The organism is Methylibium sp., assembly GCF_035762065.1.
Classification (GTDB): domain Bacteria; phylum Pseudomonadota; class Gammaproteobacteria; order Burkholderiales; family Burkholderiaceae_C; genus Methylibium.
The window spans coordinates 169,057-212,183 of sequence record NZ_DASTPW010000043.1 but is presented as its reverse complement, the minus strand read 5'-3'; the positions used below and the strand labels follow the sequence as shown (position 1 = coordinate 212,183).

Genomic DNA, 43,127 nt, shown 5'->3' with positions numbered 1-43,127 from the left:
GTTTACGGTGACCCGACGGTGCATCCGCAGAAGGAGAATTACTGGGGCCACGTGAACCCGGTGGGCGCGCGCTCGTGCTACGACGAAGGCAAGCGCTGCGCCGAGACGCTCTTCTTCGACTACCGCCGCCAGCACAACGTGTCCATCATGGTGATCATGCCGTCTAGCAGGTCGTCCACGTAGCAGAAGCTGCGCGTCTGCTGGCCGTCGCCGTAGATGGTGATGTCCTCGCCCTTGAGCGCCTGCACGATGAAGTTGCTCACCACGCGGCCGTCGTTCGGATGCATGCGCGGGCCGTAGGTGTTGAAGATGCGCACGACCTTGATGCGCAGCTTGTGCTGGCGGTGGTAATCGAAGAACAGCGTCTCGGCGCAGCGCTTGCCTTCGTCGTAGCAGCTGCGCGGGCCGATCGGGTTGACGCGCCCCCAGTAGGCCTCGGGTTGCGGATGCACTTCGGGGTCGCCGTAGACCTCGCTGGTCGATGCCTGCAGGATGCGCGCGCGCACGCGCTTGGCGAGGCCCAGCATGTTGATTGCGCCGTGCACGCTGGTCTTGGTGGTCTGGACCGGGTCGTACTGGTAGTGGATCGGCGAGGCCGGGCAGGCGAAGTTGTAGATGTCGTCGACCTCGACGTAGAGCGGGAAGGTCACGTCGTGGCGCATCAGCTCGAAGCCGGCGCGGCCGATCAGGTGCTCAACGTTGCGGCGCCGGCCGGTGAAGAAGTTGTCGACACAGAGCACTTCGCAGCCGGCGTCGAGCAATCGCTCGCAGAGGTGGCTGCCGAGGAAGCCGGCTCCGCCGGTCACGAGCACGCGGCGGGTGGGGTTGTAATTTCTCATCGGGAGGTTCCGGCTGACGAAGCGGGGAGCGGCGCGGGCGGCGCTTCGGGCGTCGAAGGTCGCCAGGGAAGTATCCAGTGCAGCAGCGCGGCGGCGCCTGCGTAGAGCAGGAAGCGCTGGGGCTGGTCGCGCAGGAAGAAGGCCAGCCTTGCGGCCAGCGAATCGGCCGAGAGGCCATACAGGAACACCGACCACGCGATGCACACCGCGAGCGGCGACAGCAGCAGCGCGCCGTCGCGGTCGGTGCGCGAAAGCACGTCGAGCATCAGGTAGACGCCGAAGCAGATCAGCACCACGACCAGCGGCGACCACCAGTCGAAGATCGCGAGGAGGTCGGCCCAGATCGAGCCGACCGCGTAGCCGCCGAGGAACTCCTCGCTCTCGGTCAGGCTGCGGTAGTGGTCGCCCACCGAGAACTCGTAGCGCTCCTTGTCGATGCCCGTGCCCAGGCGGTCGAGCAGCGGCTGCGGCAGGAAGGTCAGCAGCTTGATGCCGGTGAGCTCGGCGATCGACGCGCGTTCCTCGGCATTCAGCTGCTCGAGGATCGCGAGCATGTTGTCGTGGAACTTCGTCTCGGAGAAGCGCGCGATCAACGGGTTGTCGAGGTAGATCTCGTCGTAGGCCTGGAAGCGGCTCATGCCCTTTTCGGTGTCGCGGAAGAGTTCGAGCTTGCCGCGGTCCCCCAGCGCGGCCAGGGTCTCCTGCAGCATGTCGAGCGGCGCAAGCGACTCGCGCTGGTCGCGCACCACCACCATCGCGGTCGCGAGGTCGCGCGCACCGAAGGTGACGAGCCCGGCGCCCAGGGCGCCCGCCAACAGCAGCGCAACCACCTTCGAGGTGGCCGCGCGGTGGTCGCGCAGGCCGTAGATCAGCAGCACCAGCGCCAGCTGCATCGGCCCGACGATCATCAGCGAGCGCCCGTTGCGCGCGAGCCCGATCGCCACGAGCAGCAGCGCGTAGCCCACCAGCAGCGGCACCTGCGTGCCGATGCGGCAGTAGGCGCTGCCGTAGCGCGCGTAGAGGATCGGGATCATCGCGGGCAGCCAGGCGAACAGCCCGAAGGCCTGGAAGAGCTTGCCGCCGGCATCGCCCGCCTCGGCGCCGCCGGCGGCGATCGCCGCGGCGCCGAAAAGCGACAGCGCCCACACCGCCGCCGGCGACGGCGTGCGGTACAGGCCGAGCGGCGCGGCGACCGCATCGGACAGCGCCGAGCGCACCTGCTGCAGCGGCTGGAAGCGGCGGTAGATCCAGTGGCTCGCGAGCGCGAGCGCCTGCACGCCGCACAGCACCGCGAAGGTGGTCACCGGCAGCTTCAGGCCTTCGACCAGCGGCGTGCCGGCGAGCGACTGCGCGGTCAGCGATGCCCATTGCGTGGTGACGCACAGGCCCAGCACCGCGAGCGACGAGACCGGCGTGTCCTCGAAGGCCCGGCTGCGTTCGAGGTACTGCATCGTCGCGACGACCGAGGCGAGCACAAGCGCGCTGCAGCCGAGGTTGACGACGCCGATGTCGATCAGCACCTGGCCCGCGGCCGCGAGCACTGCGGCGGCGTTCATCGCGAGGAACAGCAGCTGCGCGAGCGTCAGGCGCGACGCGGCCTGCTGCGGCATCGGCGGCGGCACCGCGACCTCGTCTCAGTGCGACGCCGCGGCGGCAGGCAAGCGCGGCTCGAACGGCGATGGCGCCGGCTTGCCCGCGTCGGCCAACGTCTCGAGGATCAGCCGCGCGACGTCTTCGTTGCCGACGCGGTTGGCGCGCACGCGGCGCATGCCGGCTGCGCGGATGCGCGCGCGCAGCGCGTCGTCGGCCAGCAGACGCTTGCACTGCGCGGCGCAGTCGTCGGCGTCGGTCCAGAAGACGGCCTCCTCGCCGTCGCGGAACATCGAGAGGTGCTCGCCGGAGCGCTCGGCGCACAGCAGGCCGCCGCAGTAGGGCACCTCGTTCGAACGCTGCGTGTGGCCGTCGCGGTTGCCGTGCGAGAGCAGCCCCAGCACCAGTTCGGCACCCTGCAGCGCGCCGACGTAGTCGCGCCCCGACAAGGCCGGCCCGCGCCAGTGCGGCTTCACCTCGGCCCAGCGCGGCGCCTTGTGCCAGTTGTTGCCCCACACCGTGACCGGCACGCCGAGTTCGAGCAGGCGGCAGACGAAGTCGTCGCGCGCGTCGCCGGGGATCCAGGTGCCGACGAAGGCGACCTGCGAGCGCAGCGCCGGGTCGATCGCGTCGCGGGTCTCGAAGGGGCGGTGATGGACCTCGTCGTAGCCCATGACGATCGGCAGGACGCGCTCGACGCCGAAGGCGCGGTACTCGGCCTGCGGCACCCGCTCGCGCGCGTGCACCGCGACCAGGTCGTACTCGGGCAGCGCGCGGCGCAGCGTCGCGAAGCGGCGGGCGTCGCGCGGGCCGGTCGGGTCGTCGTTGCTGCGCAGCACGACCGGCGCGCCGGCGCGCTTGAGCACGCGCAAGGCCGCGCGGCCGAGCAGGTCGCCGCCGTCGACCCAGACGACGTCGGGGCGGATCGCAGCCAGGTCGAGCGACCGCACCCAGCGCAGCACGCGCGGCTGCAGCAGCCGGTAGCCGCTGCGGTAGTGCAGCGCGCCGAGCCAGCGCGACTGCGTCTTCATGCCGAGCTCGGCAGCCGGGTCGCGCACCTCGAGCGTGTGGCCCAGCCGCTGCAGCGCTTCGCCGACGTGGCGCGAGGTCTGGCGCGGATCGAAGTCGCCGAGGTACAGGATCTTCATGCCGCGAGCCCCGGGGCGCCGACGGGTGCGGCCGTGCTGCGCGAGGCCGCCAGGCGCCGGTACAGCGCCAGCGCCTGTGCGCCGTACTCGCGCCAGCCGCCGAGGCTGCGCACGCGCTCCAGCGCGAGCCGGCCCATCGCGGCGCGCTCCTCGGGATGGTCGGCCATCCATTGCAGGCGCTCGGTGAGAGCGTCGCCGTCGCGGGCCGGGACGATGAAACCTTCGACGCCGTCGTCGAACAGCTCCTCGGCGCCCGAATGCGTGGTGCCGATCACCGGGCAGCCGCAGGCCATCGCCTGCGCCTGGACCATCGCCAGCCCCTCCTGCACGCTCGGCAGCACCAGCAGGTGGCTGCGGCTCATGCGGTCGACCAGCCGGGGCAGCGGCAGGTGGCCGAGCAGTTGCGCGTCGTCGGCCCAGGTGCCGCGGCGCTTCAGGTGATCGACCAGTGCCGGATCGATCGCCCCGGCGAAGCTCAGGCTCTTGGCCGGGTGCTGCAGCTTCTTGTACGACTCGATCAGGTAGGGCACGCCCTTCTGCAGCGAGAAGGCGGCGACGCACAGCACGTCGAAGCGCTCCGGATCCGGCGCCGCGGTCGCGCGGTAGCGGCTCAGGTCCACCCCCAGCCGCAGCCGGTGGACCTTGTGCGCCGGCACGCCCTGCTCGGCGAAGCTGCGCACGACGAAGCCCGAAGGCACCGCGACCGCGTCGGCCTGCGCGTACTCGGCCTCCTCGCGCTCGATCACGCGCGGGTCGATGCCGTCGAAGCGCAGCCCCCAGCGCTCGAACTCCTCGCGCAGGATGCGGTCCTGGGTGCGGATGTGTGCCGAGGCGCGGTCGCAGACGTAGCGCGCGCCGCGCGCCTGCGCGGCGCGCCCGCTCTCCAGGCTGCTGCCCGACATGCCGACCAGCACGTCGAGCAGCTGCGGCAGGTTGCGCGCGACGTGGCGGTCGAAGCGCGTCTTGGCCTCCCACTCCCAGCGCCGCACCGCGCGCAGGCCGAGCATGTCGCGCCGGCGCAGCGCCATGTAGGGCGCATGCAGCCAGGGAAAGGTGTGGATCCGCTCGGCCGGCAGCTCCTCGCCGCGCAGCTTGAAGCGCGGGTAGGAGGTGAACACCTCGGCCTGGACGCCCTGCGCCTGCAGCGCCCGTGCGAGGTCGAAGGTGTAGAACTTGCCGTTCGCCGTCAGCGCGAGGTTCATGGTCGTCGAAGGCCTGCGGCCGCAGGGTGTCGAGTGTTCAGAAGTCGTTCATCACGACACCGGCGAAGCGCTCGGTGTTCTTCGTGACCTGCTCGATCAGCTGTTGCAGCTTGCCGATCGGCGTGCGGTCGCGCCGGCCGATCGCGAGCGCGGCGCCGCAGCGGCTGGCGATCACGCGCGCATCGGGCCCGTGCCACGCGGCGGGCGTGTCGACGATCACGTACTCGAAGTTGCGCAACGCGCCCTTGAGCATCGCGGCGAAGCTCGGCCGCTGCACCAGTTCGGAAGGGTTCGGCGGCGCGGCGCCGACCGGCAGCAGGTAAAGGCTGGGCAGCGTCGCGGCCGGCCGCACCACGCTCGCCTGCGAACGGCCCGAGAGGATGGCGCTCAGGCCGCCGGTACGTCCTGCTTCGCCGTCGAGGCCGAACATCCGGTGCAGCCGGGGGGTGCGCATGTCGGCGTCGATCAGCAGCGTGCGTGCGCCGAGCTGGCTGAACGCGACCGCGAGGTTCGCCGCGAAGAAGCTCTTGCCCTCGCCCACGCCGGCCGACAGCACCGCCAGCGCGCGCCGCCCGCCGCCTTCGAGCACGTTCATCAGCAGCTGGGTGCGCATCTCGCGGAACAGCTCGGCCGCGTCGCCGAACGGCTCGCGCGCGACGACCAGTTCCTCCGACAGCTTGCCGTCGCCTTCGGGCACGTAGGCGTACTGGAACTGCTGGCTCAGCGCCCACATGACGTCGTCGGGCTCGACCAGGCCGAGCGCGACCGCTGCCTCGCCGAATTTCTGGCCGTGCTGCGACTGGCGCGCGAGCACCTCGTCGATCTGCTCGCGGCTCAGGTGCTTGGTCGCGCGCAGGATCTCGCCGATCAATTGGTCCTGCAGTTCGGAGCGGGCCGCGTCGTCGATGTCGAAGTCGGGTGTCGAGGACGCCCGCATCGTGCGCACCGGGCTGCCCGTCGCGGCGCCCGCCGCGTGCTCCTGGCCGGCCGAGGGATAGACGTAGGGCTGCAAGAAGCCGGGCACGGTCGAAGGCGGGCCGGTGTCGGGCTCGGGCGCGGCTTCCGGCTCCGTGTGGAGGTCGGCCGGGAAGTCGGCGCTCGGCTCGGCGGCCGGCAGGCGCTCGTGGCGTGCGCCGCGCCGGGCCGACATGGCCCGCGCGGCTTCGTCGTCGATCACCGTCATCTCGGCCGCGGCCGGCGCGGCGGCGGCCGGCGAAGCTGTCTCGGCGGACACCGGCACGGCCGGCGGCGCGATCACGGGCAGGGGAGACGACAGGTTGCGCTGCCTTCGCTTGCGACTCACGCTCGCATTTCCTTCCGCTTGGATAGACCGCAGGGCGGCAAGGACCGCCGCGTCGGGCAGAACCATAACCGGCCCGGATGTCGGCGCGAGCGCGGTTCGCCCGCGGCATGGCGCCGCGGCGCCGCTCAAGCTAGGGCTTGCGCCCTCGGCGCGCTTCGCGCAGGCGCTGCGAGCGGCTCAGCCGCGCGACTCGAGCAGCCCGGCCACCCGCCCCGGCAGCAACGCGGCGATGCCCTTCGGCCGCGCTTCGGCGCGCCGGCCGATCGCGGGCAGCGTGCCGAGCAGCGGCTGCCTGAGCAGCTGGGCGACGTCGAACTCGCTGCGCAGGCGGCGATCGCGCAGTTCGCGCACGCACATCGTCGCGACCGCCAGCAGGCCGCCGAACACCAGCGCGAGCGCCAGCGACTTGCGCAGGCCCATCGAAGACGGCCGCGTCGGCTCGACCGCCGATTCGAGCCGCGCGACGTTGGTCAGCCCGGCCTGGCTCTCCAGGCTGGCCGATCCGGCCCGCGCGACGACGCCGTCGTAGGCCTTCTGCGCGTTCTCGACATCGCGCAGCAGCACCGCGGCCTCGTCGCGCTGCTCGCGCATCTTCAAGAGCTTCGCGCGCTGCTCCTTCAGCGCCGCCTGCAGCTGAGCGACGCGGCCCTGGTTGATGCTGTTCGCGACGTTCAGGCTGCCCGAGATGCGGTTCGTCTCGACGCCGATGCGCCGGCGCAGCTCGCCGATGCTTTCGCGGGTCTCGATCACCTGGGGGTGGCGATCCCCGAGCCGCGAGCTCAGCTCCTTGAGCTTCGCCTCCTGGCGCGACAGGTCGGCCGTCAGGCCGCTGATCAACGGGCTGGCCAGCACCTCCTGCATGCGCTCGGCGTTCGTCGCCGCCTGCGCCTGGCGCCCGCCCGATTCCGCCGCGACCGCCTGCAGCGCGGTGAGCTGCGTCGAGAGCTCGTTCAGGCGCGCGGTCTCGACGTCCATGCGCTCGTCGGTCGCGAGCAGGCCTTTCTCGCGCTGGTAGCCCGACAGCCGGGCCTGCGCCTCTTCGAGCTTGTCGCGCAGCTGCTTGGCGCGCTGGTCGAAGAAGACGCTGTACTGCCGGGCCGGGTCGGTGCGCAGATCGACCGAGAGATCCAGGTAGGCCTGCACGAAGGCATTGGCCGCCTGCGCGGCGAACGTCGGGTCACCCGCGGTGAAGGCGACGTTGATGACGTTGGAGCCGCGCGAGGGCCGCACGTCGAGCGCCTGGCCGAGCGCCTGCGCGCCCCAGAGCTCCATCGGCGTCGCGCCCCGGGTCGCGTCGAGCCACTGCGCGCGGATCGTCGGGTTGTTCTCCAGCTGCAGCAGCTGCACGACCCGCTGCGCCGCGCGCTGGCTGCGCAGCACATCGACCTGCGTGGCCATGTAGCTCGGCGAGGTCAGCCCCTGCAGCGCCGCACCTGCGATCGGGTCCGGCGACTTGATGTCGATGATCACCGAGGCCTGGGCGGTGTAGCGCTTGGGCGTGAGCAGATGGATCAGCGCCGCCACCGCCAGCACCGCGAGCAGCACTGCGAAGCCGGAGCGCCAGCGGGCGCGGACGATGGTGGTGAATTGCTGCAGGCTCATGCGTTCGGCCCCTCGATCCGGCCGTTGGCCGCAGGGCAAAACCATAACCCGGGATCACACCGCGGCGAACCCGGCGAGCCGGTGCTCGGCTGGAACGGGCGAGTCTCGACCGGGGATCTGCTGAACAAGGGTTCGACCGGCCGTCAACCCCTGCTTCGCCGAGACACTTCCTGCACAACATTGCCGAACGCTTGGCCAGCCGCGATTTCACGCAGGCCGGCTAGGTCGGCGCGGCGGCGCGCACGCATCTGGCGCTGGCGCTCGGGCGCACGCTCGGCGGCGTCAGCTTCGGCGTGAGCGCGGTGCACCAGCAGCGCTGGGACGGCGAGCGGCAGCGGCTCTTCGCGATCAATCTCGCAGGCGGACTCGGCCCGCTCGGCACGCTGGCGGTCACTGCGCTGCGCGACGTGCAGCAGCAGCAGACGCTGCTGTCGCTGAGCCTCTTCCACGCGCTCGGCCCGCGTGCAAGCGCCGGCGCGTCCAGCACGCGCCGGCAAGGCGCCCAAGGCCGCGGCGCTCAGCACGTCGCTTCCTGGCAGCAGGCGCTGCCGGACGGCCCGGGGCTCGGCCTTCAGCTCGCCGCCGAAGGCGGCGACATCGCGCGCGAGACCGCGCAAGTGCTGTGGCAGACCGACGCGGCGCTGCTCAGCGCGGGCGTCTCGCACCGCAGCGGCGGCAGTGACGCCCGCGCCGGCGTCAGCGGTGGCATCGCCTGGCTAGGCAACGAGCTGTTCGCGAGCCGGCGCATCGACGGCAGCTTCGCGGTCGTCGAAGTCGGTGGCTACCCGAACTTGCAGGTGCTGCACGACCACCGCCCGGTCGCCCGCACCGACGCGCGAGGCCGCGCGCTCGTGCCCAGCCTGCGCGGCAACGAATCGAACCGCATCGCGATCGATCCCGGCGACCTGCCGTTCGACGCCGAGGTCGAGGCGACCGAACTGTTCGTGCAGCCGCCGGCGCGCAGCGGCATCGTGGTCGCGTTGCCGGTGCGCCGGACGCGGGCCGCCAGCTTCCGGCTGGTGGGCCGCGACGGCCAGGCGGTGCCGGCCGGCAGCCGGCTGCAAGCTGAAGGCGACGCGCGCAGTTTTCCGATCGGCTTTGACGGCCGTGCCTTCGCCTTCGGCCTGGCCGCGAACAGCACGCTGATCGCCCGCTGGCCCGGTCATGCCTGCCGCGCGCAGCTGACGCTGCCGCCGCCCGGTGGCGAAACACCGGACCTGGGGACGCTGCAATGCGAGTGAACCTGCGTGTGCTGCGTGCGCTGCTCGTCGCCGTCGCCGCGCTGGCGTCGGCCGGCGTGGTGCAGGCGCTGTGCCTCGGCCCGCTGTGCAGTTGCAGCGCGAGCACCGCCCCGGTCACCTTCGGCGCGGTCAATCCATTGGCGGCCGGCCCGAGCGATTCGACGGGCCAGGTGCGCGTCTCCTGCGGCGGCGTGGCGGGCCTGTTGATCCCGTACCGGATCGCGCTGAGCGGCGGTGGCGGGCCGAGCATCGGCGCGCGCCGGCTGACGAGCGGCGCGAACAGCCTCGCGTACGGCCTGTTTGCCGACCCGGCCCGGCTCGTCACCTGGGGCGACGCGAGCGGCGGCACGGTCGTGTCCGGCTCGATCCTGCTCGACGTGCTGGGGCTGTCGCCGACGGTCACGCACACGGTTTACGGGCGAATACCGGCGGGGCAGAACTCGGCGATCCCGGGCAGCTACGTCGACACGATCACCGTGACCGTGACCTACGACTGAAGCGCGCTCAACTCGAAGCGGGCCGTCTCGGCAGCACGAAGGCGAAGCGCGCGCCCTCGCCCGGCCGGCCCTCCGCCCAGACGCTGCCGCCGTGGCGGTGCACGACGCGCTTGACGATCGACAGCCCGACGCCGGTGCCGGGGAAGTCCGATGCGCGATGCAGCCGCTGGAAGGTGCCGAAGAGCCGGCCGGCCTGCGACATGTCGAAGCCGGCACCGTTGTCGGCGACGCTGAATTCATGCCCCGCCTCGGTCGCCCGGCACTGCAGCTCGACGCGCGGCTGCGCGGCCTTGGCGCTGAACTTGAGCGCGTTGGCGATCAGGTTCAGCCACACCTGGCGCAGCAGCACCGCGTCGCCATGAACCTCGGGCAGAGGGTGGACAACGAGTTCAGCGCGCTCGGCTTCGGCAGCGCCGGCGGCCCCGGGACGGCGCAGCTCGGCGACCACCTCGTCGACCAGCGCTTGCATCGACACCGGCTCCATCGTCATCTCGCTCTGCTCGACCAGCGCCAGGGACAGCAGCTCGTCGGTGAGCCGGCGCAGGCGATCGCACTCGCGCACCACCTCGCCGAGCAGCCGGCGGGTGCCGGCATCGAGCCGCTCGCCCTGCTGCTCGACCAGGTGGCGCAGCACCAGGCCGATCGAGCCGATCGGCCCCTTCAAGTCGTGCGAGACGCTGTGGCTGAAGCTGCGCAGGTCCTCGTTGGCCTGGTTCAGCGACCCGGTGCGCTGGGCGACCCGCGCTTCGAGCGAGGCGTTCAGGCCGACGAGTTCGTGCTCGCGCTCGCGCAGGTGCGTCAGCAGCGTGCCGAGCGAGGCGGCGAGCTGCTCGACCTCGTCGTCGTCGGCAGGCGCGGCGCCGCCGCCGCGCTGCGCCGAGATGCGCGCCGCCTGCTGCGCCACCGCGCGCAGCGGCGCCGTCAGCCGGCCGGCGAGCCACCAGCCGACGATGCCGAACAGCAGCGTCGCCAGCAGGCCGAGCGCCCAGATCCGGCTGCGCAGCCGCTCGGCCGGTGCGAGCGCGGTATCCACCGGCTGGCGCGCGACGATGGTCCAGTCGAACACGCGCTTGCCTTGCGCATCGCCGGCACGGGCGGTCGCGCTCAGGTAGGCCTTGCCGTCGCTCCATTCGACGATCGCGGGCCCGACTTCCAGACGGCGCAGCACTTCGACGGCCGGCGCGGCCGGGCCCATGATCGTGCCGGCCGGGCCGTGGATCGAGATCTCGACGCGGTTCGCCGGATCGGTCGCCTTCAAGGCCTCGGCACGCCGCTCCTGCACCCAGGCGAGCGTGAGATGCGCGCCGATCACGCCTTCGACGCGGCCGTCGCGAAACAGCGGCGCGGCGAAGTCGACCAGCCGCAGCGGCTCGCCGTTTGGCTGCGGACCGAGCAGCGAGGCCAGCAGCATCGCCTCGTGCACGTCGCCCGTGAAGGCGCGTTGCAGCCCGGCGGCGAACCAGGGCCGCTTGGAGACGTCGCGCCCTTCGAGCAGCCCCTGCGTGCCGGCGACAACCGTGCCGTCCGGTCGCGCGACGCCGATCCAGCTGTAGTACGGAAAGGAGCTCTGCAGCCGGTCGACCATCGCGCGCCAGCGCTCGGGCTCGAGCCGCGTCTCGAAGAGGTTCTCCAGGTTCGCGAGGTTCTGGATCTCGCGAAAGCGTTCGGCCAGGCCGGCATCGAGCCCGAAGGCGAGCCGGTCGGCGAGCTGCTCGATCGCGGCGCCGGCGTCGCGCTGCGCCTGGTCGCGCGCCTGCTCGCCCGACAGCACGCCGACCGCGGCGAACAGCACCAGCGCGAGCGACGAGAACGCCACGCCGATGCGCAAGCGCGAACTGCGGAAGTGCTTGGGAAGCGTCATGCGCAAGCGGGCCGGGATGCGCCCGATTCTGAGAGCGGACGCTCGCCCAGGCGAACTTTCCGCAGCGGGCGACGCGCCGCCCGCGTGCGCATCGCACGCCGCGCGCGGGCTGCGGCGGCGCCGGGTCGAAGGGCCTGGGAGTGGTGGGCGGTGCAGGGTTCGAACCTGCGACCCCTGCCGTGTGAAGGCAGTGCTCTACCGCTGAGCTAACCGCCCGCGCGCCGGTGAAACCGGGCCGCGAGTACCTCGTCAGAGGGTGGCCGACGAGGCCGCGGAGTATGCCACCGCACGCCAGAGCGTCCGGCCCTTCGAGGCCTTGTCGAGATCGGCCAGCGCCGCTTCGTGCGCCGAAAGTTCGTCGGCATCCGGCTCGACGACCGCGAGTTCGAAAGCCGCCAGATCGACCACCGCCAGCGACGGCTCGTCGTCGCGCCGGGTGCCGTCGGCGACTTCGATCACCAGCGAGTTCTGGCCGCGCGTCATGCGCAGGTAGACCTCGGCGAGCAGGCCGGCGTCGAGCAGCGCCCCGTGCAGGGTGCGCGCGGTGTTGTCCACCTCGAGCCGCTTGCAAAGCGCATCGAGCGAGTTCGACTTGCCGGGGTAGAGCTCGCGCGCCATCGTCAGGCTGCAACTCACCTTGGCCTGCGAGGCAAGGCCGGGGCGGCCGAGGCGCTTGAGCTCCGCATCGAGGAAGCCGATGTCGAAGGCCGCGTTGTGGATCACGATCTCCGCGCCGGCGAGGAAGTCGAGCAGCGCATCGGCCACCTCGGCGAACCTGGGCTGGCCGGCGAGGAATTCGTCGGTCAGGCCGTGGACCTTGAGCGCGTCCTCGTGGCTGGCGCGCTCGGGGTTCAGGTAGTGGTGCAAGGTCTCGCCGGTGAGGCGGCGGTTGACCATCTCCACGCAGCCGATCTCGACGATGCGGTCGCCGTTGTCGGGACTGAGGCCGGTCGTTTCGGTGTCGAGGAAGACGATGCGACTCATCAGTGGTTCTCTTTTGCGTGGTTGATCGAGTACTTCGGAATCTCCACCGTCAGATCCTTCTGCGCGACGATCGCCTGGCAGCTCAGCCGCGAGTCGGGCTCGAGCCCCCAGGCGCGGTCGAGCAGGTCTTCCTCGGCCTCGTCCATCGCGTTCAGCGAGGCGAACCCCTCGCGGACGACCACGTGGCAGGTGGTGCAGGCGCAGCTCATGTCGCAGGCGTGCTCGATCGGGATGCCGTTCTCGAGCAGCGCCTCGCACACCGAGGTGCCGGGCGCGACCTCCAGGCTCCTCCCCTGCGGGCAGTACTCGGCGTGGGGCAGGACCTTGACGATGGGCATGGCAGCTACGGGTGATGCTCAGACTTCTTCGACGCGACGGCCCGTCAGAGCCTGACGGATGCCGCGGTTCATGCGGGCGGCGGCGAAGGCTTCGGTGCCTTCGGCCAGCGCCTTGACGGCAGCTTCGACGGTGGCGGCGTCGCCGCTCGCGGCATCGCGTTGCACGCGGGCCATCAGCGCATCGATCTCGGCGCGCTCGCCCGCTTCGAGCAGATCGCCGTCGGCCGCGATTGCGCCGCGCGTGGCCAGCAGCATCCGTTCGGCATCGACGCGCGCCTCGCGCAGCGCGCGGTCGTGCATGTCGGCCTCGGCGGTGCCGAAGCCTTCGGCAAGCATGCGGGCGATCTCGTCGTCGGCGAGGCCGTAACTCGGCTTGACGGTCACCGCGGCTTCGACGCCCGAGCCCTGCTCGCGCGCCGACACCGCCAGCAGCCCGTCGGCATCGACGGTGAAGGTGACGCGGATGCGCGCCGCGCCGGCGACCATCGGCGGGATGCCGCGCAGTTCGAAGCGCGCGAGCGAGCGGCAGTGCTCGACCTGTTCGCGTTCGCCTTGCAGGACATGGATCGCCATCGCGGTCTGGCCGTCCTTGAAGGTGGTGAAGTCCTGCGCCTTCGCGATCGGGATGGTGCTGTTGCGCGGGATGATGCGTTCGACCAGGCCGCCCATCGTCTCGAGGCCGAGCGACAGCGGCGTCACGTCGAGCAGCAGCAGGTTCTGCCGCGACGCATGGCCGGCGAGCTGATGGGCCTGGATCGCCGCGCCGAGCGCGACGACCTCGTCAGGGTTCAGGTTCGTCAACGGCGCACGGCCGAAGAGGGCTTCGACCGCCTCGCGCACGACCGGCATGCGCGTCGAGCCGCCGACGAGCACGACACCCTGCACCTCGTCCTTCGCGAGCTTGGCATCGCGCAGCACCTTGCGCACCGCGGCGAGCGTGCGGTCGGTCAGCGGCCGCGTGAGGTCGTCGAAGCGCTCGCGCGTGACCTCGACGTCGAGCCCACCGGTGCTGAGCGCGCAACGCAGGCGCACCGGCGAAGCGGCGGACAGCGCCTCCTTCGCGGCGCGCGCGGCGACCAGCACCGCGCGACGGTCCTGCGGCGTCTCGATGCCGAGCTTCGCTTCGGCCAAGGCAGCGTCGGCCAGCGCGCGGTCGTAGTCGTCACCGCCCAACGCCGAATCGCCACCGGTCGCGACCACTTCGAAGACGCCTTCGGCAAGACGCAGCAGCGAGATGTCGAAGGTGCCGCCGCCGAGGTCGTAGACGGCGTAGAGGCCTTCGCTGCCGTGCTCCAGCCCGTAGGCGATCGCCGCGGCGGTGGGCTCGTTGATCAGGCGCAGCACGTTCAGGCCGGCGAGCCTGGCGGCGTCCTTCGTCGCCTGGCGCTGTGCGTCGTCGAAGTAGGCAGGCACGGTGATGACGGCGCCGAACAGCTCGTCGTCGAAGCTGTCTTCGGCACGTTGGCGCAGCGCGGCCAGGATCTCGGCCGAGACCTCGACCGGCGTCTTCACGCCCTCGCGCGTGCCCAGGCTCACCATGCCGGGGCGATCGACGAAGCGGTAAGGCAGCTTGTCGCGATGCTCGATGTCGGCGAGCGCGCGGCCCATCAGGCGCTTGACGGACACGACGGTGTTCTCGGGGTCCTCGGCCTGCGCCGCGAGCGCGGCGAAGCCGATCGCGCGCCGGCCGCCTTCGAGGTAGCGCACCGCCGAGGGCAGGATCGCGCGCCCTTCTTCATCGCGCAGGCATTCCGCCGCGCCCGAGCGCACCGCCGCGACCAGCGAATGCGTCGTGCCCAGGTCGATGCCCACCGCGATGCGGCGCTGGTGCGGGTCGGGCGACGCGCCGGGTTCGGAGATCTGCAGCAGGGCCATCGCGTCATTCTTCCAGCGCTTGCACTCGCCGATCGACGTCATGGGCAAAGCGCTCGACGAACATCAGCGCGCGCACCTGTTCGGCCGCGGCGGACCAGTCCTCGCGTTCGTCGCAGGCGCGGGCCAGCTCGTCCAACGCGGCGCGGCGAAACGCCGTGACCTCGTCGTGCAGCGCCTCGACTTCGGCGAGCCCGGCCGCGTCGTCGAGCGCCTCGCGCCACTGCATCTGCTGCATCAGGAAGCCGGCCGGCATCGCGGTGTTGCTCTCGGCTTCGATGCGTGCGCCGTGCAGTTCGCAGAGGTAGGCCGCGCGTGCGAGCGGATCCTTCAGCCGCGCATGCGCCTCGTTGACGCGCACCGACCACTGCATCGCGCGCCGCTGCCCCGCCGCGCCCTCGCCGGCGAAGCGATCGGGGTGCACCTCGGCCTGCAGCGCCTTCCACTGCGCGTCGATGTGCGCGCGGTCCTGGGCAAAGCGTCGTGGCAGGCCGAAGAGTTGGAAGTCGTCGCTGTCGAGCTGCATCACAAACAAGAAGGCGCGGCCGTGCCGCGCCTTCGTCCTGAGCCGGGCGTCAGACCCGGAACGATTCGCCGCAGCCGCAGCGGTCGCGTTCGTTCGGGTTGTTGAACCGGAAGCCTTCGTTGAGCCCCTCGCGGACGAAGTCGAGCTCGGTGCCCTGGATGTAGGGCAGGCTCTTCGGATCGACGAGCACCTTGATGCCCTGGTCCTCGAACACGACATCCTCGGGCGCGGCCTCGTCGGCGTACTCGAGCTTGTAGGCCAGGCCCGAGCAGCCGGTCGTCTTGACGCCAAGCCGCACGCCGATGCCCTTGCCGCGCTTGCCGAGGTAGCGGCTCACGTGGCGAGCCGCCGCTTGGGTGAGGGTGACTGCCATGCGGGGCGACTCAGGCGGCCGTGGGGCGCTTGGCCTTGTAGTCGGTGACCGCGGCCTTGATCGCATCCTCGGCCAGGATCGAGCAGTGAATCTTCACAGGCGGGAGCGCCAGTTCCTCGGCGATGTGCGTGTTCTTGATCGTCAGCGCCTCGTCGAGCGACTTGCCCTTGACCCACTCGGTGACCAACGAGCTCGACGCGATCGCCGAGCCGCAGCCGTAGGTCTTGAACTTCGCGTCCTCGATCAGGCCGGTCTGCGGATTGACCTTGATCTGAAGTTTCATCACGTCGCCGCAGGCGGGCGCGCCGACCATGCCGGTGCCGACGGTCTCGTCGCCCTTTTCAAAGGAGCCGACGTTGCGGGGGTTCTCGTAGTGATCGACGACTTTGGTGCTGTAGGCCATCTCGGTTCTCCTAACTCATTCGGTCGGCGCCTGCTCCGTCGGCAGGCAGCTGCAGCGGGCCGCAGCCGGCGGCGCCATCAATGCGCGGCCCACTGGATCGTGCTCAGGTCCACGCCGTCCTGAAACATCTCCCACAACGGCGACAGCTCGCGCAGCTTCGCGACGTTCTGGCGGATCGTCGTGACCGCGTAGTCGATCTCTTCCTCGGTCGTGAAGCGGCCGATCGTCATGCGCAGGCTCGAGTGCGCCAGTTCATCGGAACGGCCGAGCGCGCGCAGCACGTAGCTGGGCTCCAGGCTCGCCGAGGTGCAGGCCGAGCCCGACGACACCGCGAGGCCCTTGATCCCCATGATCAGCGACTCGCCTTCGACGAAGTTGAAGCTGATGTTGACGTTGTGCGGCACCCGCTTCTCGGCGTGGCCGTTGAGGAAGGTCTGCTCGACATCGCTCAGGCCGCGCATCAGCCGCTGCTGCAGCGCGCGGATGCGCTCCTGCTCGGCGCCCATCTCCTCACGCGCGATCCGGAAGGCCTCGCCCATGCCGACGATCTGGTGCGTCGGCAAGGTGCCCGAACGCATGCCGCGCTCGTGACCGCCTCCGTGCATCTGCGCTTCGAGCCGCACGCGCGGCTTGCGGCGCACGTAGAGCGCGCCGATCCCCTTGGGACCATAGGTCTTGTGCGAGGCGAGGCTCATCAGATCGACCGGCAGCGTCGCCAGGTCGATCGCCACCTTGCCGGTGGCCTGCGCCGCATCGACATGGAAAACGATGCCACGCTCGCGGCACAACGCGCCGATCGCCGGGATGTCCTGAATGACACCGATCTCGTTGTTCACGAACATCACCGAGACGAGGATCGTGTCCGGGCGCAACGCGGCCTTCAGCTTGTCGAAGTCGACGAGGCCGTCTTCCTGCACGTCGAGGTAGGTGACCTCGAAGCCCTGCCGCTCCATTTCGCGCATGGTGTCGAGCACGGCCTTGTGCTCGGTCTTCACGGTGACGAGGTGCTTGCCGCGCGTCTTGTAGAACTGCGCCGCGCCCTTGATCGCGAGGTTGTTCGACTCCGTCGCGCCGGAGGTCCAGACGATCTCGCGCGGGTCGGCGCCGATCAGCGCCGCGACTTCGCCGCGCGCTTTCTCGACCGCCTCTTCCGCCTCCCAGCCCCAGGCGTGGCTGCGCGAAGCGGGGTTGCCGAAATGCTCGCGCAGCCAGGGGACCATCGCGTCCACGACGCGCGGATCGACCGGCGTCGTTGCGCCGTAGTCCAGGTAGATCGGGAAGTGCGGAGTCATGTCCATGACGGGTACTGCCGGAATCGACGGGAGGACGGGCTACTTCGCCAGCGTGCTGCCGAGCGCGAACACCGAATTCGGCGCGGTGATCTTGATCGGCTTGACCACCGGCTGCGACGAGATCGCGCGCTTGACCGGCGCCTCCTCGATCGAGATGCCCTTGGCAATCTGGTCTTCGACCAGCTTGCGCAACGTGATCGAGTCGAGGAACTCGATCATCTTGGTGTTCAGGCTGGTCCAGAGGTCGTGCGTCATGCACTTGCCGCTGTCGTCGCCCATGCAGTTTTCCTTGCCGCCGCAGCCGGTGGCGTCGATCGGCTCGTCGACCGCGACGATGATGTCCGCGACGCTGATGTCGTCGGCCTTGCGGCCCAGCGAGTAGCCGCCGCCGGGGCCGCGGGTCGACTCGACCAGTTCATGGCGGCGCAGCTTGCCGAACAGCTGCTCCAGGTAAGACAGCGAGATCTGCTGGCGCGAACTGATCGCGGCGAGCGCGACAGGGCCGCCGTGTTCGCGCAGGGCCAGATCGATCATCGCGGTCACGGCAAAGCGACCTTTGGTGGTGAGACGCATCGTGAACTCCTTGTCGCCGGGGAGGAGGCCGCGCCGGAAACCGGCGGGGGCTCGAACCCACGAGCTGGGCGGGATCGGTAATCCCGACTGAACAGCTCAATTATGGGGGAAGCCGACTGATTCGGTCAGGCTCAACGGCCGAAGTTCCGCGCCGCAAACGCGGTCTTTGCTCGACAAAACAAGGACAGCGGCGAAGCGCTCCGTGGTCAAGCCTCAGTCGGCTATTTCAGGCGCGCGCCGGCCTCGACAAGCGGCACAACGTTGTCGTGCCCCGGGGCGCCGAAGGCTTGCTCGCGCAGCAGCGCGAGCTGGTCGCGCACGCGAGCCGCCTTCTCGAATTCGAGGTTCTTCGCGTGTTCGAGCATCTGCTTTTCGAGCAGCTTGATGCGCTTGCCGAGATCCTTCTCGCTCATGGATTCGACCTCCGCCGCGGCCTGCGCGGCCTTCAGGTCGTCACCGCGGCTTTTCTCTGAATACACGCCGTCGATCAGCTCCTTGACTTCCTTGCGGATGCTGCGCGGCACGATGCCGTTCGCCGCATTGAAGGCGATCTGCTTGGCGCGCCGGCGCTCGGTCTCGTCGATCGCCCGCTTCATCGAATCGGTCATCTGGTCGGCATACAGGATCGCGCGGCCGTTCAGGTTGCGCGCCGCCCGGCCGATCGTCTGGATCAGCGAACGCTCGGCGCGCAGGAAGCCTTCCTTGTCGGCATCGAGGATCGCCACCAGCGACACCTCGGGAATGTCCAGCCCCTCGCGCAGCAGGTTGATGCCGACCAGCACGTCGAACGTACCCAGCCGCAGGTCGCGCAGGATCTCGACGCGCTCGACGGTGTCGACGTCGCTGTGCAGGTAGCGCACCTTGACGCCGTTGTCGGCGAGGTAGTCGGTCAGCTGCTCGGCCATGCGCTTGGTCAGCGTGGTGATCAGCACGCGCTCGTTGGCCTCGACGCGGATGCGGATCTCCTGCAGCACGTCGTCGACCTGATGTGTCGCCGGCCGCACCTCCACCTCGGGATCCACCAGACCCGTCGGCCGCACCAGTTGCTCGACGACGTTGCCGGCATGTTGCTGCTCGTAGGCCGCCGGCGTGGCGGAAACAAACACCGCCTGACGCACCTTCGTCTCGAACTCCTCGAACTTCAGCGGCCGGTTGTCCATCGCGCTCGGCAGCCGGAAGCCGTACTCGACCAGCGTCGTCTTGCGCGCCCGGTCGCCGTTGAACATGCCGCCAAGCTGGCCGATCAGCACATGGCTCTCGTCCAGGAACATCAACGCATCGCGTGGCAGGTAGTCGACCAGCGTCGAAGGCGGCATGCCGGGCGCCGCACCCGACAGGTGCCGGGTGTAGTTCTCGATGCCCTTGCAGTGCCCGATTTCCTGCAGCATCTCCAGGTCGAAGCGGGTGCGCTGTTCCAGCCGCTGCGCCTCGACCAGCTTGCCGGCCGCGACGAATTCCGCCAGCCGCGTGCGCAGCTCGTCCTTGATGCCGTCGATCGCGCGCAGCACCTGCTCGCGCGGCGTCACATAGTGGCTCGACGGGTAGACAACGAAACGCGGAATCTTCTGGCGGATGCGGCCCGTCAGCGGATCGAACAGGCTCAGCGTCTCGATCTCGTCGTCGAACAGCTCGATGCGGATCGCCAGCTCCGAGTGCTCGGCCGGGAAGATGTCGATCGTGTCGCCGCGCACGCGGAAGCTGCCGCGGCCGAAGTCGATCTCGTTGCGCTTGTATTGCATGCGGATCAGCTGGGCGATCAGGTCGCGCTGGCTCAGCTTGTCGCGGTTGCGCACGATCAGCCGCATCTGCGTGTAGTCCTCCGGCTTGCCGATGCCGTAGATCGCCGAGACGGTCGCGACGATCACCACGTCGCGCCGCTCCAGCAGGCTCTTCGTCGCGCTCAATCGCATCTGCTCGATGTGCTCGTTGATCGAGCTGTCCTTCTCGATGAACAGGTCGCGCTGCGGGACGTAGGCCTCGGGCTGGTAGTAGTCGTAGTAGCTGACGAAGTACTCGACCGCGTTCTTCGGGAAGAACTCGCGGAATTCGGCGTACAGCTGCGCAGCGAGCGTCTTGTTCGGCGCGAACACGATCGCGGGACGGCCGCAGCGCGCGATCACGTTGGCCATCGTGTAGGTCTTGCCGGAGCCGGTCACGCCGAGCAGCGTCTGGAACACCTCGCCGTCGGCGATGCCCTCGACGAGTTTGGCGATCGCGCTCGGCTGGTCGCCGGCCGGCGCATAGGGCTCGAACAGCTGGAACGGCGAGTCCGGGAAGCTGACGAACCGGCCCTTCGGCACCGGCTCTTCGGGCATCGCCTCAGGCCGGTTCGGCATCGGGTCGGCAAGGGTCGCGTCGATAGAATTTGGCACGGTTCGACATCCTTCGGCTCACGGCAAACCGGCAGCTTAAGCGCATCGATCCGACCCCTTCGTCGTCAACGAAAGCTTCCATGTCCGCACTCTTCGCCGCCGTCGAAATGGCGCCCCGCGATCCGATCCTCGGCCTCAACGAGCAGTTCGCGGCCGATCCGAATCCGAACAAGGTCAACCTCGGCGTCGGCGTCTATTTCGACGAGCACGGCAAGCTGCCCCTGCTCAAGTGCGTCGCGGCGGCCGAAAAGCAACTCCTCGAGGCGCCGAAGGCGCGTGGCTACCTGCCGATCGACGGCATCGCCGCCTACGACCGCGCGGTGCAGAAGCTCGTCTTCGGCGCCGAGGCCGCCGCCTCCGGCCGCATCGCCACCGTGCAGGGCCTCGGCGGCACCGGCGGCCTGAAGCTCGGCGCCGACTTCCTCAAGCGCCTCAACCCGCAAGCCAAGGTGCTGATCAGCGACCCGAGCTGGGAGAACCACCGCGCGTTGTTCACCAACGCGGGCTTCGTCGTCGAGAGCTACCCGTACTACGACGCGACGCAGCCGGGCGGCATCGACATCGCCGGCCTCCTCGCCGCGCTCGGGGCGGCGCCGGCCGGCACCGTCGTCGTGCTGCACGCCTGCTGCCACAACCCGACCGGCTACGACCTCACGCCTGCGCACTGGAAGCAGGTGATCGACGTGCTGAAGGCCAGGCAGCTGGTGCCCTTCCTCGACATGGCCTACCAGGGCTTCGGGCACGGCCTCGCGGAAGACGGCGCCGCGGTGCAGAGCTTTCTCGCCGCCGGCCTCGACTTCTTCGTCTCGACCAGCTTCAGCAAGAGCTTCTCGCTCTACGGCGAGCGCGTCGGCGCCTTGAGCGTCGTCTGCGCAAGCAAGGACGAGGCGCAGCGCGTGCTGAGCCAGCTGAAGATCGTGATCCGCACCAACTACTCGAACCCGCCGACGCATGGCGCGACCGTCGTCGCCACCGTGCTCGACACCCCTGCGCTGCGCGCCCTGTGGGAGGAGGAACTGGCCGGCATGCGCCAGCGCATCAAGGCGATGCGGGTGGCGCTGGTCGAACGGCTCGGCGCCGCCGGCGTCAAGGGCGACCTGGACTACATCACCGCGCAGCAGGGCATGTTCAGCTACTCGGGCTTGAAGGCCGCGCAGATGCAGCGGCTGCGCAGCGAGTTCGGCGTGTACGGCGTCGACTCGGGCCGGATCTGCGTCGCGGCGCTGAACGAGAAGAATCTCGACGCCGTCGCCAAGGCCATTGCCGCGGTGGCCTGAACGGGCGCCGGGCATCGGGCCTGCCCCCGGCCTTCGCAAAACTTTGCAGAGCCGCGGGTGAGCCCGATGCACCGAGCGGCGGCCTCGCGCGTTAGCCGAACGGGCCGCCTCGCGGCCGAGGCCACCGATCCATGACGCCCACCGCCCCCCCTTCCCCTTCCTCGGCCGGCGCGAAGCCGGCGCGCCTGCTCAGCGCCTGGGCCGGCATGCTGCTGGTGGCGAGCCTCGTCGGCGGCTGCGCGAGCAGCGTCGCGGCGCCCGAGGCCTATGGGCCGACCGAGGCGGCCGCCGATCCGCCGGCGCGCGTCGGCAGCATCAGCGCCTTGCGGGGGCCGGCCGAAACCTCGACCGACGCGGACGGCGACTGGGAGCCGGCCAAGCTCAACTTCCCGGTCACCGGCGGCACCGCGCTGTCCACCCGCCCGGGCAGCCAGGCCGAGGTGCGCATCGGCAGCACCTCGGTGCGGCTCGACGGCGACACGCAGGCCGTGTTCCAGCGCCTCGACGACGACGAGATCGCGATCGACGTGGCCCAGGGCAACGTGCGCGCCCGCGTGCGCCGCCTCGACGCCGACGACCGCTTCGTCCTCGCCGCCGACGGCTTGCGCGCCGAGGCGCTCGGCCCCGGCGACTACCGCGTCGGCTACGACCCCGAGCGCGACGCCTACACGGTGCGCGCGCTCGCCGGCCGGATGCGCGTCGTCGCCGCGGGCAACAGCTTCAACCTCGAGCCGGGGCAGGAAAGCCTGGTCGAAGCCGGCGGCAGCGCGCTCGCGCTGCGGGCCATGGGCGCGCGCGACGACTTCGACGCCTGGGCCGAGTCGCGCGACCGCGAGCAGGACCGCCTGAGCGCCGCGCGCTACGTGTCGCCCGAAACCACCGGCATCGAGGCCCTCGACGCGCACGGTCGCTGGGAGGTCGTCGCCGACTACGGCCCGGTCTGGTACCCGCGCAGCCTGCCGCCCGGCTGGGCGCCCTACCGCTACGGCCACTGGGCCTACGTGCGGCCCTGGGGCTGGACCTGGGTGGACGACGCGCCATGGGGCTTCGCGCCCTTCCACTACGGCCGCTGGGCGATCGTCGGCAGCGGCTGGTGCTGGGTGCCGGGGCCGATCGTCGCGCGGCCGGTGTACGCGCCGGCGCTGGTCGGCTATGTCGGCGGCGCGCGCGGCGGCGTCTCCCTGAGCGTCGGGTTCGGCAGCGGCGGGCCGGTGGGCTGGTTTCCGCTCGGCCCGGGCGAGTACTACCACCCGCCCTACCGCTACACGCCGCGCTACGGGCACCGCGTCAATGTCCATGGCCATGGCGGCGAGCGCTTCGCGAACCGCCAGCCGGTGCCGGGCAGCGTGCCGGCCTACCGCTACGCCAATCAGCCGAACGCGCTGACGGTGGCCCGCGAGGAGCAGTTCCGGGGCTCGCGGCCGATCGGCGCCGACCGCGTCAACCTGACGCCGCAGCAGGCGGCCGGACTGCAGCCGGTGCTGGTCGCCCCCGGCAGCCGGCCCGGGGGCGGAGTCGGGCCGATGCCCGGCACGCGGCTGCCGACGCCCGACGGCCGCTGGGACGGCCGAGCGGACGGCCGCTGGGACGGCCGCGGCCGCGGCCCCGGCGAGGACGCCGACCGGCGCGCCTGGCCCGGGCCGGCCTACGGCGGCGGCGGCCGCCCGCCGCTCGACCGCAGCCCGCCGGGCCCCGCGACCGCACCGCCCTTCGAGCGCGGCCCGAGCACCGGCCGCGACCTCATCCCGCGCCCGCCGGGCGCCGTGGTGCAACCGCCGCCGCTGGCGGCCACCCCGCCACCGGCGCAGCCACGACCCGATCCGCGCGGCTACGGCGGCCGCGGCGACCCGGGCTTCGCCGACCGCCAGCCGTTCGACCGCGGCTCCTTCGGCGGCGGACGCATGCCGCAGGCGCAACCGCAGCCGCGCCCTGCAGCCGAGATGCCGCGCTCGGCGGTGCCGGCGCCCGCCTACCGGGCCGCGCCGGCGCCGCAGGCCCAGCCGCAGCCGCAGCCGCAGCCGCAGCCGTCGCGCGGCGGCCGTGACGGCGACAGCGGCGGCAAGGGCTGGCGCAACGGCGGGCCGGTCAAGGAGCGCTGAGCCGAGTCGCCTGCGCGACGCGGCGCCTCGACGAAGCACCGCGATCGTGCACATCTCTCGGCCCGGGCCTTGCGAGCACGGCGCCGGAGCCGGTCTCGCCGACCGCTCCCTGCCACGATGCCGCCTGGCGGCTGCCGCCTAAACTGCCGCGCCCGCGAAGGAGTCCGATGCTTTACCAGTTCTACGAGATGCAGCGCGCGCTGCTCAGCCCGTTCGCCGAGTTCGCCAGCGCCTCGTCGAAGCTGTACAGCCACCCGCTGTCGCCGTTCGCGCAGGGCTTCCACTCGCAGCGCGTCTCGGCCGGCTTCGACCTGATGCACCGGCTGACCAAGGAGTACGAGAAGCCCGAATTCGGCATCACCCAGATCCAGGTCGGCGGCAGCGACATCGTCGTGCAGCAGATCACCGCGCTGGACAAACCCTTCTGCAAGCTGCTGCGTTTCAAGCGCTACACCGACGACGCCAAGCTGCTCTCGAAGATGCGCGCGCAGCCTTCGGTGCTGATCGTGGCGCCGCTGTCGGGCCACCACTCCACGCTGCTGCGCGACACCGTGCGCACGATGCTCGCGGACCACAAGGTCTACATCACCGACTGGGTCGATGCGCGCATGGTGCCGGCCGCCGTCGGCCCCTTCCACCTCGACGACTACGTGCACTACGTGCAGGAGTTCATCCGGCACATCGGGCCCGAGGTGCACGTGATCTCGGTGTGCCAGCCCACCGTGCCGGTGCTCGGCGCAGTGGCGCTGATGGCCAGCGCCGGCGAACAGACGCCGCGCACGATGACGATGATGGGCGGGCCGATCGACGCGCGCCGCTCGCCCACCGCCGTCAACAACCTGGCGATGAACAAGAGCTACGAGTGGTTCGAGAACAACGTGATCTACCGCGTGCCGGCCAACTACCCCGGCGCCGGCCGCAAGGTCTACCCGGGCTTCATGCAGCACACCGGCTTCGTCGCGATGAACCCGGACCGCCACCTGACCGCGCACTACGACTACTTCCTTGACCTCGTGCGCGGTGACGACGACGGCGCCGACGCGCACCGCACCTTCTACGACGAGTACAACGCGGTGCTCGACCTCCCGGCCGAGTACTACCTCGACACGATCAAGGTCGTGTTCCAGGACTTCGCGCTGGTGCACGGCAGCTGGGAAGTCGCCGGCGAGCTGGTCAAGCCGCAGGACATCAAGACCACCGCGCTGCTGACGGTCGAAGGCGAGCTCGACGACATCTCCGGCAGCGGCCAGACCGCCGCCGCGATCGAGCTGTGCAAGGGCATCCCGAAGACGCGCAAGGGCCACTTCGAGGTCAAGGGCGCGGGCCACTACGGCATCTTCTCCGGCCGCCGCTGGCGCGAACTGGCCTACCCGCAGATCCGCGAGTTCATCGCGCGCCACGACAAGTGAACTGACCCACCCCGGTTGCGGCTGCGCCGCTCCCCCGAGGGGGGAGCCTCGAACGGACCGCCGAAGCCGGATCCGTCGCGGCGGCGGGATCAGAGCTGGCGGATGCGGGAGGGAGGAAGTCTTGCCGACGATGGAGACGATGACTGAGCCGCTCGTGGCGGCAATCGATGCGGCGCTGCCGCAGACGCAATGCACCCGCTGCGGCGAGCCCGACTGCCGGCGCTATGCCGAGGCGGTCGCGGCCGGCGCGCCGATCAACCGCTGCCCGCCGGGCGGCGCCGAGGGCATCGCGCGGCTGGCGGCGATCACCGGCCGCGAGCCGCTGCCGCTCGACGCCCGCCACGGCCTCGAAGGCCCGCTGCGCCTCGCGGTGATCGACGAGGCGCGTTGCATCGGCTGCACCCTTTGCATCAAGGCCTGCCCGGTCGACTGCATCGTCGGCGCGGCCAAGCGCATGCACACCGTGATCGAAGCGCAATGCACCGGCTGTGAACTGTGCCTGCCGGCCTGCCCGGTCGACTGCATCGTGATGCTGCCGGCGCATGCCGATCCGCAACCCTGCGGCTGGGCCGCGTGGTCGCGCGAGCAGGCCGAGGCATCGCGCGCGCGCTACGCCGCACGCAACGCGCGCCGCGCGCGGGCCGAAGCGGCGTTCGGGCCGGCATGAAGCCGGCGGCGATCGACGCCTTCTTCGCCGTGCTTCAGGCGGCGAACCCCGAGCCGCAGACCGAGCTGGCGTTCAGCTCGGTGTTCGAGCTGCTCGCCGCGGTGCTGCTGTCGGCGCAGGCCACCGATGCCGGCGTCAACAAGGCGACGCGGCGGCTGTTCGCCAGCGCGCCGACGCCGCAGAAGATGCTCGCCCTCGGCGTCGAAGGCATCGCCGAGCGCATCCGCACGATCGGCCTGTACCGCAACAAGGCGAAGAACCTGCACGAGACCTGCCGGCTGCTGATCGAGCGCCACGGCGGCGCGGTGCCGCGTTCGCGCGAAGCGCTCGAAGCGCTGCCCGGCGTCGGCCGCAAGACGGCCAACGTCGTCCTCAACGTCGCGTTCGGCGAACCGACGATGGCGGTGGACACGCACATCTTCCGTGTGAGCAACCGCACCGGCCTGGCGCCGGGCAAGGACGTGCTCGCGGTGGAGATGCAGCTGCTGCGGCGCGTGCCGGCCGCCTACATGGAGCACGCGCATCACTGGCTGATCCTGCACGGCCGCTACGTCTGCCAGGCACGCCGGCCGCTGTGTCCCCAGTGCGGCGTGGCGAGCCTTTGCGAGTACCAGCCCAAGACCCGCGCCTGAGCCTGCTCCGGCCGAAGAGCTCGAGGCCATCGCAAGGCGCGGTCGCCTCAAGCGACGTTCCACCGTGTGCAGCTTCGCAATTCGGCCGGCTTGTTCGCCGTGGCTCGACGGCTTGCGGCGCGACCGTGCATCCTGGACGCCGTCCCGTCCGCCATTCGCATCGGTATGTCTCTCGCAGTCCTCTCCACGGCAACGCGCGGCGTCCGCACCGTCGAGCGGCCCGAGCCCTCGTCGGAAGCCGCCGGCCTTGCGCCCGCGGCGCTCGGCGCGAGACAACTGCAGTCGCCGATGCTCGAAGCGCTCGGGACTCCCGCCGCACGCCTGAGGACACCCTCGTTCGAGTCGAACCTGCCGGGGTCGCCGTCCGTCAACGGCGCGGCGACGCTGACGCGCCTTCAGGCGTTTCCCGCGGCCTTGCCTTCACCGAGTGCGGACGTTTGGAAGAAGCCTCCTCCTGCGGCGGCGCGCGCCGGCGCAGCCTCGGGCGTGCCGGGTGCGCCGGACACCGTGCCGCGGCGCGACGACAAGCCCGTCGATCCCACGAAGACGGCTGACGACTATCTGAATGCCAACAACGGCCTTCTGAAACGACTCGGCAATCAGGAGGGCATGAAGGACAAGCTGAAGGCCCGATACGGCGACTGGACGGACGCCAACCGGAGCGCCGAAGACCGCGCCCAATCGGCCTACAACGCCGCGCGGCACATCGGCATCATCAAGCACAAGCTCAACCGCGAGGGCGGCGACCGCGGCGACGTCGTCAACAGCGGCCGGATGCACGGGTGCACGAAGAGCGGCGACATCCGCGACGGCACGGAAATGGCCGACCTGAAGAATTCGCTCAAGGAAGACCCGCCGAAAGAGCAGCGCGGCGATCCGGCGGCGTGGGCCAACCAGGATCGAAATACCGATCAGGTGCTGAGCAATCCGAACCTCAAGCACACCAAGGACAAGCACGTTCGACTGAATGGCACCACCCGCAGCTCGCACACCGTCAACCTGGAGAAGGCCGGCAAGATCATCAGCTTCGTCAACCCGGTGCTCGGTCAGGTTCTCAAGGGCATGGGCGAATCCGACAAGGAGCGGCCGACCGACTTCGGCAAGATGCTCGTGGGCGGGGCGAAGGGCTACGTGAACCACTTGGAGAACGTCGGCGAAGGCGCCCTGAATGCTGTGAAGAAGGGCCGCATCACGCCTGCCGGGCTGGCCCTGAGCATTGCCAAGGAAACGACGAAAGACGCCATTGCCGACATCGCCAAGGACGTGAAGAACAAGAGCTTCTGAGGCCGAACCGTCAGGTCAGCCGCGGCGCGACACGCCGGCGCCTTCGGCCGTCGCGGTACCCAGCAGCGACGCGACCCCATGGCCCGGCGCACGCGGCCAGTCGGCAGCGGTCGGTGCGGCTTCGCCGCGCGCCGCGAGCCACGACGCGGCGGAGATGAAACCGCCGTGCGCGACCATCCAGCGGGCGCTCGGCGCGGCAAGCACGGCGGCCGCGCGCTGCAGCAGTTGCCGCACCGTCTCGCCGCCTGGAGGGGCCTGCGTCGCGAGGTCGGCGGCCCATTGCCCGATCGCGGCGGGGTCGATGTCGCTCCAGCGCCGCCCGTCCCATTCGCCGAAGTCGAGTTCGACGAGCCGCGCATCGACCACGCAACGAAAGCCGAAGCGCCGCAGCCAGCGGCCGACCTCGCGGCAGCGGCGCAGCGGCGACACCGCGATCTCGCGCGCTGCGCCCTCGCGCCGCGCCGCGCCGCGGATGCGATGGGCCAGCCGCTTCGCGCGACGGTGATCGACGCCCGGATCGCTGCGTGCCCCGAGACACAGACCCGACGCGCCGTTCGGGCGCGGATGGCGCCACACGACGAGTGCGGCGCGTGTCATCGCCCGACGCAGGCGAGCACGGCGAGAAGCACCGCCAGCTCGCTGAGCTGCTGCGCGGCGCCGAGCATGTCGCCGGTGACGCCGCCGAGCCGCCTGCGGAACCACCGCGCGCACACGAGCCCGGCACCCGCCGCCGCAAGCAGCGCAGCGATCCAGGCGCGCCAGCCCGGCACCGCGAAGCTGCCGCTCGCCGCCTGCGCGGCGGCGAACGCGGCGATCGCCGCGAGCGGCCAGATGCACGCCAGCACGAGGCCCGCGGTCGACACCCGCTGCGCCAGCGGCTTGGCCTTCGCGTGCTCGGCATCGCCGGCGTAGGGCAGCGCGCGGATCAGCGCCACCGCGACCGCGCGCGACAGGCCGTGCGCCACGACCAGCGCGGCGGCGCTCCAGCCGATCGGCAGCGACGCGAGCGCGAGCGCCTTCAGCCCCAGCACCACGATCAAGGCCGCGCTGCCGTAGCTGCCGATGCGCGAGTCCTTCATGATCGCCAGCACCCGCTCGCGGTCGGCGCTGCCGCCGAGGCCGTCGAAGCTGTCGGCGAGGCCGTCTTCGTGGAAGGCGCCGGTCAGCAGCAGCGTCGCGGCGATCGAAAGCCCCACCGCGACCGGCACCGGCCACCACTGCGCCGCGATCGTGAGCACCAGCGCGCCGAAGGCGCCGATGCCCAGGCCGATCAGCGGGAAGTAGCGCGCGCTGTCGTTCAGCCAACCCGGCTGCCAGCCGACCCAGGCGGCGAGCCGGCCGGTGACCGGCACGCGGGTGAAGAACTGGAGCGCCAGCAGGACGAGGCGCAGCTCGTGCGCGAGGCGGCGCATCACGTCGGCGTGCTGCCGACGCCCGCGCCGTGCGGCGAAGCCGCGGTGTCGACGCCCGCAGAGTGCGACGAAGCCGCGGTGCTGACGCCCGCAGGGTGCGACGAAGCCGCGGTGCTGACGCCCGCGGCTTGGAACGACGCCATGCCGTCGAGCAGCGCGACGGCGCTCGCGACGATCGGCCACGCGAGCGCCGCGCCCGAGCCTTCGCCGAGCCGCAGGCCGAGCGCCAGCAGCGGCTCGGCGCGCAGGTGATCGAGCGCGCCGCGGTGGCCGGCTTCGTCGGAGCAGTGCGCGAACACGCAGGCGTCGAGGACGGCGGGGCGCAGCGCATGCGCGACGAGCAGCGCCGCGGTGACGATGAAGCCGTCGACCACGACGAGCCGCCTCTCGTGCGCGGCCTGCAGCAGCGCGCCGGCGAGCGCGGCGATCTCGAAGCCGCCGAAGGCCGCGAGCGCTTCGAGCGGCGCGCGCGCCTCGGCATGCCGTTCGGCGACCCGCTCGAGCACCGCGCGCTTGCGTTCGAGCGCCGCGTCGTCGAGCCCCGTGCCGCGCCCGATGCAGCGGGCCAGCGGCGCTCCGGTGAGCCGCGCGGTCAGCAGCGCGGCGGCCGAGGTGTTGCCGATGCCCATCTCGCCGAGCACGAGCGCGTTGCCGGGCAGGCCGCTCACCGTGGCGCGGCCGAGTTCGAGCGCCTGCACGCACTGGGCGTGGCTCATCGCCGCGCCGAGCAGCGCGTCGGCCGTGCCGGCGGCCACCGGCGCCGAGACGAAGCGCGGCCGCGCGCTCGACGGTGCGGCCGCGCCCTGCAGCGCCCCCTCGCCGAGCAGCCCCGGGATCGGCGAGCGCACGCCGGCATCGACGATCGTCAGCGCCATCGCGTGCTGGCGCGCGAGCACGCTGATCGCCGCGCCGCCGGCCATGAAGTTCGCGACCATCTGCGCCGTCACCTCGGCCGGGTAGGCGGAGACGCCCTGCGCCGCGAGCCCGTGATCGGCCGCGAACACCAGCGCCTGCGGCGCCTCGAGCCGCGGCCGTTCGCTGCGCTGGAGCAGGCCGAGCTGCAGCATCAGCGCCTCGATGCGGCCGAGCGCGCCGAGCGGCTTGGTCAGGTGGTCGATGCGCTGGCGCAGGCGCGCAGCGAGCGCGGCGTCGGCGCTCGGCTCGATCGCGGGCGCGGTCCAGTCGTAGCTCATCGGGGCTCCAGCAGGCCGTTCAGCACGCCGGGTGCGAACAGCTTGTCGATGTAGTCGGCAAGGCCGTCGAACACGCCGTCGAGCGGGCGCGCCGCGGCGCCGAACAGCGCGCGCAGCACCGCGGGCGACTCGAACAGGCCGTGCGCGTAGAGGCCCAGCACCGGGCCGTGCTGCCAGCCCAGCACCGTGCCCTCGGCATTGCGCAGCACCGCGCGCAGCGCCGGCGCCTCGGGCAGCGGCAGGCTGCGGCCGTGGTGGATCTCGTAGCCGTCGAACGCGAGGTTCGACAGCGCGGCCCAAGGGCCCTGCAGTTCGCCGAAGCGCGCCCGCGAGCGCAGCAGGCGCTTGTCGCGCTCGAACCGCGTCGCGATCGGCAGCAGGCCGAGGCCGGGCGTGCTGGTGTCGGCACCGCCGGCATCGACGCTCTCGACGCCGAGCGGATCGACCAGCGCCTCGCCCAGCATCTGCAGGCCGCCGCACAGGCCGAGCACGGGCCGGCCCGCGGCGGCGTGGCGGGCGATCGCGCCGTCGAGCCGCTGCGCGCGCAGCCAGGCGAGATCGCTCGCGCTGTGCTTCGAGCCCGGCAGCACGATCCAGTCGCAGCCCGCGAGCGCGGCCGGCGTCCGCGCCCATGCGAGCTGCACGCCGGGCAGTCCGCGCAGCGGCTGGAACTCGTCGAGGTTGCTGATGCGCGGGTAGGCGACGACGGCGATGCGCAGCGCGGGCTCGTCGTCCCCGGCGGCGCGAAGCGGCGGCGCAACCGCGTCCGCGGCGCGAAGCGGCGTCGTTGCCGCGGCCGCGCCGCGCGGCGGCGGCGTTCCGCCATCCGCGAGCGAGCCCTCGGCGGCGTCGTGCAGCCCGTCCTCCTCGGGCAGGCCGTGGCCGCGCCACATCGGCAGCACCGCGACGGTGGGCACGCCGGTCAGCGCTTCGAGCTGCTCGGGCCCCGGCGCGAGCAGCGTCGCGTCGCCGCGGAAGCGGTTCAGCACGAAGCCGCGCAGCAGCGCGCGCTCGGGCGCGGGCATCAGCCGGTGGGTGCCGTACAGGTGGGCGAAGGCGCCGCCGCGGTCGATGTCCGCGACCAGCAGGCAGGCGGCCTGCGCCTCGTGGGCGGTGCGCAGGTTCACGTAGTCGCTCGACGCGAGGTTGATCTCGGCCGGCGAGCCCGCGCCTTCGATGACGATCACCTCGTGCTCGGCGCGCAGCGCACGCAGTGCGTCGCGCGCATGCGGCCACAGCACCGCGCTGCGTTCGCGCCACGGCACCGCGGCGAGGTCGCGGCGCACCTCGCCGAGCACGATCACCTGGCTGCCGGTGTCGCGCTCGGGCTTCAGCAGCACCGGGTTCATCCGCACCTCGGGCTCGGCGCGCGCGGCCAGCGCCTGGAAATACTGCGCGCTGCCGATCTCGCCCGGCGCGCCTGCGCGGCCCGGCACCACGCGCGCGTTGTTGCTCATGTTCTGCGCCTTGAACGGCGCGACCTTCAAGCCCTGCCGCGCGTACCAGCGGCACAGCGCCGTCGCGAGCCAGCTCTTGCCGGCCCCGCTGGTGGTGCCGAGGACCATGACGCAGCGTGCCGCGCTCATCGGCTTCAGCGGTAGCCCTGCTCGTTGGCGCTGTGGATGATCCAGGTGAGGTTGCCCTGGCCGAAGCTGAAACCGGCCGGCCCCGCGAAGATCAAGCGGCCCTGGCCCTTGTAGACGAGCTCGTAGCGGTAGCGGTCCGAGCCGAAGTAGAACGGGATCCACGCCTTGCCGGTCATGTGCGCGCCCTGGTCGGTCGGCTGGCCGAGGAGGTTGGTCACCTGCGCCATCGGCATGCCGATCTTCAGCTGGCCGAACTTGCTGCCGGGCGCCGGCTTGCCGGTGATCTCGCCTTCCCAGTCCTCGAGGCCCTTGACCTTCTGGCCGTAGCCGGCCTCGACCTTCTTCGGGTCGACGACCTCGCCACGTTCGTTCATGCCGGGGCCGACCTTCGGCGCGGCCGGCGCGGCGGCGGCCGGCGCGGGCGATGCGGCCGGCGCCGTCGCGGCGCCGCTCTTGCTGCCACCGAAGGACTGGCAGCCGGCCAGCGTGCCGGTGGCCGCGAGCGCCGCGGCGAGCATCGAAATGCGGTCGAGTCGATTCATGGGGACTTCTCCTTGGCAAGACGGTGACGGCCGGCGCCCTCGCGCCGACGCGGGATCGTAAGAGTCGGGCGCGCCGCGCGAGGCCTCGCAGACCCTCATCGCGCCGGCTTCGCGAGTTCATTTCGCAAGCTTCGCCACGCTTCGCGCAGCGCGCGTTGCGCGGCGGGCGGCTGCACGCTCAGGCGCACGCGGCCGGGCAGGCCGAACGAGCCGGCATCGCGCAGCTTGATGCCGCGTTCGCGCAACGCGGCCAGGGCCTGCACCGGCGCCACGCGGCCCGGCGCGTCGCGCCAGTCGGCGACGAAGAACGGCGTCGCGCTCGGCGCGCAGCTCCAGCCCAGTTCGGCGCACAGCGAAAGCTGCTCGCGCTTCCAGGTGCGCAGCGTCGCGAGGCTCGCCGTCAGCCAGGCCTGCGTTGGCGCTTGCGTCCATGCGTGCAGCAGCGCGACGCCGTCGGCGCCGAGCGGCCACGAAGGCGCGAGCGCATCAAGCTCGTCGGCGATCGCCTCGGCGCCGGCCGGGGCGATCGCATAGGCGCCGCGCACGCCGCTCAGGCCGAGCGCCTTGTTCGGCGACCACAGCTGCCAGGCCGCAGGCGGCGCCGGCGGCGCGTCGCCTTCGAGGCGCAGCGGCTCGTAGGCGCGGTCGATCACGAGCAGCGCGTCGGCGTCGGTCGCCGGCGGCGGCGAGCTCGTGCCGAAGGGACTGGACGGCTCGGTGTGCCAGACCAGCCGCGCCTGCCGCGACGCGGCCACGAGCCGCAAGCCGAGCGCGCCGGCCGCATGCGCGTAGTCGGCATAGCCCGGCTGCGGCGCATGCACCGCAGCCTCGGGGGCGACGCGCGCGAGCCAGCCGGTGATGCGCAGGATCCATTCGCTCGCGCTGGCGCCGACGACGACGCGGCGCGGCGTGCAGCGATGCCGCCGCGCGAGCTCGGCGCGCAGCGCGGTGTAGCCCGGATCGGGATAGCGGGCGAGGTCGCTCGCGCGGATCGCGGCGAGCGCCGCGGGTTCGGGGCCGCAGGCGTTCGCGTTGGTCGAGAAGTCCCAGCGCGGCACGCCGAGCGCGTCGGGCCCGCCATGCACGCGCGAGCGCCTCATGCGACCGCCCGCGCCGCGAGCCCGGCGACCGCGAACGCACAGGCGAGGTTCGCGGCCGTGCCGGCGAGGCGCAGGGCCCGGGCGGTGTCCGCCGGCTCGGCCACGCGCCCCGCCGCATGCAGCTCGTACACGCCGGCCTTGCGCAGACGCACGCCGAGCAGCAGCGCCATCGCGCCCATCGGCCAGCCGCCGTTCGGCGACGGCGTGCGGCGCGCTTCCGCTTGCAACGCCCGCCAGCCGAAGCGGCCGGGCCGCCACAGCAGCGCGGCGGTGAGCCGCGCCGGCGCCCACGACATCGCATCGTCGGCGCGTGCGGCCCACTTGCCGGCCCAGGTCCATGCGCCGCGGTAGCCCCACATCGCATCGAGCGTGTTCGCCCATCGATAGACCCACAGCCCCGGCAGGCCCGCCAGCAGCAGCCAGCACAGCGGCGCGACGACGGCATCGTTCAGGTTCTCGGCGAGCGTCTCGATCGCGGCTTCGCGGACCTCGCGCTCATCGAGCGCGGCGGTGTCGCGGCTCACCAGCCGCGCGAGCCGCGCGCGGCCGTGCGGCAGCCCTTCGCCGAGCGCGGCTTCGACGGCCGCGACCTCGTCGCGCAGCATCCGCCACGCGAAGCCGGGCTTGATGGCGAGCGCGAGCGCCGGCACCGCGATCCACGCCGGCCAGGCGAGCAGCGCGCGTTCCAGCGCGAGCCCCGCCCAGGCCAGCAGCGCCGCGCCGCCCGACCACGCCAGCGCGCCGCCGACACAGGCCGGCGCCGCCGGCAGCCCCCGCAGCCGCCGGCCGAGCGGCCCCATCACCCGCCCGATCCACGCCACCGGATGCCAGGCATCGCGTGGCTCGCCGAAGGCCGCGTCGATCGCCCAGGCCGCCGCGAGCGCCAGCGCCGCGCTCATGCGAGCACGAGCCGATCGAACACCAGCGTCGTCGCCGCGAGCGGCGGCCGGCTCGCGACGCGCTCTTGGCCGAGCGAGCGCAGCGAGAGCGGCGCGGCGAAGCCCGGGCCGTCGAACACGAAGCTGTGGAACTCCCCGTCTTCGCCGCAGGGGCAGACCGGCTTCGGCAGGCGATCGAGCAGCTGCGCGTCGTAGTCGGCGCCGCAGAAGCCCGCGTCGAGCCGCGCGGCGTCGACGCACACCAGCCGTGCGCGGATGCCGCGCGCGACGATCTCCCGCGCAAGCGCCGCCCGCGGCTCGCCCCACAACGGGAAGTGCGCGCGCAGCCCGGCGCGCGCGCAGGCCGGCTCGAGCCAGTCGCGATGCGCCTGCAGGTCGATGTCGCCGAAGACGATGCCGTCGTGACCATCGCCGTGCAGCGCGGCGAGCGCGTCGGCGAACGCGCGCCCATAGGCGCCCGCTTCGTCGGCCACGCGCGCCGGCCGCCACGCGAGCCCGAGCGCCGCGGCCTGCGCCTCGATCAAGGCGGGCGCGAGCGCATGCGACTTGCTCGTGCCGTCGGCCTCGCACATCGTCAGCAGCGTCGCGACCGCGAGGCCCTGCTCGCGCGCGCGCAGCAGCGCGAGCATCGAATCCTTGCCGGCGCTCCAGCTGACCGCGACGCGAGCCATCAGTCCTCGATGCCGCGCTGCGCGGGCACGCCGGCCTGGTAGTGGTGCTTCACCAGCTTCATCTCGGTGACGGTGTCGGCGGCATCGATCAGCTCCTGCGGCGCATCGCGGCCGGTCAGCACGACGCTGGTCTCGCGCGGGCGCTCGCGCAGGCAGGCGAGCACCGGTTCGAGCGGCAGCCAGCCGTAGCGCAGCGGGTAGGTGATCTCGTCGAGCACGACGAGGAAGTGCGTGCCGGCGCGGATGGTCGCCTCGGCGCGCGCCCAGCCGTCGCGCGCGAGCTGCGCCGAGTGTTCGAGGTCGCGGCTCTTCCAGCTGAAGCCGTCGCCGAGCCCTTCGATGATGGGCTCCCACGTCGCCTCCGGCGCCTGCCCCGCGAGGGGGCCGTGGTCCGCTGGGGAGCGGCCCGGCGCCGGCCCGCATCGGCACGCCGAAAGCTTGTCGAACGCGCGGTGCTCGCCGAAGCGCGCCGAAGGCACCTTCATGAACTGGTAGATCCGCACCGGCTTGCCGCGGCCGTGCGCGCGCAACGCGAGTCCGAAGGCCGCGGTGCTCTTGCCCTTGCCGTGGCCGGTGTGCACGATCACCAGCCCGCGGCGTTCGCCTTGCGGCTTGGGCGTCGTGCGTTCGGTGGGCGGGTTCTCGATGTCCATCGTCAATCCTCCAGAGCCGGCAGCACGCGCGCGCGGCCGTCGATGCGCTGCACGCGCACCGCGTGGTCGAAGGCCGCGATCAGCGCGGCATGCAACGCCGCGTCGTCGGCGCCCCCTTCGGCGGCGATGCGGCCGGCGAGCATCACCTGCACCCGGTCGGCGGCCAGCGCGAGCGGCAGGTCGTGCAGCACGGTGACGAGCACGTGCGTCGCCGCGAGCCGGCGGCACAGGCGCGCGAGCGCCACCTGGTGCGGCGCGTCGAGGTGCGTCGTCGGCTCGTCGAGCAGCAGGATCGGCGCCTCCGTCGCGAGCGCGCGCGCGAGCAGCACGCGCTGGCGTTCGCCGCCGGAGAGTTCGTGCAGGCGGCGCGCCGACCACGCGCTGCACTCGGTGGTCGCCATCGCCGCGTCGATCGCGCGGGCGTCGGCCGGGCCTTCGTCGCCGAACAGGCCGAGGTGCGGCAGGCGGCCGAGCGCGACGGTCTCGCGCACCGTCAGCTCGCCGCCCGGCCCGGCGCTGCCGTCGCCGCCTTGCGAGAGCCAGGCGACGCGCCGGCCGCGCTCGCGCGCCGGCCAGTCGCCGAGCGGCCGGCCTTCGAGCCGCACTTCACCGCGCCCCGGCGCAAGCAGCCCCGCCAAAGCGCGCAACAGCGTCGACTTGCCCGCGCCGTTCGGGCCGACGATCGCGGTCCAGCCGGTCGCGTAGCCGGCGTCGACGCCGCCCAGCACCTCGCGCGTGCCCAGCCGCACCGCGAGGCCGCGCGCTTCGAGCCGCGTGGTGAGGGGGCACGCCGCGCTCATCGCAGCCCCCTTCGATGCAGCAGCCACAGCAGGTAGCCGCCGCCGAGCAGCGCGGTCAGCACGCCGACCGGCAGCTCCTGCGGCGCGATCGCGATGCGCGCGAGCACGTCGGCCGCGAGCAGCAGCGCGCCGCCGGTGGCCGCGCTCGCGCCGAGCAGGAAGCCGTGGCGCGAGGGCGCGAAGCGACGCACCAGGTGCGGCGACACCAGCCCGACGAAGGCCACCAGCCCCGACTGCGAGACCGCGAGCCCGGTGCACAGCGCGAGCAGCACCACCATCACCAGCCGCAGCCGCGCGAGCGGCAGACCGAGCGTCGCGGCGGTGTCCTCGCCGAGCGTGAGCGCGTCGAGCAGCCGCGCGAAGCGCAGCGCCAGCGGCAGCGCCAGCGCGAGACCGGCCGCGAGCAAGGCCACCGCCGGCCAGCCGAGGAAGGCGGTACTGCCGAGCAGGAAGACCTGCTTGCCGCGCAGCGCCTCGGGCGCCCAGGTGGTGATCAGGTCGCCGGCCGCACCGAGCACCACGCCGACGACGATGCCGGCCAGCAGCAGCCGCACCGTCTGCTGCGCGCCGCGCGCGAGCACGAGCGTCAGGCTCACGCCGGCCAGCGCGCCGACGAAGGCCGCGCCGACGAGGCCGAGGCGGTCGAGCCACAGCGCCGGAGCCAGCGGCAGCGCCTGGCCGGCGAGCGTCGATGCGGCGAGCACCAGCACCACGGCGAGCGTCGCGCCCGAGGCCGAGCCGAGCAGGTAGGGGTCGGCCAGCGGGTTGCGGAACAGGCCTTGCGCGAGCGCACCGGCGAGGCCGAGCAGGGCGCCGACGAGCCAGGCGCCCAGCGTGCGCGGCGCGCGGATCTGGCCGATCAGCATCGCGGCCTGGTCGCCGAGCGCGTCGGCCTGCAGCGCCGCCCACGACAGGCCCTCGCTGCCGGCGGCCAGCCCGAGCAGTGCGAGCACGGCCGTCGCGGCCGCGAGCCCGGCGACGAGGCGCGAACGTCGCCGCGCGTCGATCGAGCCGATCGGCGCCGCCGCCGCGAGCCGCCAGCCGGCGGGCGACGCGCTCATCGCGCGAGCTCCTGCGCCGGAAGCGCGGCGAGGCAGTCGACGAGCAGGTCCGCCGCCTCGCCCAGGCGCGGCCCCGGGCGGATCAGCAACTCGTAGCGCGCGCTCGGCAAGGCGCAGGCGCGCGACGCGCGCAACGCCCGCAGCGAGGCCCAGCCCGGCCGCGCGGCCATGCCGCGGACCGCCCGCTCCTCGGCGATCACCACGTCCGGCTGCGCGCGCACGACGAACTCCGGGTTCAGCTTCGGGAAGGGCCCGAGCGCGGCCGGCACCACGTTGCCGAGGCCGAGCCGAATCAGCGTCTCGCCGATGAACGAGGCCTCGCCGGCCGCATACGGCGCGGTCGCGACCTCGAAATAGACCTTCGCGCCGCGCAGTGCCACCGGCACGCGCTGCGCGGCCGCGTCGATGCGCGCCTCGATGCCGGCCCAGACCTGCGGACCGCGCTCCGGCACGCCGAGCAGGGCTGCGATGCGCTCGAGGCTGGCGCGCACGTCGGCGTGCGTCTGCGATTCGAAGACGAGCACGTTCAGGCCGAGCGCTTCGAGCCGGTCGATCACCCGCGAGGATTTCGCGAGCAGCACCACGTCGGGCTTCAGCACGACGACGCGCTCGATCGAGGTGTCGTCCTGCCCGCCGAGCCTGGGCAGCGCCAGCACCGCGGCCGGCTGGTTCGAGTAGCGATCGACGCCGACGAGCCGGCCGCAGGCGTCGAGCGCGCAGACGGTCTCGGTGATCGAGGGCAGCAGGCTCACGATGCGCTGCGGCGGCGCGGCGAGCGTGCGCACCGCGCCGCGGTCGTCGCGCACCGCGACCTGCGCGAAGACCGGCAGCGCGAGCAGCGCACCGAGCAGCAGGCCGGGAAGGAAGCGCGTCATCGCTGCGGCTCCTTCACCGTCATCGCCAGGCCCGCGACCATGAGCGTCACACGCGCGCAGACCTCGGCCACGCGCTGGTGCAACCGGCCGAGCGCGTCGGCGAAGCGGCGCGCTTCGCGGCCCATCGCGATGCCGCCGAGGCCGATCTCGTTCGACACCAGCACCACCGGGCCCGGCGCGGCGCGCAGCGCGGCCAGCAGCGCGTCGGCGGCCGCCTCGCCGTCGCTCGCGGCCGCGTGCCCCGGCGGCGGCAGCAGGCACTGGGTGAGCCACAGCGTCAGGCAATCGACGACGAGCAAGCGCTGGGCCGCGCCATGCGCGCGCAAGGCCTCGGGCAGCGCGTGCGGCGCCTCGATCGCGGCGAGCGCCGGCACGCGCGCGGCGCGGTCGGCACGGTGGCGCTCGATGCGCTCGCGCATCTCGGCGTCGCCGGCCAGCGCGGTCGCGATCAGCAGCGCTTCGCGCGGCGCGCCGGCGGCCAGCCACTGCAGCGCGCGCTGCTCGGCGCACCGCGACTTGCCGCTCTTTTGGCCGCCGAGGATCAACTCGTGCATCGCGGTCGCTCCCGTCGTGTCGCCGTCAAAGGCCGCTGTAGCGCAGCGTGACATAGGCTTCGCGGCGCGGCTGGTTGAAGCCGTAGGCCGTCTCGTAGCGCTTGTCGGCGGCGTTGTTCAGCTTCAGGCCCAGCGTCCATGCGCGTGCGAAGCGCCAGTCGGCGCGCAGGTCCAGCGTCGCGTAGCCGCCGAGCGGGATCGTGTTCGCGAGGTTGTCGAAGCGCGGGCCGAAGGCCGCGAGCACGGCGCCGAGCTGCCAGGCGCCGAAGTCCGCGTCGGCGCTGGCCTTGAAGCTCGACTTCGCGCGGCGCGGCAACTGGCGGCCGAAGTTGGCGTTGCTCGGCGAATCGTTGCGCGGATCGATCCGCTCGGCCGAGGCCGCGAGTTGCCAGCGGTCGACGCGGCCTTCGTAGCCGAGGCCGAAGCCGGCGATGCGCGCGTCGGTGTTCGACGGCCGCGGGCCGGGCGTGATGAAGCCTTCGATGTCGTGCCGGAACCAGGCCGCGCGCAGCTCGTGGCCGCTTTCGGCGAAGCGCAGGCTCAGCTCCTTGTGCCGGCCCTCTTCGGGCTGAAGCAGCGGGTTGCCGAAGCCGGGGAAGTAGAGCTGGTTGAAGCTCGGCGCCACGAAGCTGGTGCCCAGGCTGAAGGCCGCGCGCACCTGCAGCGTGAAGTCGAGGCCATAAGCGAGTGCGCCGGTGGTCGGGTCACCGAACTGCGAATTGCGATCGCGGCGCAGGCTGACCTGCCAGTGGTGCGCGCCGGCGTTGCCGTCCAGGCCGGCGGCAAGCGCGTCGATGCTGCGGTCGGTCACGTCGTATTGCACGCCCGGCTTCGACACCCGCTGCTCGATGCGCTCGGCCAGCAGCAGCACGGTGCCGGCACGCGTGGCGAGCGTGTTCTCCCAGCTGAGCTGGCGCTGGTCGCTGCGGATGCTGCCGAGGCTGCTGGCCGAGCTGCTGACGAGCGTCTCGCCGTCGTCGATCGCGCGGGAGAGCCGCAGCGCGGTGCGCCAGTCGGCGCGCACCGGGCCGGCGAGGGCGAGCGATTGCAGGGACGTCGCGAGCCCGGCCTGCGTGTCAGCGCCGGGGCCGTCGTCGTAGCGGCTGCGGCCCTTCGATTCGAGCGCACGCGCGTCGGCGCGCCAGCCGCCGCCGATCGCCCAGCCCAGCTGCAGGCTGGCGGTGTTCTGGCGGAAGCCGTCGTCGTCGGGGTTGAAGCCGAACGCGGCGCGATCGTTGGTGGCGGAAAAGCCGTCGGTGCGCGTGTGGCTCGCCTGCACCGCGGCATCGAATGCACCGGCGCCGGCCCGCAGGCCGCCGGCAGCCTGGCGGTAGCTGCGGCTGCCGGCGGTGGCGCTCGCGTTGGCGCGCAGGCCCTCGGCGCCGCGCCGCGTGAAGATCTGCACCACCCCGCCCACCGCATCGCTGCCGTAGAGGCTGGACAGCGGGCCGCGAACGATCTCGATGCGCTCGATGGTGTCGAGCGGGATGTTGTCCCAGCTCGGCGTGCCCAGCGTCGCCGAGCCGTAGCGCACGCCGTCGATCAGCAGCAGGGTGTGCCGGCCTTCGAGCCCGCGCACCGAGACCGAGCTGCTCTTGCCGAGCCCGCCGTTGGCGATCGATTGCAGGCCGGGCTGGCGCGCGAGCAACTCGGGCAGCGTGCGGCCGGTCGCGCGCTCGATCTCGGCGCGCTCGATCACGGTGGTCTCCGCGAGCGTCGCGTCGATGCGGTTCGGCGTGCGCGTGGCGGTCACGACCACGCCGGGCAAGGCAGCCGACGCCACCGGCTGCGCGAAGGAGGGCAGCGCGATGGCAGCCGCGCCGACGAGAAGAGCAGCGCGCAGCAAGGCGCGCGCCGAAGGCGCGCCGCGAGGCGCGAGGACGATCGAGAACATGGAAAGCGAGGACCCAACGAAACGTGCCTGCCAGCTTCCCCGCTGGCCTGCACCTCATGACGCGCCGCTTGCGCGGCGCATCGCCTCGTCGGCCGGTATCCGGGCTGGCGGAGCGACCCTCGCCGCCTTCCCAGAAGCACGCTTCCAGTGGCATGTGCGCGAGAGCGGAAGTCGTCGTGAAACGGCTTCGTCCGCTGACCGTTGCGGGGGCAGCGCAGGCTGAAGGAAGGGCCGTGGGCCCGCCCTCCTCTGCTTCCCGTTTAACTGCGCCGACGCGAGCGGCGGCGCGAGCACCAACGCGCGGCAGTGTATGCGCCGGCCTGCGCGCGGCCGCGCGCTTCGTGCGTTCGTCGCGTCTGGTGGGCGGGCTCGCGCGGGGGCCGCTGCCTAGAATCCTGCGCCGGGTCGGACGGCGGGATCGGGAGGGAAAAGATGGCCAGCATCGAAGAACTGAACGATCGCGTCGAACGGCTGCTGCTGCGGCACCAGGAACTGCAGCGCACGCATGCGCTCGCGGTGCAGCAGCTCGGCGTGGTGGCGGCCGAGCGCGATTCGCTGAGGTCGCGGCTGGCCGCGGCGCGGCAGCGCGTTGACGCGTTGATCGAGCGGCTGCCGCCCGACCTGGCCGAGCCGGCGCCGGCCGAGGAGGCGCGATGAAGCGTCTCGAGGTCACGATCCTCGGCCAGAGCTACCTGCTCAGCTGCCCCGAAGGCGGCGAGGCGGCGTTGACGGAAGCCGCGCTGCGCGTCGATCGCGAGATGTGCGCGATCCGCGATGCCGGCAAGCTGAAGGCGCGCGAGCGCATCGCGGTGCTCGCCGCGTTGAATCTCGCCTTCGAGCTGAGCCAGCGGCCGGCGCCTGCGCGCGAGGCCGTCGAGCCGGCCGCGCCGCACGCCGGCCTCGCCGACGCACGGATCGAGCGGCTCGTCCAACGCATCGACGAAGTCCTCACGGACGATGGGCGCTTGCTTTGACGAACTGCGCGGTTCGCAACGAGCGCGGCGTATATTGGCCCGGTCCGTCGCGTTCGCGGGAGTCATATATTTCCTTGAACCGATGCTCTTTGGAGCCAGGGCTTGGAACATCGTGCAGCGGGCGTGATCGTCTCGCGTCAGATGAACCCGAAGCTGCACTGACCTCGCCCACCTGAATCCCCCTGGGTTCAGGAATGAGGCTCTCGGTTCGCGTCGGACACCTTTATCAGGGCGGCGGATGGCGTACTGGTTGATGAAGTCGGAACCGGACGAGGTCTCGATCGACGACCTCGCCGCCGCGCCGAAGAAGACGCTGCCGTGGACCGGCGTGCGCAACTACCAGGCCCGCAACTTCATGCGCGACCAGTTCGCCGTCGGCGACGGCGTGCTGTTCTATCACTCGTCCTGTCCCGAGCCGGGCGTCGCGGGGCTCGCCGAGGTGGTGGGCGCCGCCGCGCCCGACGAGACGCAGTTCGATCCCGGCAGTCCCTACTTCGACGCGAAGGCCACGCGCGAGACGCCGCGCTGGGTCGGCGTCGACGTGAAGCTGGTGAAGAAGACCAAGCTGCTGCCGCTGGCGGCACTGCGCGCCGCACCGAAGCTTTCGACGATGCGCGTGCTGCAGCGGGGCAACCGGCTGTCGATCACGCCGGTGACGGCCGACGAGTGGCGCGTCGTGACCTCGATGCTCGAAGCGCCGTGACTCGAAGCGCCTGCGGCGGCGCGCGCGCTTGAGCGGCGATCCGCTGCTGATCGCCGCGCTGCTCGCGCTGGGCGCCTGCGGCGGCTTCCTCGCCGGCCTGCTGGGCATCGGCGGCGGCATGATCCTCGTGCCTTTCACCACCGTGCTGCTCGAAGCGAACGGCTTTGCGCATGCGCTCGCGCTGAAGGTCGCGGTCGCGACGTCGCTCGCTTCGATCTGCTTCACCTCGCTGTCATCGCTGCGCGCTCACCACGGGCACGGCACCGTGCGCTGGCCGCTGGTCGCCGCGCTCGCGCCGGGGCTGGTGCTCGGCTCGGCGGCCGGTGCGCTGGTCGCGGCGCAACTGCCGGTGCGGCTGCTGGCCGCCTTCTTCGCGATCTTCGTCGGCGTGATGGCGACGCGCATGCTGCGTCCGCGCGGTACGCCGACGCCCCGCGCGCTGCCGGGCGCCATCGGCCTGCTCGCGATAGGCGTGGCGGTCGGCGCGGTCTCGGCCTGGGTCGGTGCCGGGGGCGCGTTCATGCTGGTGCCCTTCCTGCTGGCTCGGCAGGTGTCGATGCACCAGGCGGTCGGCTCCTCGGCGGCGCTGGGCTTTCCGATCGCGCTGGCCGGCGGGCTCGGCTACGTGCTGTCGAGCCCGAACGCGGCCGACCAACTCCCGGCGGGCATGCTGGGCTTCGTCTACCTGCCGGCGCTCGCGGGCCTGTCGGCCGCGAGCGTGCTGACCGCGCCGCTCGGTGCGCGCGCGGCGCAGCGGATGAACGTGCAGCAGCTGCGGCGCGTCTTCGCGGTGATGCTCTACGGCATCGCCGGCTACATGCTGCTG

At 72.1% G+C, this 43,127-nt stretch carries 41 protein-coding genes, 1 tRNA gene, 1 other RNA gene, 2 pseudogenes and 1 riboswitch (1 of these 46 running past the window's edge); of the genes and pseudogenes, 14 read left to right on the top strand and 31 right to left on the bottom strand.

All coding sequences use genetic code 11. From position 1 onward, the window contains the following. Positions 1-18: 18 nt before the first annotated feature. Positions 19-183, top strand: coding sequence for a hypothetical protein (locus VFR90_RS12455; protein ID WP_414676530.1), 165 nt, complete (start codon positions 19-21; stop codon positions 181-183). On the opposite strand, the pseudogene VFR90_RS12450 reads toward VFR90_RS12455, so the two are convergent. From VFR90_RS12450 to epsF, 6 genes and pseudogenes are all read right to left on the bottom strand, one after another. Next, positions 138-839: pseudogene (locus VFR90_RS12450) on the bottom strand (UDP-glucuronic acid decarboxylase family protein); the annotation flags it as partial. The gene VFR90_RS12455 and the pseudogene VFR90_RS12450 sit on opposite strands and share 46 nt — an antisense overlap. Continuing rightward, the gene (locus VFR90_RS12445) at positions 836-2,461 is read right to left on the bottom strand and encodes a hypothetical protein (protein ID WP_326406455.1); all 1,626 of its coding nucleotides are present in this window, start codon (positions 2,459-2,461) and stop codon (positions 836-838) included. The pseudogene VFR90_RS12450 and the gene VFR90_RS12445, both read right to left, overlap by 4 nt. A 12-nt stretch (positions 2,462-2,473) precedes the next feature. Continuing rightward, a complete protein-coding gene (locus tag VFR90_RS12440) occupies positions 2,474-3,577 on the bottom strand; it encodes a CgeB family protein (protein ID WP_326406454.1) in 1,104 nt (367 codons plus the stop codon). Continuing rightward, complete coding sequence (locus tag VFR90_RS12435) at positions 3,574-4,779, bottom strand: glycosyltransferase family 4 protein (protein ID WP_326406453.1); 1,206 nt, start codon at positions 4,777-4,779, stop codon at positions 3,574-3,576. Before VFR90_RS12435 ends, VFR90_RS12440 begins: the two co-directional genes overlap by 4 nt. Positions 4,780-4,816: 37 nt before the next feature. After that, positions 4,817-6,082: a polysaccharide biosynthesis tyrosine autokinase gene (locus VFR90_RS12430; RefSeq protein ID WP_326406452.1), complete on the bottom strand. Its 1,266-nt coding sequence runs from the start codon at positions 6,080-6,082 to the stop codon at positions 4,817-4,819. Between the two features lie 177 nt (positions 6,083-6,259). Continuing rightward, entirely contained in the window at positions 6,260-7,684 is a 1,425-nt protein-coding gene (gene epsF / locus VFR90_RS12425; protein WP_326406451.1) for a chain length determinant protein EpsF, read from the bottom strand. A 248-nt stretch (positions 7,685-7,932) separates the two neighbouring features. Here epsF and VFR90_RS12420 point away from each other — a divergent pair, with 248 nt between their 5' ends. Then, positions 7,933-8,925 (top strand): fimbria/pilus outer membrane usher protein, encoded by a 993-nt coding sequence (locus VFR90_RS12420; RefSeq protein ID WP_326406460.1) that lies wholly within the window; start codon positions 7,933-7,935, stop codon positions 8,923-8,925. Further along, positions 8,916-9,422: a Csu type fimbrial protein gene (locus VFR90_RS12415; protein WP_326406450.1), complete on the top strand. Its 507-nt coding sequence runs from the start codon at positions 8,916-8,918 to the stop codon at positions 9,420-9,422. Before VFR90_RS12420 ends, VFR90_RS12415 begins: the two co-directional genes overlap by 10 nt. A gap of 7 nt (positions 9,423-9,429) precedes the next feature. Here VFR90_RS12415 and VFR90_RS12410 read toward each other — a convergent pair whose 3' ends face one another. The 11 genes from VFR90_RS12410 to uvrB form a co-directional block, all read right to left on the bottom strand. Then, entirely contained in the window at positions 9,430-11,283 is a 1,854-nt protein-coding gene (locus VFR90_RS12410; RefSeq protein ID WP_326406449.1) for a sensor histidine kinase, read from the bottom strand. 141 nt (positions 11,284-11,424) lie between these two features. Next, positions 11,425-11,499: transfer RNA gene (locus tag VFR90_RS12405), tRNA-Val, on the bottom strand. 33 nt (positions 11,500-11,532) lie between these two features. Next, the gene (dnaQ, locus tag VFR90_RS12400) at positions 11,533-12,267 is read right to left on the bottom strand and encodes a DNA polymerase III subunit epsilon (RefSeq protein ID WP_326406448.1); all 735 of its coding nucleotides are present in this window, start codon (positions 12,265-12,267) and stop codon (positions 11,533-11,535) included. Beyond that, positions 12,267-12,605 (bottom strand): ISC system 2Fe-2S type ferredoxin, encoded by a 339-nt coding sequence (gene fdx, locus VFR90_RS12395; RefSeq protein ID WP_326406447.1) that lies wholly within the window; start codon positions 12,603-12,605, stop codon positions 12,267-12,269. The genes dnaQ and fdx overlap by 1 nt, the downstream gene beginning before the upstream one ends. Before the next feature lie 18 nt (positions 12,606-12,623). Further along, positions 12,624-14,480, bottom strand: a complete 1,857-nt coding sequence (gene hscA / locus VFR90_RS12390; RefSeq protein WP_326406446.1) for a Fe-S protein assembly chaperone HscA — start codon at positions 14,478-14,480, stop codon at positions 12,624-12,626. Positions 14,481-14,484: 4 nt separating this feature from the next. Next, positions 14,485-15,003, bottom strand: coding sequence for a Fe-S protein assembly co-chaperone HscB (gene hscB, locus VFR90_RS12385; protein WP_326406445.1), 519 nt, complete (start codon positions 15,001-15,003; stop codon positions 14,485-14,487). 49 nt (positions 15,004-15,052) lie between these two features. After that, positions 15,053-15,376 carry an iron-sulfur cluster assembly protein IscA gene (gene iscA, locus VFR90_RS12380; protein ID WP_326406444.1) on the bottom strand — a complete coding sequence of 108 codons (324 nt, stop codon included), beginning with the start codon at positions 15,374-15,376 and terminating at the stop codon, positions 15,053-15,055. Between the two features lie 10 nt (positions 15,377-15,386). Then, positions 15,387-15,779, bottom strand: a complete 393-nt coding sequence (gene iscU / locus VFR90_RS12375; RefSeq protein WP_326406443.1) for a Fe-S cluster assembly scaffold IscU — start codon at positions 15,777-15,779, stop codon at positions 15,387-15,389. A gap of 77 nt (positions 15,780-15,856) precedes the next feature. Continuing rightward, positions 15,857-17,077: an IscS subfamily cysteine desulfurase gene (locus VFR90_RS12370; protein ID WP_326406442.1), complete on the bottom strand. Its 1,221-nt coding sequence runs from the start codon at positions 17,075-17,077 to the stop codon at positions 15,857-15,859. A 33-nt stretch (positions 17,078-17,110) separates the two neighbouring features. Next, entirely contained in the window at positions 17,111-17,644 is a 534-nt protein-coding gene (locus tag VFR90_RS12365; protein WP_326406441.1) for a Fe-S cluster assembly transcription factor, read from the bottom strand. Positions 17,645-17,865: 221 nt separating this feature from the next. Then, a complete protein-coding gene (gene uvrB / locus VFR90_RS12360) occupies positions 17,866-19,980 on the bottom strand; it encodes an excinuclease ABC subunit UvrB (protein ID WP_326406459.1) in 2,115 nt (704 codons plus the stop codon). A 116-nt stretch (positions 19,981-20,096) separates the two neighbouring features. On the opposite strand from uvrB, the gene VFR90_RS12355 reads away from it, so the two are divergent. The 6 genes and pseudogenes from VFR90_RS12355 to VFR90_RS12330 all read left to right on the top strand — a co-directional run bounded on the left by VFR90_RS12355 (position 20,097) and on the right by VFR90_RS12330 (position 27,384). Continuing rightward, positions 20,097-21,293 carry an amino acid aminotransferase gene (locus tag VFR90_RS12355; RefSeq protein WP_326406440.1) on the top strand — a complete coding sequence of 399 codons (1,197 nt, stop codon included), beginning with the start codon at positions 20,097-20,099 and terminating at the stop codon, positions 21,291-21,293. A 131-nt stretch (positions 21,294-21,424) separates the two neighbouring features. Next, entirely contained in the window at positions 21,425-23,392 is a 1,968-nt protein-coding gene (locus tag VFR90_RS12350; RefSeq protein WP_326406439.1) for a DUF6600 domain-containing protein, read from the top strand. Positions 23,393-23,559: 167 nt separating this feature from the next. Further along, entirely contained in the window at positions 23,560-24,801 is a 1,242-nt protein-coding gene (locus VFR90_RS12345; RefSeq protein ID WP_326406438.1) for a polyhydroxyalkanoate depolymerase, read from the top strand. Between the two features lie 139 nt (positions 24,802-24,940). Beyond that, a pseudogene (locus tag VFR90_RS12340) lies at positions 24,941-25,441 on the top strand (RnfABCDGE type electron transport complex subunit B); the annotation flags it as partial. 23 nt (positions 25,442-25,464) lie between these two features. Next, the gene (gene nth, locus VFR90_RS12335; protein WP_326406436.1) at positions 25,465-26,100 is read left to right on the top strand and encodes an endonuclease III; all 636 of its coding nucleotides are present in this window, start codon (positions 25,465-25,467) and stop codon (positions 26,098-26,100) included. A gap of 66 nt (positions 26,101-26,166) precedes the next feature. Beyond that, positions 26,167-27,384: a hypothetical protein gene (locus VFR90_RS12330; protein WP_326406435.1), complete on the top strand. Its 1,218-nt coding sequence runs from the start codon at positions 26,167-26,169 to the stop codon at positions 27,382-27,384. 15 nt (positions 27,385-27,399) lie between these two features. On the opposite strand, the gene VFR90_RS12325 is transcribed toward VFR90_RS12330, so the two are convergent. The 14 genes from VFR90_RS12325 to VFR90_RS12260 all read right to left on the bottom strand — a co-directional run bounded on the left by VFR90_RS12325 (position 27,400) and on the right by VFR90_RS12260 (position 40,624). Continuing rightward, positions 27,400-27,981 carry a histidine phosphatase family protein gene (locus VFR90_RS12325; protein ID WP_326406434.1) on the bottom strand — a complete coding sequence of 194 codons (582 nt, stop codon included), beginning with the start codon at positions 27,979-27,981 and terminating at the stop codon, positions 27,400-27,402. After that, a complete protein-coding gene (gene cobS, locus VFR90_RS12320) occupies positions 27,978-28,796 on the bottom strand; it encodes an adenosylcobinamide-GDP ribazoletransferase (RefSeq protein WP_326406433.1) in 819 nt (272 codons plus the stop codon). Before cobS ends, VFR90_RS12325 begins: the two co-directional genes overlap by 4 nt. Next, complete coding sequence (cobT, locus tag VFR90_RS12315) at positions 28,796-29,989, bottom strand: nicotinate-nucleotide--dimethylbenzimidazole phosphoribosyltransferase (RefSeq protein WP_326406432.1); 1,194 nt, start codon at positions 29,987-29,989, stop codon at positions 28,796-28,798. The genes cobS and cobT overlap by 1 nt, the downstream gene beginning before the upstream one ends. After that, a complete protein-coding gene (locus VFR90_RS12310) occupies positions 29,986-31,575 on the bottom strand; it encodes a cobyric acid synthase (RefSeq protein ID WP_326406431.1) in 1,590 nt (529 codons plus the stop codon). The genes cobT and VFR90_RS12310 overlap by 4 nt, the downstream gene beginning before the upstream one ends. Positions 31,576-31,580: 5 nt before the next feature. Further along, entirely contained in the window at positions 31,581-32,117 is a 537-nt protein-coding gene (locus VFR90_RS12305) for a hypothetical protein (RefSeq protein WP_326406430.1), read from the bottom strand. Between the two features lie 95 nt (positions 32,118-32,212). Beyond that, positions 32,213-33,217, bottom strand: a complete 1,005-nt coding sequence (locus VFR90_RS12300) for an aminotransferase class I/II-fold pyridoxal phosphate-dependent enzyme (protein ID WP_326406429.1) — start codon at positions 33,215-33,217, stop codon at positions 32,213-32,215. Then, complete coding sequence (gene cbiB, locus VFR90_RS12295) at positions 33,214-34,116, bottom strand: adenosylcobinamide-phosphate synthase CbiB (RefSeq protein WP_326406428.1); 903 nt, start codon at positions 34,114-34,116, stop codon at positions 33,214-33,216. Before cbiB ends, VFR90_RS12300 begins: the two co-directional genes overlap by 4 nt. Then, complete coding sequence (locus tag VFR90_RS12290) at positions 34,113-34,787, bottom strand: Dph6-related ATP pyrophosphatase (protein ID WP_326406427.1); 675 nt, start codon at positions 34,785-34,787, stop codon at positions 34,113-34,115. The genes cbiB and VFR90_RS12290 overlap by 4 nt, the downstream gene beginning before the upstream one ends. Further along, positions 34,787-35,440 (bottom strand): cob(I)yrinic acid a,c-diamide adenosyltransferase, encoded by a 654-nt coding sequence (gene cobO, locus VFR90_RS12285; protein ID WP_326406426.1) that lies wholly within the window; start codon positions 35,438-35,440, stop codon positions 34,787-34,789. Before cobO ends, VFR90_RS12290 begins: the two co-directional genes overlap by 1 nt. A 2-nt stretch (positions 35,441-35,442) precedes the next feature. After that, entirely contained in the window at positions 35,443-36,240 is a 798-nt protein-coding gene (locus VFR90_RS12280) for an ABC transporter ATP-binding protein (RefSeq protein ID WP_326406425.1), read from the bottom strand. Beyond that, positions 36,237-37,301: a FecCD family ABC transporter permease gene (locus tag VFR90_RS12275; protein ID WP_326406424.1), complete on the bottom strand. Its 1,065-nt coding sequence runs from the start codon at positions 37,299-37,301 to the stop codon at positions 36,237-36,239. Before VFR90_RS12275 ends, VFR90_RS12280 begins: the two co-directional genes overlap by 4 nt. Continuing rightward, positions 37,298-38,176, bottom strand: a complete 879-nt coding sequence (locus VFR90_RS12270) for an ABC transporter substrate-binding protein (RefSeq protein ID WP_326406423.1) — start codon at positions 38,174-38,176, stop codon at positions 37,298-37,300. Before VFR90_RS12270 ends, VFR90_RS12275 begins: the two co-directional genes overlap by 4 nt. Further along, complete coding sequence (locus VFR90_RS12265) at positions 38,173-38,730, bottom strand: bifunctional adenosylcobinamide kinase/adenosylcobinamide-phosphate guanylyltransferase (RefSeq protein ID WP_326406422.1); 558 nt, start codon at positions 38,728-38,730, stop codon at positions 38,173-38,175. The genes VFR90_RS12270 and VFR90_RS12265 overlap by 4 nt, the downstream gene beginning before the upstream one ends. Before the next feature lie 25 nt (positions 38,731-38,755). Beyond that, entirely contained in the window at positions 38,756-40,624 is a 1,869-nt protein-coding gene (locus VFR90_RS12260) for a TonB-dependent receptor domain-containing protein (protein ID WP_326406421.1), read from the bottom strand. Between the two features lie 73 nt (positions 40,625-40,697). Further along, positions 40,698-40,936, bottom strand: a riboswitch (cobalamin riboswitch). Between the two features lie 120 nt (positions 40,937-41,056). Here VFR90_RS12260 and VFR90_RS12255 point away from each other — a divergent pair. From VFR90_RS12255 to VFR90_RS12240, 5 genes are all read left to right on the top strand, one after another. Then, positions 41,057-41,281: a DUF904 domain-containing protein gene (locus VFR90_RS12255; protein ID WP_326406420.1), complete on the top strand. Its 225-nt coding sequence runs from the start codon at positions 41,057-41,059 to the stop codon at positions 41,279-41,281. After that, positions 41,278-41,598, top strand: a complete 321-nt coding sequence (locus VFR90_RS12250; protein WP_326406419.1) for a cell division protein ZapA — start codon at positions 41,278-41,280, stop codon at positions 41,596-41,598. The genes VFR90_RS12255 and VFR90_RS12250 overlap by 4 nt, the downstream gene beginning before the upstream one ends. 40 nt (positions 41,599-41,638) lie before the next feature. Further along, positions 41,639-41,820, top strand: a non-coding RNA gene (gene ssrS, locus VFR90_RS17695) — 6S RNA. Positions 41,821-41,836: 16 nt separating this feature from the next. Beyond that, on the top strand, positions 41,837-42,301 hold the full coding sequence (locus VFR90_RS12245) for an EVE domain-containing protein (RefSeq protein WP_326406418.1): 465 nt from the start codon (positions 41,837-41,839) through the stop codon (positions 42,299-42,301). 28 nt (positions 42,302-42,329) lie between these two features. Beyond that, positions 42,330-43,127: the 5' portion of a sulfite exporter TauE/SafE family protein gene (locus tag VFR90_RS12240; RefSeq protein ID WP_326406417.1), read on the top strand. It continues 18 nt past the right edge of the window; 798 of the gene's 816 nt are visible here — the first part of the coding sequence; the start codon lies at positions 42,330-42,332; the stop codon falls past the right edge of the window.

Excerpts from the sequence above, each read along its gene's own strand:
- VFR90_RS12440 (WP_326406454.1), bottom strand. The coding sequence starts at position 3,577 with ATGAAGATCCTGTACCTCGGCGACTTCGATCCGCGCCAGACCTCGCGC.
- VFR90_RS12435 (WP_326406453.1), bottom strand. The coding sequence starts at position 4,779 with ATGAACCTCGCGCTGACGGCGAACGGCAAGTTCTACACCTTCGACCTC.
- epsF (WP_326406451.1), bottom strand. The coding sequence starts at position 7,684 with ATGAGCCTGCAGCAATTCACCACCATCGTCCGCGCCCGCTGGCGCTCC.
- VFR90_RS12415 (WP_326406450.1), top strand. The coding sequence starts at position 8,916 with ATGCGAGTGAACCTGCGTGTGCTGCGTGCGCTGCTCGTCGCCGTCGCC.
- VFR90_RS12410 (WP_326406449.1), bottom strand. The coding sequence starts at position 11,283 with ATGACGCTTCCCAAGCACTTCCGCAGTTCGCGCTTGCGCATCGGCGTG.
- dnaQ (WP_326406448.1), bottom strand. The coding sequence starts at position 12,267 with ATGAGTCGCATCGTCTTCCTCGACACCGAAACGACCGGCCTCAGTCCC.
- fdx (WP_326406447.1), bottom strand. The coding sequence starts at position 12,605 with ATGCCCATCGTCAAGGTCCTGCCCCACGCCGAGTACTGCCCGCAGGGG.
- hscA (WP_326406446.1), bottom strand. The coding sequence starts at position 14,480 with ATGGCCCTGCTGCAGATCTCCGAACCCGGCGCGTCGCCCGACCCGCAC.
- hscB (WP_326406445.1), bottom strand. The coding sequence starts at position 15,003 with ATGCAGCTCGACAGCGACGACTTCCAACTCTTCGGCCTGCCACGACGC.
- iscA (WP_326406444.1), bottom strand. The coding sequence starts at position 15,376 with ATGGCAGTCACCCTCACCCAAGCGGCGGCTCGCCACGTGAGCCGCTAC.
- iscU (WP_326406443.1), bottom strand. The coding sequence starts at position 15,779 with ATGGCCTACAGCACCAAAGTCGTCGATCACTACGAGAACCCCCGCAAC.
- VFR90_RS12370 (WP_326406442.1), bottom strand. The coding sequence starts at position 17,077 with ATGGACATGACTCCGCACTTCCCGATCTACCTGGACTACGGCGCAACG.
- VFR90_RS12365 (WP_326406441.1), bottom strand. The coding sequence starts at position 17,644 with ATGCGTCTCACCACCAAAGGTCGCTTTGCCGTGACCGCGATGATCGAT.
- uvrB (WP_326406459.1), bottom strand. The coding sequence starts at position 19,980 with ATGCCGAACCGGCCTGAGGCGATGCCCGAAGAGCCGGTGCCGAAGGGC.
- VFR90_RS12355 (WP_326406440.1), top strand. The coding sequence starts at position 20,097 with ATGTCCGCACTCTTCGCCGCCGTCGAAATGGCGCCCCGCGATCCGATC.
- VFR90_RS12350 (WP_326406439.1), top strand. The coding sequence starts at position 21,425 with ATGACGCCCACCGCCCCCCCTTCCCCTTCCTCGGCCGGCGCGAAGCCG.
- VFR90_RS12345 (WP_326406438.1), top strand. The coding sequence starts at position 23,560 with ATGCTTTACCAGTTCTACGAGATGCAGCGCGCGCTGCTCAGCCCGTTC.
- nth (WP_326406436.1), top strand. The coding sequence starts at position 25,465 with ATGAAGCCGGCGGCGATCGACGCCTTCTTCGCCGTGCTTCAGGCGGCG.
- VFR90_RS12325 (WP_326406434.1), bottom strand. The coding sequence starts at position 27,981 with ATGACACGCGCCGCACTCGTCGTGTGGCGCCATCCGCGCCCGAACGGC.
- cobS (WP_326406433.1), bottom strand. The coding sequence starts at position 28,796 with ATGCGCCGCCTCGCGCACGAGCTGCGCCTCGTCCTGCTGGCGCTCCAG.
- cobT (WP_326406432.1), bottom strand. The coding sequence starts at position 29,989 with ATGAGCTACGACTGGACCGCGCCCGCGATCGAGCCGAGCGCCGACGCC.
- VFR90_RS12310 (WP_326406431.1), bottom strand. The coding sequence starts at position 31,575 with ATGAGCGCGGCACGCTGCGTCATGGTCCTCGGCACCACCAGCGGGGCC.
- VFR90_RS12305 (WP_326406430.1), bottom strand. The coding sequence starts at position 32,117 with ATGAATCGACTCGACCGCATTTCGATGCTCGCCGCGGCGCTCGCGGCC.
- VFR90_RS12300 (WP_326406429.1), bottom strand. The coding sequence starts at position 33,217 with ATGAGGCGCTCGCGCGTGCATGGCGGGCCCGACGCGCTCGGCGTGCCG.
- cbiB (WP_326406428.1), bottom strand. The coding sequence starts at position 34,116 with ATGAGCGCGGCGCTGGCGCTCGCGGCGGCCTGGGCGATCGACGCGGCC.
- VFR90_RS12290 (WP_326406427.1), bottom strand. The coding sequence starts at position 34,787 with ATGGCTCGCGTCGCGGTCAGCTGGAGCGCCGGCAAGGATTCGATGCTC.
- cobO (WP_326406426.1), bottom strand. The coding sequence starts at position 35,440 with ATGGACATCGAGAACCCGCCCACCGAACGCACGACGCCCAAGCCGCAA.
- VFR90_RS12280 (WP_326406425.1), bottom strand. The coding sequence starts at position 36,240 with ATGAGCGCGGCGTGCCCCCTCACCACGCGGCTCGAAGCGCGCGGCCTC.
- VFR90_RS12275 (WP_326406424.1), bottom strand. The coding sequence starts at position 37,301 with ATGAGCGCGTCGCCCGCCGGCTGGCGGCTCGCGGCGGCGGCGCCGATC.
- VFR90_RS12270 (WP_326406423.1), bottom strand. The coding sequence starts at position 38,176 with ATGACGCGCTTCCTTCCCGGCCTGCTGCTCGGTGCGCTGCTCGCGCTG.
- VFR90_RS12265 (WP_326406422.1), bottom strand. The coding sequence starts at position 38,730 with ATGCACGAGTTGATCCTCGGCGGCCAAAAGAGCGGCAAGTCGCGGTGC.
- VFR90_RS12260 (WP_326406421.1), bottom strand. The coding sequence starts at position 40,624 with ATGTTCTCGATCGTCCTCGCGCCTCGCGGCGCGCCTTCGGCGCGCGCC.
- VFR90_RS12255 (WP_326406420.1), top strand. The coding sequence starts at position 41,057 with ATGGCCAGCATCGAAGAACTGAACGATCGCGTCGAACGGCTGCTGCTG.
- VFR90_RS12250 (WP_326406419.1), top strand. The coding sequence starts at position 41,278 with ATGAAGCGTCTCGAGGTCACGATCCTCGGCCAGAGCTACCTGCTCAGC.
- VFR90_RS12245 (WP_326406418.1), top strand. The coding sequence starts at position 41,837 with ATGGCGTACTGGTTGATGAAGTCGGAACCGGACGAGGTCTCGATCGAC.